This window comes from Saccharothrix espanaensis DSM 44229, assembly GCF_000328705.1.
GTDB classification, from domain to species: domain Bacteria; phylum Actinomycetota; class Actinomycetes; order Mycobacteriales; family Pseudonocardiaceae; genus Actinosynnema; species Actinosynnema espanaense.
The window spans coordinates 6,599,626-6,655,896 of sequence record NC_019673.1; the positions used below are offsets into that span (position 1 = coordinate 6,599,626).

Genomic DNA, 56,271 nt, shown 5'->3' on the forward strand with positions numbered 1-56,271 from the left:
ACGCGCTGGCGCGGGCGGGCCGGACCGGGCAGGCGCGGCTGGTGTTCGAGAAGATGCTGACCTACGCCAACCACGTCGGCCTGTTCGCGGAGGAGATCGGGCCGACCGGCGGGCAGCTGGGCAACTTCCCCCAGGCGTTCACCCACCTCGGGCTGATCGACGCGGCCGTCACCCTGGACGACGCCCTGGACCGCACCGGGTCGTGACCGGGGTCAGGACGGCAGGGCGCGGGCGGTGTCCGCCGGCGTCCGGGGGCGCGGGGCCACCGGCCCGGCCACGGCCGCCGCGGCGGACAGCACGTCCTGGACGGCGCGGAGTTCGGCGAGGACCCGGTCGCGGTAGGTGCGCAGGGCGGACACCTGCTCGGCGGCCTCCCGCACCGCGCGGGCGGCCTGCGCCATCGCGGCGTCGCGCTGCCCGATCGCGCGCCGCACCACCTCGGCGGCTTTCGCCGCGGCCACCGCGTCCCGCTCCGCGGCCAGGACCGCGGTGGCCGACTCCTGGTCGGCCACCCGCCGCAGCGCCTCCGCGCGGCGCACCGACATGGCCGCGGTGAAGTCCGCCTCGATCCGATCACGCTGCTGCCGGGCGCACTCGTCCAGCTCGCGCCGCCGCCGTTCGGCGTGCAGCGTCACCGACGTCAGGTGCGCCACCGTGTTCTCCACCAGCTCCCGGTGCTCGCGCTCCATGGCCCGACGGCGCGCGTCCAGCTCACCGAGCAGCCACTGGTGCCGGCGCGCCAGCCGGCCACCGGCGGCCGCCGCCTGCGCCCAGCTCTGCTCGGCCGCCGCCCGTGCCTGGGTGGTGATCTGGTCGGCTTCCTCGTGCGCCAGTTCCACGACGCGGCGCGCGAGGTCGCCGGCGGCGTCGACCGACAGCGGGCGGCGGCACATCCGGTCCACCCGCGTGCGCAGCCGGCGGTTCTCGGCCCGTGCCGCCTCCAGGTGCCGGCGCAGCCGTTCCGCCTGGACCAACGCGGCGTCGCGGTCGGCGGCGGTGGTCCGCAGCTCGAACTCGGCGTCGTGCACGTAGTGCCGCACCTGGTCGCGACGGAAGCCCCACAGGGACGCGTCGAACCCGATCGCCAGCGGCACCAGCTCGTCCGGCTGTCCACTGTGGATCGTCATGGTGGCCTCCTCGTCGCCTCGGGGCTCCAGCATGGCCGGCCGGGCGGGGCCGGGTCGTCACCCGGTGCAGGTGATCCGACCCCGGGGATTCCACCCGGAGCGGGCGATGCCCCGCCGGGCCGCCGGCGGACAAGCTGGTGGCACCCAACGGGCGAGGAGGAGCGAATGGCGACGTTGACCGTGTGGAAGTTCGACACCGCGGAAGGTGCCCGCAAGGCGCTGGCGCTGCTGGAGTCGCTGGCCAAGCAGGAACTGATCACCATCCAGGACGCGGCCTACGTGTACTGGGAGGACGGCGCGAAGCGGCCGAAGACCAAGGAGGTCGGCCGGTTCACCGGGGCGGGCGCGCTGGGCGGCGCGTTCTGGGGCCTGCTGTTCGGGCTGCTGTTCCTGGTGCCGCTGCTCGGCGCGGCCGTCGGCGCCGGGATCGGGGCGGCGGCCGGGTCGCTGGCCAAGGTCGGCATCGACGACGACTTCGTCCGCCGGGTGCGGGAGAAGGTCTCGCCGGGCACGTCCGCGCTGTTCGTGCTGTCCACCGGCGCGGTGGTCGACCGGGTGCTCGCCGAGTTCCGCGGCACCGGGGCGGAGCTGATCAGCACGAACCTCTCCGGCGACCAGGAAGAGCTGCTGCGGGAGGCGTTCGTCGACACGTCGGGTCGGTAGCCGGCGGACGACGTCTCCACCGGGCGGTGGTCGTGTTACGCACCCGCGGCCACCACTCTGGTCCCCCGCCGCCCGTGTTCCCCTCGTGGGAGCACGGGCGGCGGTCTGCCCGCTCACCTCAGCCAGGCCAAGCTCACCGCAGGCGGGCCGCGCTCACCGCCGCCGGGGCACCAGGGCCGCGACCACCAGCCCCAGCACGGCGAAGCCGGCCAGCACGACCAGCGCCGCCGCGAACGGCCCGCCGCCCGGTGCCGCGGCACCCGCCAGGACCGACCCGGCCAGCGCGGTGCCCAGCGACGAACCCAGGTTCGACACCGCCCGCGAGACACCGGAGATGTCGCCCTGCAACTCGTCCGGCCACGCCGACTGCACCAGGTTCACCGACGCGGTCAGCATCGTGCCGATCCCCGCTCCCAGCAGGAACAGCCCCGGCGCGAACACCAGCGCCGCCGAGTCGTCCCGGACCAGCGCGAGCAGCAGCCCCAACCCCGCCGCGCTCGCCGCGAAACCGGCGATCACCAGTCGGCGGGCCGGGTTGCGGCGCGCCATCCGTGCCGCCACACCGGACGCCGCCAGCACGCCGACCGTCGCGGGCAGCAGCACCAGCCCGGTGTGCACCGCGCTGAAGCCGCGTTCCTGTTGCAGGTAGACCGAAACCACGAAGAACGCGCCCTGCATCACCAGCCACTGCACGGTCTGCGTGCCCAGCCCCAGGTTCGACGTGCGGTCGCGGAACAGGCTCGGCGAGCACAACGGCTCGCGCGCGACCCGGATGTGCCGGAAGAACCCGTACAGCACCAAGGCCCCGATCCCGACGAACACCCACACCGGCGACAGCCCGCCGGCGGGCAGCAGCACCACCTCGCCGATCGTGAAGTCCTCGCGTGCCACGCCCCAGCCGTAGGTTCCCGTCCGCAGCACGCCGAACACCACGAAGAACAGCCCCGCGCCGGACAGCACCGCGCCCCACAGGTCGAACCCGGGGCGGGGCCGCGGCCGTGGCCGGTCCACGATGTGCCGGGCCGCCACGATCACCCACACCACGATCGCGACTTGGAGCAGGAACGACGCCCGCCACCCCAGCCAGCTGGTGACCAGGCCGCCGAGCAGCGGCCCGGCCGCCGCGCCGAGCGCGCCCGCCCCGCTGACCACCCCGAAGTTCCGGGCGCGCACGACGGGATCGGCGAACGACACCGTCACCAGGATGTAGATCGGCGGGATCATCAGGGCCGAGCCGACGCCCTCCAGCAGCGAGTAGCCGACCAGCAGCAGCCCCGGGCCGGGCGCGAACGCGGCGAGCAGCGCGCCCGTGCCGTACACCACCAGCCCGATCAGGAAGCACCGCTTGCGGCCCCAGATGTCGGTTAGCTTGCTGCCCGGCACCATCAGCGCCGCCATGGTCAGGGTGAACAGGGTGATCGTCGTCTGGACCCCGATGACCGTGGTGCCCAGGTCGTGGGCTATCGCGCTGATGGCGACGTTCATCGTGGTCGCCGCGTAGCTCGCGACGAACTGGGCCAACGCCAACGGCAACACCATCGCGCCGCGCGTCCTCATAGTTGCCCCCTCGGCAGCCGGAAACGTGGCGACCAGCGTGCGGCGGCCGGGCTCGCGCCCACCTCACCCGGCGTGGATGACCCCGGACCCGCCGCCCGGCGCGCGCGACCCCACCCGGTGCGGGCGAAGACCCGACCCGCGCTCGACGGCCACGATTCGTTGGCACGCAAAGAACTGGGAGGACCCGATGACGACTTCGACGCGGCAGCCCGACGCCTGGTACGGGGCACCGGCGCGGCTGCCGGTGGAGGCGCGCGCCGACCCGCAGCGGCGGTGACCGGCGGGCGACGCCTCCACCGGGCGGTGACCGTGGTCCGACCCCTCGTCACGGTCACCGCCCTGGTCTTCGGCTACCACCTGCTGCCCACCGACCCCCGGATCGGTGGACGGCCGGGGGTGTGGCTGGCCGTCGGGATGGTCGCGGTGGTGGCCGTGCTGGCGGCCGAGGTGCGCGCCATCGTCCGCTCGCCGCGCCCGCTGTGGCAGGGCGTGCAGGCCATGGCGCTGGTGTTCCCCTTGTTCCTGCTGGTTTTCGCCTACGCCTACGTGGTGCTCACGCACGCCGACCCGAGCGGGTTCGGCACCGCGTTGAGCCACACCGACGCCCTCTACTTCACCGTGACCGTGTTCGCGACGGTCGGGTTCGGCGACATCGTGCCGGTGTCCGAGGGCGCGCGTGCACTGGTCACCGTGCAGATGGTCGGCGACCTTTTGTTGCTCGGCGGTGCGCTGCGCCTCGTGCTGACCGCCGTGCAGCGGCGCAAGACCGAAGTGGACGGATGAAAACCCCTTGTCCCGCCTACCCGCCTACCCGCCTATCTGAGGATGTGCCGATGCCCTTGCGCGACCGCATCGCGGGCCTGATGCCACGGGCCCGCGACGACCTGTCCGAACTGGTGGCGTTCGGGCCCGATCACGCGCCAGGTTCGCGCAACACGGCCCGCTGGGTGCTCAACCGGTTCCTGGAACTGGGTTTCCGCGACAGCCGGGTGGAGGACCTGCCCGACGGGAGCCAGGCCGTGGTCGGCTCGCGGCCCGCCGGCCCGGACGCGCCGACCGTGCTGCTGCACGCCGACCACGCCGTGGCGGCCGTGCCGGACGACGCGGTGTGGCGCACGCCGCCGTTCCGGCTGACCGAGGTGCACGGGCGCTGGTACGGCCGCGGGGCCGCCGGCGGCAGGGGCAACATCCTCATGCACCTCACGGCGTTGCGGGCGTTGGGCGAAGACCTGCCGGTGCACCTCAAGGTCGTGGTGGGCGGTGCGGGCTTGGCGAAGTTCGTGCCGGAGCACCCGGACCTGTTCCGCGCCGACGCGGTCCTGGTCGGGGTCGACGGGAACGCCGGCGTCGGGCGGCCCGCCGTGACGGTGAGCCTGCGCGGTGTGGTGGAGCTGGTGGTGAGCGTGCGGGCGCTGGCCGAGGGACGGCGGGCCGGCGCGTTCAGCGGTGCCGCACCGGACGCGCTGGCCGCGCTGGTGTCGATGCTGGCGTCACTGCGCGACGCGCGCGGCGAGACGACCGTGCACGGCCTGCCGCACAACCAGGTCTGGCTCGGCGAGCCGTACCCGGCGGACCGGTTCCGGCTGGACGCGGCCGTGCCGGAGGGGGTGGACCTGCTCGGCGACGGCCTGGTCGCGGACGCGCTGTGGGCCCGGCCCGCGTTGACGGTGCTCGGCATCGACTGCCCCGCCGACGACACCGCGATCGCCCCGGCGGCCACCGCCCACCTGGCGCTCCACGTGCCACCCGGCCTTGACGCGGAACTGGCCCACACGGCGTTGGTCGACCACCTGCACGACGTGGCACCGTGGGGCGTCCGGGTCACAACCCGCACCCGCCGCGTCGACCGACCGTACAGGTCCACTGTGGACGGATCTGCCCACCGGACGGTGGCGGCGGCGATGCGCGAGGTCTACGGAACGCCGATGACCACTTCGGGCCAAGGCGACCCGCTACCGCTGTGCACCACCTTGACCGCGGTGCACCCCGACGCGGAACTGGTCCTGCTCGGTGTCGGCGAACCGTCCTCCCGGGTCCACGCCCCCAACGAAAGCCTCGACCCCGGCGAACTCGCCGCGATGTCCCAGGTAGAAGCCCGCTTCCTGCAACGCTTCGCCCGCGACGGCCCGCGCTGAGGCTTCCGGCGGTAAGGGTCCCGAAGGAACGACGTCCGCCGGGACCCCCTGACACCTAGCGCTTCACCAGTTCCGCCACGCGGTCCAGGGGCAGGCCCGGTGATCGGCGGCCGTCGCGGCCGGTCATGTCGCGGCCTGCCGTCAACGCGTTGAGCACGGCCTCCTCCGTCGCGTACACGACCGCCGTGAACAAGTCGTCCATCCGGCTCCACGGGATGTTGCGCACCTGGTCGTAGCCCAGGTCGCCCTCCGAGAACGCCGACGGCGTCATCGACGCGGCGTTCCCGGTCGAGAAGGCCAGGAAGATGTCGCCGGAGAAGTGCGACCCCGTCGTGCCGGTCCGGGCGAGGCCCAGCGGCACCCGTCGGGCCAGGGCCGAGCACTGGCCGGGCAGCAGCGGCGCGTCCGTGGCGACCACGACGATCACCGAACCCGCGCCGGGCGGGGTCTTCCAGTCGCCGTCCTCGATCGGGTTGTCGTCGGTCAGCGCCTCCCCCACCGGGACGCCGGCCACCGTCAGCTCGCGCCGGCCACCGAAGTTGGCCTGAAGGAACACGCCCACGGTGTAGGTGTCCTGCTCGTAGCGGACCACGCGCGAGGACGTGCCGTTGCCGCCCTTGAACGCGTAGCAGTTCATACCCGTGCCGCCGCCGAGCGACCCCTCGGCCACCGGCCCCGGCTTGGCGTCCTCGATCGCGGCGACCGCGTGCTCCGGCCGCACGTGCGGGCCGTTGATGTCGTTGAGGTAGCCGTCCCAGGTCTCGGCCACGACCGGGAGCAGCCACTGGGCGGCCACCTCCGGGTGCTCGCGGGCCGCCCAGTCGATCGCGCCCCGGTGGCACGGGCCGACCGCGTGGGTGTTCGTGATCAGCACCGGCATCCGCAGCTGCCCGGCCTCGCTGAGCATCGTGGTGCCGGTCATCTCGCCGTTGCCGTTGAGCGAGTACCAGCCCGCCGTGCACGGCACGTTGATCCCCGACCGGCCGCGCGGCAGGACGGCCGTCACGCCCGTGCGCACCGCGTCGCCTTCGATCAGCGTGGTGTAGCCGACCTCCACGCCGGGCACGTCGGTGATCGCGTTGAGCGGTCCGGTGTCGCCGAGCAGTCGGATTCCGAGGTCACGCGCGCGCATTCACGCCTCCAGCCGGCATCGGGTGGTGTCGGCCGCGTACGCGAGCAGGATCGCCTCGGCCTGGGGAACGGTGAACGTGGGCACGGCCTGCGTGATGTGCAGGCCCAGCCCGTCTTCCAGCGACACCAGGGCGCGGGCGATGGTCGTCGCGTCCCGGGTCAGGTCGAACACGCCGGTGGCCGCGCCGGCCTCCAGGACCGACGTGTAGAGCGCCACCTGCCGCTCGCACAGCCGGATGTGCTGCGCGGCGTAGGCCGCGTCCCGCCGGGCGTACGCGCCGAGCTCGTAGATCAGCCGGCACAGCTCGTCGTCCGGTCCGGTGGGCAGGCCGGCGCGGATGGTCACGACCAGCCGGCGGCGCGGGTCGAGTTCGCGGCGGGCGGCCTCCTCGCGGTCCACGCAGAACCGCTCGATCGCCTCCCGCTGCACCTCGTAGAGCAGGTCGCCCAGGGTCGGGAAGTAGTAGAGCACCGACCCGGTGGACATGGCGGCCTGGTCGGCGACGTCGCGCAACCGCAGGTCGAGCAGCCCCCGGTCGAGGAGGGCCTGCCGCGCGGCGGCGACCAGCTCGCCGCGCTTCTCGTGGGCCCGGCTGGGTCTCGGCATGCCGCCGATTCTTCGGGTGATCATCGAAGAACGCAAGCCCGGCTCGCAGCGACCCAGCTCTTGCCGGGTTTGCTATTGACTCCGGGCCTCGACAGTTCTTTGATGACCAGTCAAAGAACTGGGACCGAGGAGACCGCCATGCCGGATCCGTCGTCGTCACCCGCACCGTCACCGTCCGACCAACGCTCGACACCGGCCCTGCGCCGGGGCTTGAAGGTGCTCGGCACCCTGCTGATCACGCTGTCCGCGATCTCGCCGGCGTCCTCGGTCTTCATCATCGCGCCGGGCGTGGTGGCGCAGGCGGGCAGCGGCGCGTTCTGGAGCTTCGCGCTCGCCGCCGTGGTGGGCGTGTTCATGGCGTTCGTCTACGCCGAGCTGGCCTCCGCCTACCCGCTCAGCGGCGGCGAGTACGCGATCGTCGGCCGCACCCTGGGCAAGCTGCCCGGTTTCGTCACCCTCGGCCTGCTCATGGTCACCCAGCTGCTGATCATCGCGGTCATCGCGCTGGGCGTCGGCACCTACCTGGAGGTGCTGATCCCGGGCCTGCCCGGACCGCTGGTCGCGGCCGTGACCACGGCAGGCGCGACCGTGCTCGCCATCTTCGACGTGAAGCTCAACGCGTGGATCACCGGCGTGTTCCTGGTGATCGAGCTGATCGCGCTGGCCGTGGTGAGCGCACTGGGCCTGTTCGACCCGGCCCGCCCGCTGGGCGAGCTGCTGACCAACCCGGTGGCCGCGACCGACGGCGTGGTCGGGCCGGCGGCGATCGGCCTGATCTCCGCCGCGGCGGCGGTGGCGATCTTCTCCTACAACGGCTACGGCTCGGCGGTGTACTTCGGCGAGGAGACCTCGAACGCCCACCGCGGCATCGCCCGCGCCATCCTGTGGGCGCTGGCGATCACCGTGGCCTCCGAGCTGATCCCGGTCACCGCGGTGCTGATGGGCGCACCGTCGCTGGAGGACCTGTTCGCCGCCGAGAACATGATGAGCTACTTCGTCACCGCCCAGGCCGGGTCCACGGTGAACACGATCATCAGCCTCGCGGTCGCGCTGGCGATCCTGAACGCCGTGCTGGCGATCATCCTGATCACCTCCCGGATGGTGTTCAGCACCGGCCGGGACGCGGCGTGGCCGGGCAACATCAGCCGCAACCTGGCCGCGATCCACCCGCGCACCGGCACCCCGTGGATCGCGACCCTGGTGACCGGCGCGTTCGCGACCCTGCTGTGCTTCGTGGACAAGGACTTCCTGCTCGTCGTCACGGCCACGTCGATCGTCGCGGTGTACGCGGCGCTGTGCCTGGCCGTCCTCAACGGACGGCGCAACCGGTCCACCGCGCACGCCGCGTACCGGATGCCGCTGTTCCCGGTCGCGCCCGTGCTCGCGCTGGTGGCGCTGGCGTACGTGGTGTGGCAGAACGCGATGGACCCGGTGATCGGCAGGCCGAGCCTGATCATCACCGCGGGCATCGCCGTCGTGTCCGCGCTGTACTACCTGCTGGTGCTGCGCCGGCGTGGCGCGTGGGAGCTGCGCGGCCCGGAGGACGAGAGCTGACCCGACTCCGCGGTCGACGGCAAGCCGGCGGAACGGCCCGGGTGCGCGTCCTCGGACTTTACGGGTCGTTGCAACACGGCCGCTGATTGTTGGCGGTGACGAGGCCGCGAAGTCCATCGCATCCCCTGAACCGGGGTGTTGCGACGACTTCTAGAACCCGAGGTCGTGCACCCGGGCCGTTCGCGGGGGTGCCGCGCCCAGCAGCGTGGTGGCGTGCTCGCGGAACGCCGACGTGGCGGGGTGGGTCGGCCTGCGCGGCCACGCCACGTACACGGCCACCGGGTCCGCGTCGGCCAGCGGCAGGTACCGGATGCCGGGGTGCGGGTGGCTGTGGCCGGTCGCCTCGGTCGTGACGCCCACGGCGTCGCCGGTCGCGATCGTGGTCACCCACTCGTCCGCGCCGGGCACCTCGAACGTGTCCGGGCGCAGGCCCACCGGCCACAGGTCCGCGCTGGTCGTGGCGGCCGTGGAGCACAGCGCCACGGACCGGTCGACCAGGTCCGCCAGCAGCACGGCGTCGCGCAGCGCCAACGGGTCGTGCTCGGGCACGGCGGCGATCCGCGGCTCGCTGTAGAGCGCGCGTGCGACCAGGCCGGGGTCGGTCGGCGTGGTGCGCATGAACGCCACGTCCACCTCTCCGCGCCGCAGCGACACCTCCGGGTCGTCGCAGCGGCGCACCTGCACGGCGGTGTCCGGCCCGTGGTCGCGCCAACCGCGCAGCAGCGGCACGGTGTGCCGGCCCAACGCCGCCCACCCGAACCCGACGCGCAGCGGACGCGGACCGGTCGACGCCTCGCTCAGCGCGTCATCGACCTGGGTGAGAATGCGGTGCGCGTGCTCCCACAGCCGCTGACCGGCCTCGGTCAGCGCGAGCCGCCGGGTCGTGCGCTCCACGAGACGCGTGCCCAGGCGGTGCTCCAACTGCTCCAGCGTCCGCGACAGAGCGGGCTGGCTGACCCGCAGCGCGATGGCGGCGTCGGTGATGGTGCCCTCGTCGCCGATCGCGGCCAGCGCGCGCAGGTGCCGCAGCTCGACATTCACAACCGCGGAGCATAAGTCGTGCGTGGGAAGCATTTCCCACGCCCCGGAACCGCACCTAACGTCGACCGCATGAAGATTCTGCTCATCGGGGCCTCGGGCACGCTCGGCACGGCCGTCCACCGGACGCTCGCCGGACGCGGCCACGAGGTCCTCACCGCCGGCCGCGGCTCGGGCGACCTGCGCGTCGACCTGACCGACCCGGACCGGATCGCCGAGCTGTACGACCGGGCCGGGCTGGTCGACGCGGTGGTCAGCGCGGCCGGCTCCGTGCCGTTCAAGCCGTTCGCCGAGCTCACCGCCGACGACTACCGCGCCGGGTTCGAGGGCAAGGTGCTCAGCCAGGTGGAACTCGTCCGCCAGGGCGTCTCGAAGATCGCCGAGCGCGGCTCGTTCACCCTGATCACGGGCGTGCTCGGGCGCGAGCAGATCGTCACCGGCAGCGCGGCGTCGCTGGCCAACGGGGCGCTGGAGGCGTTCGTCCGGGCCGCCGCGATCGAGATCGCGCCGCAGCGGGTCAACGCGGTCAGCCCCACCGTGGTCACCGAGAGCCTGCCCGCCTACGGGCCGTTGTTCGCCGGCATGCCGGCGGTCGACCTCGCCGACGTGGCGCAGGCCTACGTGCGGTCGGTCGAGGGCGGGCTGACCGGGCAGGTCCTCATCCCCTAGGCACGTCCAGGATGGACACCACCCGGGCCCCGGCACGGGTGGTGTCCGCCGGCAGCGGCGCGCGGGCGGTCACCGTGCGGAACAGGTCCGCCGGCACCCGGCACTGCTCGACCAGCGCCTCCTGCCCGATTCCCTCCGACGCCAGCAGCTGCACCGCGCGGGCCAGCAGCGACGGCTGCTCCATCACCGTGACCAGGCCCGGTTCGCTGCGCCGCCAGCCCCGCGCGGAGATGGTCGCCATGGCGTTGCGGTAGGACACGTCACCGAGCCGGCCCAGCCAGCGCGCCCGGTACAGCAGTGCCTGGAGGCTCACGCCCCACTGCTCCTTGAGCCGCGCCAGCGTCGGCCACACCGCGCCGCCCATGCTCGCCGGCAGCAGGTCGCGGACCTGCTCGGCCGGCATCAGCAGCTCGGCGGCGAACCGGTGCGCCTGGTCCTCCACGCCCCGGCCGCCGGGTTCGGCGTCGCCGTGCATGACCAGGTGGCCCAGCTCGTGCGCCACGTCGAACCGCTGCCGGTAGTAGTCGCGCTTGACCGGGTTGAGCACCACGACCGGCCGCCGCCGGCTGTCGAACGAGTACGCGTCCACCGACGCCGCCTGCGGCGGGCTGAACACCACCAGCACGCCCCGGTTCTCCAGCAGCCGCACCAGGTGCCCGGCCGGGCCCGGCCCGATGCCCCACCGCTCGCGGACCAGCCGGGCGGCCCGCTCGGGGCCGTCGCCCGGGTCGTCCGCCGTGACCGGCAGGCACGGCACGTCCGGCTCCGGGAACTCGACGTGCCGCTCCAGGCCGGCCGCCACGTCCACCGCCACCTGGCCGAAGGCGAACGCCTGGTCCCGGGCGAGCTGGCTGGTCGAGCGCAGCGAGCGGAAGTGCGGGGTGGAACTCGCGGCGGCCACGTCGTCGGCGCGCACCGCGAAGAACCCCGGCTCGACGGCCAGGCTCAGCGCCAGCTGCGCCACCGTCGCCGCGGTGGGCCGCTTCGCCCCCGACTCCCAGGCCGCCACCGCCGTCGGGCTCTTGTCCACCCGGCCCGCGAGGTCGCTCTTGCGCAGCCCGGCGAGCTTGCGGGCGAGCGTGAGCCGCGCTCCGTCGAACAACGGGGCGACGTCCGCCGCCCGTGCGGGGGTGCGAGCGCTCACCGCTCACCGCCGGCGAGACCGTCCCGGCCGCGCAGGCGCACCGGGGCGTCCGGGGCGGTGCCGGAACCGGGGCCGGTCGCCGGGTCGGGCACGGCCGGCGGGGGCGCGGTGCTCGTGCGGCCCGCGGGCGGCGCGCCCAGCACGTCCACCCGCCACGCCCACGCCGGACCGCCGCCCGCGTTGAGCCGGGCCCGGCCCAGGACCAGCTCGGAGCGCCGGTTGACCGGGTCGAGGCTGTGCGCGACGACGTACGTGTCGAGGTCGAGCACCTGCGAGGTGAGCGCGAACAGGCCGCCGGACTCCTCCTCGGTCGAGTGCTCGAACAGCGACGGCTGCGCCGGGTTCGCCTCGCGTTGCAGCGCGACCCGCTGCTTGGTGCTGCTGCGCCGGGCCCACGCCAGTTCGCCCAGCTTGCCGAACTCGCCCGCGGCCAGCAGGAACCGCCGGTGGCCGACCGCCCAGCCGGGGCTGTTGTTCAGGTTCGACCGGTGCACCACGCCGGGCGCGACCCGCGGCATCGAGTCGATGTCCTTGCCGGACAGCCGGGCGTAGAGCTCGTCCAGCCCGGAGTCGGCGTCCGGCGCGGCGTAGCGCTCGCAGTGGAAGACGCGGTCGAGCCGGTTGCGGAACAGGGTGAAGCGGGTGTTGCCCAGCCACGCCGCGTCGTGGCCGTCCGCCTCGGAGAAGTCCTCCAGCGCGCGGTTGGTCGCCGAGGTGTAGGCCCAGCGCAGGCCGTCCAGCACGCCCGCCGAGCCGAACTCCGCGAGGACTTCCTGCTGTTCCGTCATGGTGCCCAAACTACCCCGACACCAGCAGATCGTGCGTGGAACTGAACCGGCGTGTCGGATCAGAGCCGGGCGTACACGGCGTCGACCACGCGCGCGACGTCCGGGTCCGACCCCGGCGGGCCGAACGGCACGCGCGGCGTGACGTGGCCGAACGCCACCCCGCGCGACGGGTCGGCGAACGCCGTCGTGCCCAGACCGGGGTGCCCGAAGGTGCCGGGCGGCCCGGCCGGCATGAACCCGCGCCCGAACCGCTGCTCGATCGGCATCGCCGCGCTGGTCAGCACCCGGTCCGGCCCGGACGTCTCGACGCGCCGGACGTCGGCGACGGTCTCCGGGGTGAACGCGTCGAGCAGCCACGCGTACAGCCGCGCCAGGCCGCGCGCCGAGGCCACCCCGCCGGACCCGCCGAGTTCCGCCGCCCGGTACCGCCGGTCCCCGGCCGCCGCGACCAGGTCGTCCGGGAACGCCCCGTTCATCGTCATCGCGGACACCAGGTGCGGCCCGACGTAGGCCGCCAGGTCGTCCGGTGCCGGCCCACCGCCGCCGGGGATCGGCGCGTGGGCCGGCGGAACCACCCGGTGGTCGAGCGGCTCCGGCAGCCCGATCCAGAACTCGGCCCCGGCGGGCCCGGCGACCTCCTCGGCGAAGAACCGCCCCAGCCCGCGCCCGTCGACCCGGCGCACCACCTCGCCGACCAGCCAGCCGAACGACTGCGCGTGGTAGCCGTAGTCCGTGCCCGGCGCCCACACCGGCGCGGCGGCGGCCAACGCCCCGACGACCCGGTCCCAGTCGGCGACGTCGTCGAAGGTGAGCCCCGGTTCCGGGGCCAGGAGGCCCGCGCGGTGCGACAGCAGCCAGCGGACCAGGGTCGACTCCTTGCCGCGCTGCCCGTACTCCGGCCAGTAGTCCGTCACCGGCGCGTCGAGGTCCAGCAACCCGCGCTGCACCAGCAGGTTCGCGCACGCCGCCGTCGCGCCCTTGGTCGCGGAGAAGACCGCCAGCAGCGCGTCCTCCGGCAGACTGCGCCACAGGTCGACCACCGGCTCACCGCCGACGTACACGCAGCACTGCGCGGGACCGTCGCCCGCGAACACCTCGGCGACGCGCTCGAACCCCGGCGCGACGGTTCCTTCGACAGGTGACGACACAGGTCCTCCGAGTTTCCGGTGGGACCCGATCCTGCCGGCCCTGCTGGATCCGATCACGTAAGCCCATGCCCGAGGTGACCTACCGGCCGGGGGTCGCGCGTCGGCGGGCCGCGTACATCGCCGCCGCGCCCGCCGTGACGAGTGCGAGACCGGCGATCAGCAGACCTGGCCAGTGGTCGCCGGTCCCGGTGAGGGCCAGTGCCGGGTGTTCCCGGGTACCGGCGGACGGCCCTTGGCCGCTCTCCCGAGCCGGTCCCTTCGCGGGCACGGCCGCCGGGCCGGCTGCCAGGGCGGATCGCGATTCGGAGTCGGGCACGACCTGTTCGTACGGCCCGGCCCCGGGCGGGGTGGTGGAGGACGTGGTCGACGGCGGTGACGTGGTGGTGTTGGTGTTCGTCGCCGTCGCGACGACCCCGACCGGGGCGTTGACGATGGTGGCCGGGGCGTCGTCGGGCCGGGTGGGCGCCTGGACCGCGCTGGTGGCACCGGGGGCGTTGAGGTTCTGGGTGGTCGTCGACACGGGCGGGTCGCCCTTGTCCGGCGATCCGGCGGCAGGCAGCACTTCCAGGGAGACATCTGCGGGCACTTCTGCGGATCCGACAGGTGCGAAGGGGTGGGCTGTCGGCGACCAATCCTGTCTGTCCGCAACCCACGCGGGTTCTGGTGTCGGCAAAGCGGTCGGCGGGGTGGGAAGTGCTGCGGCGGTACCGCTCCACAGCAGGGCGGCCAGTGCCGCCGCCGACGACACAGCGGCAAGGCGATATACGCGCCAGGTCCGGGCGGCGGGATCGCCGTGATCATAAGGCATCTCCACTGCGTAACCGTCGAGGACGCAGCTCGCAGGCCGGAACCACCTGATTGCCCGGAAAGAGCGAATTTCGATTTCGGGGCGCGTGGCGGGATCACGCGTCGCACCGACTGGGTCAGCCGACGATCCCGCCGTCCAGACCGAGGAACTCCTCGCCGACACGGAGCCACCACACGCCGCCGTTGCGGTCGAGGACGGTGGCCTTGGTCAGGCCCCTCGGCAGGGTCGGCTCGACCAGCACGCCGTCCGGCAGGGCCAGCAGGCGCTGCCGGCCCTTCCACTCGCCGGTCCGGAAGACCGGTGTCAGCACCAGGTGGGTGCCGTCCGAGGTGAACCGGCCGCGCAGGCCGTGCTTGCCGGGACGGCGCTTCCACCCGCTCTGCTCGTGCGGGCGCGCGCCGAGCCGGCCGTCCCGGACCTCGGCGCAGGTGAAGAAGTCCGCGCCGTAGCCGTTGACCGAGCCCAGGTCCGAGCCCTCCGACACCAGGTAGGTCGTGCCGCCCCGGCGCAGCGTCGCGGTCACCGAAACGGCCCGGGGCTCGTCGTCCTCCTCGAACCCGTCCGCCGCACCGTCCTCGAAGGTCGGATCGGAGGGGTCGGCCGGGTCGCCGAAGCCGAAGCGGTCGGCGGGGAAGTCGGCCGGGTCCGGGGTCCACGGCGCGTGCCACGAGGCCGTGCCCGTGGCGGAGTCGATCGCGAACCTCGCCGTGTACCGGAGTTCCTGGACGAGGACGCCGTGCGCCAGCACCACGTCCCACTCCGCCGTGTCGCTCACCGCCGACCCGCCGTGCAGGCGCGGCGCGGGCGTCACGGAGGCCAGCGCCTCGACACCGGTCACCGGCAGCTCGTGCCACTGCCCCGGCCCGGTGTGCCGGAACGCCCGCCCCGGCTCGGGCAGCACCACGTGCCCGCCGGCGGGGTGCGCCAGCAGGGTCGGGCGGTGCTCGGGCCAGCCGTCCATCGGCGCGTAGTCGAGCCGGTCGACGTGCGTGCCGTCCGGGCCGCACCAGGCCAGCACCAGGTCGAACGCGTCGCCGTCGGGCCGTTCGCCCAGCACGGCCAAGGTCCCGTCGGTGCCCGCCGAGCAACCGAGCACGAACAGTCCTTCGACACGGTGGCGGCGCATCCCCGGAGCATAGGTCGGCGGTACGACACCCCGGTTGCCATTAGTCGTATACGTCTATATGCTGGCCGGGTGCCCTTGGACGCCACTCGCAACAGCCTCGTCCTGCCGCTGCTCGGCCTGCTGGTCGAGCAACCCGCGCACGCCTACGACCTCACTACCCGCCTGCGCGAGCGCTACCACCACCTCACCGCCACCCGCAGCACTGTCACCACCCTGCTGAAAACCCTGGAGCGCAAAGGACTCGTCGCCGCCCGCACGCCGGAACAGGTCGGCAACCGGCCGCCGCGCACCACCTACCGACTGACCGGCGCCGGCCTCGCCGACTTCCGCGCCAGGGTCGAGACCGGCCTGACCGAACCGCCGGCCGCGTCGGTCGACTTCACCCTGGCCGTCGCCTACGCGGCGATCCTGCCCGCCGACCACGCCGCCACCCTCCTGGAACAGCGCGCCGCCCGGCTCGGCGGTGAACTCGACGCCCTGCGGCAGCCGACCGGCGTGCGGGAAGCGCACATGCTCGAAACCGCCTACTGGCAGTCGATCGTCACCGCCGAGGTCGACTGGACCCGGGCCACCGCGCGGCGGATCCGCGACGGCGACCTCGACTGGCCCGACCACCGTCCGGAAAGGACAGACGCGTGAAGTTCGGCATCTACCCCGGCGGCCGCGCGGGCACGACGTCTTCCCGCCCGGAGGACCCCGCCGCGATCCGCGACCTGGTCGACCGGCTCGCGGGCGACCGGCCGTTCGTGATCCGCGAGTACGTGCACTTCCTCGGCGAGCCGGCCCGGCCGGAGTTCGCCGCCAGTCTCGGCGCGGACCGCGGGCTCGACCACCTGACCCTGCCCGACGAGTGGTACGCCGACGCCGGCCGGGAGCTGGACCTGGTGGTCAGCCACCTGCCCGCGACCGCCGACCTGCCGGGGTGGCTCGCGTTCCTCGACGCCGTGCTGGACCGCTACGGCCACCTCGCCCGGTGCCTCCAGGTCACCCTGGAACCGAACTTCCCGATCCCGCTGATCGACGGCAGCACGCCCGGCGTGCTCGACGCGCTGGTCCACGGCATCCCGCACGCCAAAGCCGCGGCGGCCACCCGGGGCCTGCGCACCCGGATCGGCTTCTCGGTGGCCGAGCCCGCCGAGTGGCTGGGCGGCGACGACGCGTTCTGGGCGCACCTCGGCTCGGTGCCCCACAACGACTTCGCGGCCCAGGTGGACTACGTCGGCCTGGGCCTGTACCCGGACGCCTTCTCCCCCGTCGCGCCGCGCGGCACACCGGGCGACGTCGCCTCGCTCACCGCCCACGCGCTGCGCCACCTGCGCGAGCACTCACTGCCCCGGGCCCACATCGGGCCGGACACCCCGATCCACGTGGCGGAGAACGGAACACCGAGCGGCACACCCCGCGACGGGCAGGCGCAGCGCGAGTCGCTGACCGACATGATCGGCACGGTCCTCGACCTCCGCGACAAGCTGAACATCACCCAGTACGAGCTGTTCGGCCTGCGCGACGCCGACAGCGGCTCCCCGGAACCCCCGGGCTCGCTCGGCCTGGTCACCGACACCTACGAGCCCAAGCCCGCCTTCGCCGCCTACCGCGACATCGTCCGGGCGTCCGACGCGTAGCCCTACTCCCCGGCCTTGCACGACTTCCCGCTGATCGACTCCTGGTAGATCTCCGCGTAGGTGCGCGAGTCCTCGACCAGACCGTCGCAGAACGCCGCGACGTCGTCGCCGATGAGTTCCAGGACGCCCTTGCCGGCCGCGACGCCCTCCTGGAAGAAGTCGACGATCCCGGAGAGCAGGTCGCCTTCGAGGTCGACCGGCCCGACCTTGAACAGGTACTTCTGCATCTCCTGGTAGACGATCCGGTAGTCCGGCGGGAGCGCCTTGACCCGCGCCTGGTGCGCCCGCCACTGCTTCTTGCCCTCGATGATGTCCTGGATTCCCACGTCAGCCTCCCAGCCGGCCCAGTTTCCGCGCGACGTTGCGGTTCAACTGCGCGCGCCACTTGTCCCGGTAGGTCCGGGCCCCCTCCCCGCCGGCCAACGCCGCGCAGAAGCCCTCGACGTCGTCACCGAGCGCCTCGTGCACGCTCTGCCCGTCGGCGGCCGTCTGTTCGAGCAGCCCCAGGGCGTTGTCCAGGATGGGCATCAAGTTGCGGCCGGTGAAGTCCGAGTAGGACGCGGTGTGGGCCTTGACCTCCTCCCACGCCGCCCGGTAGTCGGCCGGCAACGCCTGGGCGCGGGCGTCGAACGCCTTCCACTCCCTGGTGAGGTCGCTGCCCGTGACGGTCTCCCAGAAGCTCATCTCCCGCCCTCCTTGAGCTTGTCGATCCGCGATGAGACGTACTCCCACTTGGCCCAGAACGTGGCGAGTTCCGCGCGTCCCGCGGCGTTGAGCGCGTAGAACTTCCGCGGCGGTCCAACACCGGACGGTCGTTTCGCCACCTGCACGAGCCCGTTCTTCTCCAGTCGCAGCAGGATGGTGTACACCGTGCCCTCGACGACGTCGGTGAAGCCGAGTTCGTTCAGCCGACGCGTGATGGCGTACCCGTAGGTCTCCTCGCCACCGATGATCTCCAGCACGCAGCCTTCGAGCGTGCCCTTCAGCATCTCCGTCAGGTCGTCCATGGTGAGCCTCTTCGATCTTCCCGGTACTCGGTGCGACCGAGTACTACTACAACGTATCACCGAGTAGCGGGATCTGCCAAGCGGCACCACGGCCGGTCGGGGTTTCCGGGCACACCTCATGAGCGCGGAACGTCCCGCGCCGACAGCAGACCCGACTACTTGGCCGTCCCGGACTTGGCGGCGGTCTTCGAGGCTGCGCGCTTCGACACCGCGGACTTGGGGGCGGCGCGCTTCGACACCGCGGGCTTCGCGACCGCGCGCGCCAGCGCCACGGGGTCGGGCGCGATGGCGATCAGCTCCTCGGGCGCGGACAACCGCCACGCCTCGAACACGAGCTCGGCCAGCTCGTCGGCGTCGACGCCGGCCAGGTGCACGACCACCCAGCCGAAGCCGCCGGCCGTGAACTGCTCCTCGAACACGTCCGGCCGCTCGGCCACCAGGGCCTGCTGCTCGGACAACGTCTGCTTCAGCCCCACGGTCTGCGTGCGCGGCCAGTAGTAGCCGAACCGCTTCCCGCGCACGCCGAACGAGCTGTACTCCCCGCCCTCCGCGCGCTGCACGTCGGCGAGCGCGCCGACCAGGCCGAAGAACACCTCACTGCTGGCTGCCACTGGATTCCCCCGGAAAGTTCCGCAGCCGCGAGTATATGTACGCATGTGCGCCGGCGCGCACGTCCCATAGGCTGCGGCCATGATCAGGGCACGCAGGTGGATCCCCCTCGTGGCGGGGCTCGTGGTGGTGTTGAGCGGGTGCAGCGTGCGACTGGTCGGGACGCCCGTGGCGGCGGCGGACCTCACCCCGCCCACCACGAAGACCCAGTCGCGGCCCACCGCGGTGTCCCTGCTCGGCGACCTGCCCACGTTCGACCCGTGCAGCCTGCTCGACATCGCCGACCTCAAGGCCTTCGGCACCGCCGCGCCGGAGACGACGGTCTCGCTGGACTACTGCCTGGCCTCGCTGACCACGCCCGGCGGGACGAAGCTGGACGTCGAGGTCGGCAGCCTGGAGCAACTGGTCTCGGAGAGCGAGTTCGAGGCCGACTACCGCAACTACCGGGGCGGGCTGCGGATCGCCTACCGGCGCGACGACACCACCCAGTGCGCCCGCCGGCTGGTGTTCGACGACCTGGTCACCCTCACCATCGCGGTGAGCAACTACAGCGACGGCAAGGCGACGTCGACCGAGATGTGCAACCCGGCGGACGCGCTGGCCACCGCCGCCGCCGACCGCGTGCTGGACAAGGAGGCCGGGCACCGCACCTTCAAGGCGCGGTCGATCGGCAAGATCGACGCCTGCTCGGTGGTGGGCAAGGAGACGGTGACCCGGGTGCCCGGGATCGGCACCGCGAAGGTCCGCGCCTACCCGGCCGGCCACCAGTGCCGGTGGAGTCCCGACGGCACCGCCACGCCGCCCAGGGCGCGCGTCACGTTCAGCATGGGCGAGCCGACCAAGCCCGACGGCCAGAACAGGACCGCCGAGGACGTCGCCGGGCGGACCACCACGATCAGCCGGACGAGCGTGTCCTCGCTCGCGCTCTGCTCGGCCGAGACCGCCCACATCCCGGTGGAGAACGGGCTGAGCGAACTCGCGTACGTGTCGGTCAGCCTGGCCCAGGGCAGCCAGATCGACGCGGCCTGCGCCGCGGTGAAGGCGCTCGCCGCCGAGGTGTGGTCCAAGCTGCCCCAGTAACTCTCCGCACAAATAGGAGACCGGGTGTCCCCCGAAAGGACACCTCGGTCACAGAATGAAGTCCCGCGCCGCCCTTTCATGACCGGACCGAGGGATATGACGAGCCATTCGGGCAGTCGCCCTTGCCCGGCGGAGCGGAGCGGCGCAATCGTGACCCATGGAATTCGCCGCGCTGGACGTCTTGCGTGAAGGTCTGCCGGGCAATTCGCGGCCACCGCGGAAAGTGGTCGTGGTCGGGGCCGGGATCGCCGGGCTGACCACCGCGCTGCTGCTCAAGGAAGCCGGGCACGAGGTGGTCGTCCTGGAGGGGCAGAACCGGGTGGGCGGCCGGATCCTGACCCACCGCGGGTTCGCCGGCGACCTGTACGGCGAGTTCGGCGCGATGCGCTTCCCCGAGCAGCACCCGCTGGTGCAGCACCTCATCAAGGACCGGTTCGCGCTGGCCACCAAGCCGTTCCCGATGTACGACGAGGACACGTTCATCTACCTCCAGGGCAAGGGCGTGCGGCGCAAGGACTTCCGCGCCGACTCGTTCACCTTCGACCTGACCCCGGCCGAGGCGGACAAACCGCCGCACGAACTGCTCCGGCACACCGTGCAGCCGCTGGTGGACATCATGGAGAACGAGGAGCCGGACAAGGCGTGGCACCGGCTGCTCGACGACTACGACAAGTACACGCTGCTCGGCTACCTGAAAGAACGCGGGCTCGGCGACGGCGCGCTGTCGATGCTCGGCCCGCTGTTCAACCTCGAAGGCCGCTACCACTTCTCACTGGTCGAGTGGTTCTCGCACTACTACGAGGACGTTTTCGGGAACCTGGTCTACATCGAGAAGGGCGCGGACACGCTGCCGCGCGCGTTCGAGCCGTACCTGATGGACGACATCCGGATGGGCGCCCAGGTGCACGCGATCGACCAGGACGACACGGGCGTGCGGGTGCACTACCGCGCGGGCCGCCGCACGCAGGTGGTGACCGCCGACGAGTGCGTGGTGACGGTGCCGTTCGCGAGCCTGCGGCACATGGAGATCAGCGGCCTGGACCCGGACAAGTGGTACGCGATCCGCAACACCTACTACGGGCGCGCCCACAAGCTGTTCATGCAGTTCTCCGAACGGTGGTGGGAGACCTCGTACGGGATCACGCACGGCCTGACCGTCACCGACCTGGCCATCCGCAACATCGTCTACCCGCCCGCCGGGCAGGACACCCGGTACAAGCGGGGCGTGATGATCGCGTCGTACTGCTGGGAGCAGGACTCCATGCCGTACACGCCGCTGGCCGGCGAGGAGAGCGTCGCGCAGGCGTTGGAGGACCTGGTCAAGATCCACCCGGAGGCGCGGGACACCTTCGAGTTCGGCGTCTACAAGGACTGGGCGCTGGACTGGTTCGCCTGCGGCATCGGCCCGCTGTTCCGGGCGTTCGAGATGAGCGAGACGTTCTACGACGACGTGATCCGGCCGGTGGGCCGGGTGTGGTTCGCCAACGACGCCTGCGACCGCCGGCACCGGCGCTGGGCCGAGGGCGCGCTCAAGGCCGCCGTGAAGAACGCCTACGCGATCCACGAGGGCATCCGCGACGAGCTGCCCTGGAAGGACTGACCGGCGCGGCACCCGTTTCAGCCGGCTCCCGGCCGGCTACCCTGCGCAGAACCGGAGGGAGACAGCGTGGGTCCCGGCAGAACGGTCACCGCGGTCGAGCGACAGGGCAGGCAGTGGTGGGCCCTGGCCGGGTTCGTCGCGGTCGTGGTGGTGATCGCGCTCGTCGGGTCGCTGGCCGTGACCGGATCGGACGACCGTTACGCCACCCTGGTGAAGCCGTCGTGGGCACCGCCGAGTTGGCTGTTCGGCCCGGTGTGGTCGGTGCTGTACCTGATGATCGCGGTCAGCGGGTGGCTGGTGTGGCGGCGCGTCGGGTTCTCCCTGCCGCTCGGGGTGTACGCGGCGCAGTTGGTGCTCAACGCGCTGTGGACACCGCTGTTCTTCGGGGCGGGGAGCTTCGCGCTGGCGTGCGCCGACATCGTCGCGCTGCTGGTGCTGATCACGGTCAACATCGGGCTGTTCCGGCGGATCTCGGGCGCGGCGGCGCTGCTGCTCGTGCCGTACTGGGCGTGGGTCGCGTTCGCCACCGCGCTGACGTTCTCGCTGTGGCAGGCCAACACCTGACCTCACGCCGTCCGGGCTTCAGCGCCTTCCTTGTCTTCGGCACCTGTCAGGGCGCCGGGGCCTTCAGCGTCGTCGGGATGTTCAGCGTCGTCAGGGTTCGGTCCGGGGATGGCGCAGAGGCCCAGGGTGGTCCGGATCTCGATGTGGCGGGACAGGAACGCGCGTTCGTCGAGGCGTTTGCGGCGCAGCCAGCCGGTGACCTCGGCGTTGCACTTGCCGGCGTTGCACGAGCGGCAGGCGGGCACGACGTTGTCGACCGTGTAGCGGCCGCCGCGCGAGATGGCCTGCACGCAGTCGCGCTGCAACGGCTGGTCGGTCGCGCCGCAGTACGCACACCCGCCCCAGGCCGCCTGGAGGGTGGTCCACTGCTCGTCGGTCAGGTCGTGGTCGACGCTGTCCATCCGGCGCTTGCGCTTGCGGGCGGCACGGGCCCTTCGACTGCGGTTGACCGCCATTGGACCAGGGTACGCAACACCGGGCGTGACCGGTCGGCGACGCACCGACAACCCCACCCGCGCGTGCTCAGATTGCAGAGACCGACAAACACACAGACGCGGCGTACCGGCTGTGCCGTCCGCGCCTGGTGGACCTGTCGCCCCGCCGATGGCACCGAATTGCGGCTCATCGGCAAATCCCCGCGAACAGCGTTCGGCAGCCGAATCTGCCAACTGCGCGAACTGAACTCGAATCGGATCTGATTGTGACCGGGCGCATTCTCGCACCCTCATGGGCGCGGTGCGGTGACCGCCTCGGGCGGGCGCGTGTCCCGCTTCCGGGTGAACGGCGGCGGGTGTACCGGGGGCCGGACGGGGCATCCGGTGGGTATGGACGAGGACGGACTGCCCCCTCGGGCACCGCCGCGCAGCGCCCTGACGCTGCGGCTGTGGCTCGCGGGCCTCGGCATCCTGCTCAACGTCGGGGCGGCGGTGCTGCTGGCGCGCGCCGACTACCCGTTCCTCGCGGTGGTGCTCGCGCTGCTCGCCGCCGGGCTGGTGGTGGACCTGTGGTGGGTCGCCCACCGCAAGCGGCGGGGTGACCCGGGCTGAGGGCGCGGACCACCACGTGCGGGAGCAGTCGGATGTGGAGTGTCCGTTGGGCCGGCCGCGCGCCGCACGGTCCCCGTCGGGTCACCGCTCTTGGTGAAACCGTTGTCGGACAACGTGATCAGGACCGTCGCCGAGGTCCCGGTCGGCGACGGTCAGTCGGTGGCGGTCGGCGAAGACGTACCCGCACCGAGGTTCCGGTTGTCCACCACCGAATCGACCACCGTGTGGCCCGTCCAGGCGATGCCCGCGCCCAGGCGCACGACAAGAATCGTCCTGGAAGGACCACGACTTGCGGCCGAACTGCGTGCTCGGGAGACCCCGCACGTCGTGGCCGAGCGCGCGTAGACACCGTCGCTCACGCCGGCCGCCCACCGCGAGGTGGGCCGGGTCTGGTTCCACGCGCCGAGCTCCGGCTGACCGGTGGTCTAGCGGATCACGAAACCGCCGTTGACGCCGATGGTCTGGCCGGTCACGTAGGTGCCGTCCGGCCCGACCAGGAAGGCGACCGCCGAGGCGATCTCGGCGGGCAGCCCGAACCGGCCCAGCGGGGTCTGGCGCTCCAGGTCCTTGCGCACCACGGGGGCCATCACGTCGCCCAGCGGCGTGTCGATGTATCCGGGGGCAATGCAGTTGACCCGGATCCCGCGCGGGGCCACGTCGCGGGCCACCGCCTTGGTGAGGCCCTCGATGCCGGCCTTCGCGGCCGAGTAGTGCGGGATGTGGGCGCAACCGGTCATCCCGCAGATGGAGGACACGTTCACGATCACGCCGCCGCGCCCCATGTGCCGCAGCGCGGCGCGCGTGCCGAAGAACGTGCCGTCCAAGTGGACGCCGAGCATCCGGTGCCACGCCTCGTCGTCGATGTTCACCGTGGCGTCCAACATCGTCGTGGGCTCGCCCGCCTCGGCCTCCACCAGCCGGGACGCGAGCCGGCCGAACGCCTCGTCGGCCTCCTGGCCACCCCGGATACCGGCGTTGTTGACCAGGACGTCGAGCCGCCCGTAGGTATCCACGACGGTCCGCACCGCCTCGTCCACCTGCGCCGACACCGCCACGTCGGCCACCACCGCCATGCCCTGCCGGAGCAGTCCCGCGGTGAGTTCCGCACCGGTCGAGTGGACGTCCAGCGCCGCCACCCGCGCGCCCTCGGCGTCGAGCCTGCGGGCGATCGCTTCGCCGATCCCCGAACCGGCGCCGGTCACCAGCGCCACCTTGCCCTCCATGCTGCCCATGGCCGCAGACGCTAGTCAGCGCGTGCCGACTCGCTGTGGCCCCGGACACAGCCGGTGCGCTGGTGGTCAACGGGTGTTCGCCATCGGGCAAGCGTTCACCAGGCCACCGCCGCACGCTGGGGGCCGTACAGGGCGGACGGAGGCGGCATGACCGAGGTAGACCGACGTGTGACGACGACCCGGGAGGGGAACTCGATCGTCGGGTTCGGCAGGCGGGTGCTGCGGGCGGAATCCAGCAGTGTGCTGATCGCGACGATCGTGCTGGTGCTGGTGATCGGAGCCCTGCGCCCGAACTTCCTCACCATCGGGCAGTTGCGAGACGTGCTCAACAACTCCGTGTACGTGGCGCTGCTCGCCGCGGGCATGGCGTTCCTGTTGGCGATGCGGGAGATCGACCTCTCCGTGGGTGCGATGTTCGGCCTCTCGCTGATCACCTCCGCGCTGCTGATGCGCGACGGGTTCGACCCGTGGCTGGCGTGCGCGGCGGGGATCGTGCTCGGCGCGATCCTGGGCCTGGCGAACGCGTTGGTGGTGCAGCACATCGCCATCCCGGCGTTCGTCGCCACGCTGGCGACGATGCAGCTCTACCGAGGACTCGCGGTCGCGCTGGGCGACGGGCAGCAGGTCACCGGGCTGCCGCTGGAGCACTCGTTCTTCACCGTGCTCGGCGGCGACTGGCTGGGGCTCCCGGTCAGCGTGTGGATCCTGATCGCGGTCACGGCGGGGCTGACCGTGGTGCTGCGCTTCACGCCGTTCGGCTACCGGGTGCGCTCCATCGGGTCCAACCCGGACGCCGCCGCGTTCTCCGGCATCTCGATCCCGCGCACCCGGCTGTACGTGCTGGTCCTGGTGGGCGCGATCGGCGGCCTGGCCGGCGTGCTCGGCCTGGCCTTCTTCACCTCCGGTGACCCGAACATCGGCACCGGTTTCGAGCTCCAGGCGATCGCGGCGGCGGTGATCGGTGGCACGCCGCTGCGCGGTGGTGTCGCGACCGTGGTGGGAGCGGTGTTCGGCGCGATCCTGCTGGGAGTAGTGTCCAGCGGATTGGTCTACTTCAGCATCCCGGCGAACTGGAGTTCGTTCGCCACCGGTTTGGTCGTCCTGCTGGCAGTCGGGGTGGACAGCGCGCTGCGCAGCCGGCAGCGAGCGCGCGAATCAATGCTCGGCCTGTGAAACCCCGCGTAGGAAAGAGGTCCTGATGCGTCCCCATCGGTACGTGGCGGCGTTCGCCGTCGCCGCTCTGCTGGCCGGCTGCGGCACGGCGGAGCCGTCCGCGAACGCGCCGCTCAAGATGGCGTTCGTCTACGCCACGTCGACGCAGAACCCGTTCCAGGAGATGGCCTTCGGCGCGAAGGCCGCCGCGTCCAACGCCGGGAACGTCGACCTGGCGCTGTCCGCCCCCTCCCAGGTGGACGGCCCGCAGGAGGTGCAGCTCTTCCAGTCGGCGATCCGCAACTCCAAGGACGGCGTGGCCCTGGAGACGCTGACGCCCGACCTGTTCGTGCGCCCGCTGAACCAGGCCACCGACCTGGGCGTGCCGGTCGTCGCGGTGGACACCGCTCCCCCGGCGGGCACCAAGGTCGACCTGTACATCGGCAACAGCAACACCGAGCTGGGCCGGATGCTCGGCGAGGAGTTCGTCAAGCAGGTGCCCGAGGGCACCACCGGCGAGGTCGTGCTGGGCAACGCCATCCCCGGCCTGACCCTGCTCCAGCAGCGGCTGGACGGCATGAAGTCGGTGATCGAGGCCAAGCGCCCCGGCCTCAGGATCAGCGGCCCGTTCGACTCCGGCTCCGAGCCGACGTCGAACTTCAACAAGTGGAACGACATCGTCAAGGCGCACCCGGACGCCATCGGCTACCTGGGCGTCGGCGCGCAGGACGCGGTGTCGCTGGCGCTGATCCAGAAGAACACCGGCCGCAAGTTCCTGGCCGGCTCGTGCGACCCGGACATCGCCGCGCTCCAGGCGGTCAAGGACGGTTACGTGTTCGCGCTGGCCTCGCCCGAGCACTGGCTGAAGGGCTACGTCGCGCTGAGCCTGCTCATCGAGCACAAGCGCAACGGCAAGGAGCTGCCCAAGGGCTGGTGGAACACCGGGTCGCTGGTCGTGAACGCGGCCAACATCGACCAGATCATCGCGCGGCAGAAGGACGAGGACACCCGCAAGGCCGCGTTCAAGGCGGAGACGGACAAGCAGCTGGCGGACCCGTCGAAGTACCTGAAGTCCATCGGAGATGCCAACTGATGCACGCCTTCACCGCACATGGGATCACCAAGACCTACGGCGGGGTCACCGCGCTGGCCGGAGCGGACCTCACGCTGCGCCCCGGCTCGGTGCACGCCCTGCTGGGCGAGAACGGCGCGGGCAAGTCCACGCTGATCAAGGTGATCACCGGGGCGGTGGCGCCGGACGCCGGCACGCTGCGGCTGGCGGACGCGGACGTCGCGTTCGCCAGCACGGCCGAGGCGGCGGCCAACGGGGTCGCCGTCGTGTCGCAGGAACTCAACCTGTTCCCCGACCTGGACGTGCTGGCCAACCTCTACCCGATGCGCGAGCCGACCCGCGGCCCGCTGCTCGACCGGGCGGAGATGCTGGCCAAGGCGCTGCCGGTGCTCGACCAGCTCGGCCTGGACATCGACCCCAAGGCCAAGCTCGGCTCGCTGTCGCTCGCGCAGCGGCAGCTGGTGGAGATCGCCAAGGCGCTGATCGTGCAACCCCGGGTGCTGATCCTCGACGAGCCGACCTCCGCGCTGGACAAGGACAGCTCGTCGCGCCTGCTGGACATCCTGCGGGTGCTGCGGGACCGCCAGGTGGCGGTGGTGTTCGTGTCGCACATCCTCGAAGAGGTGATGAACCTGTGCGACGAGATCACCGTGCTGCGCGAGGGCCGCACCGTGATCGACGCCCGGCCGCGCGCCGAGCTGACCATCGGCGACATCGTGCACGCCATGCTGGGCAAGGACCTGCCGGTGCCGGTGCGCACGACCGGCACGCCGGGCGCGGCGAAGCTGGAACTGCGCGGCGTCACGGTGAAGGACCGGCTCGCGGACGTCGACCTGGCGTGCTCGGGCGGCGAGATCGTCGGCCTGGCCGGGCTCGCCGGGTCCGGCCACACCACGGCGCTGGAGGTCATCGCGGGCATCCGGCGGCCGGTGCGCGGCTCGGTCACGCTGCCCGGCGGGCGGAGGCCGCGCGACTTCCGCTCGGCGATCGCGGCCGGTGTCGCGCTGGTGTCCGGCGACCGGCGGCGGGTCGGGCTGATGCTCGACAAGCCGGTGTGGGAGAACATCGCCCAGGTCCGGCCGGTGGCGCTGGCCGCCGCCGGCGGGCTGCTGCGCACCGGCGCGCTGCGCGAGTCGGCGCGGGCGCTGGCCGAGCGGGTGCGCGTGCAGCCGCCGAACGTCGACGTGCGCGCCGGGCTGCTCTCCGGCGGCAACCAGCAGAAGGTCGTGCTGGCCAAGTGGCTGGCGGCGGACCCGTCCGTGCTGCTGCTGGACGACCCGACGCGGGGTGTGGACCTGGGCGCGCGCGCCGAGATCCACACGTTGCTGCGCAGCGTCGCCGACGCGGGCAAGGTGGTCGTGCTGTGCTCGACCGACCTGGACGAGCTGGTCGCGGCGTGTGACCGGGTCGTGGTGTTCCACAAGGGCAAGGTGTGCGCGGAGCTGACCGGTGACCGGATCGACCAGCACACCATCCTGAGCACGATGAACACCGGCGTGGCCTAGGCGACAACGGTCGCGCTGCGGGACTTCCACCCCCGCGGCGCGACCGTTGTCGCCGAGTCAGCCGACGCGCTGCCCCAGCACCGGGTCGGCGACGGCCACCAGCACGCTCCACGCGTTGCGCCAGGCCGTTTTCACCTCGGGCTCCACCCGGCCGTCGGCCAGCAGCGCCTCGACGTGCGGTTGCAGGTCGCCCAGGGCGTAGAGCATGAACACCTCGGCGCAGAACTCGCTGAACTTGCCCGCCTGGTAGCCGCGGCGGTGGTCGGGCGAGAGCCGGTTGCGCGCCGGGTCCCGCCACAGGTCCAGGCCGAGCAGCCGGTCGCGGTGCGCGCGCAGCGTCAGCCACGCGTGGTAGAGCTTCCTGGCGTCGGGGGACATCGCGTCCCAGTAGGACTGGAGGTCCCGGACCTCCTGGTCCTCGGTCGACAGGACCAGCCGCTCGGCCTGGCCGGGCCCCAGGTCGGCGAACCGCGCCGGCAGGGCGGCCACGCTGTGGGTGTCCAGCGCGACCGGCATCGACCGCCGGCCCAGCAAGGCCGTCTCGAACGTGGCGTGGCCCGTCTCGTGGACCACCAGGCGCAGGAACGCCCCCGGCGGCGTGGCGAGCAGCCTGGAGACGAAGATCCGGTTGTCGGCCGCCTCGTACAGGCCACCGCCCCGCTGGTCGGCGCGCGAGGAGTTGAACGTGATCGTGCACGACCCGGTCAGCCGGCCCCAGAAGTCCGGGTAGGTGTCGAGGAACCGCAGGACCGCCGCGGCCTGGGGCAGCGGGAGGTCCAGGTCGGGGTCGCCGACCTTGGCCCGCAGCTCCGCGAGCTTCGGCTTGGCCTCGACCAGCTCGAGGACGATCGCGGTCTGCGGGCGCTCGTCGGGGACGACCACCGCGCCGTGGTCGGTCAGCAGGAGGCGTTCCTTGATGGCCTCGACGGGCTCGGCCAGCGTCGCCGCGCCCAGGCCGAGCCCGCCGTGCGTGATGACGAGTTGGACGATGCCGCCGGTCGTGCTGTCCTTCACGACGTGACCCAGCACGTCGGGGTCGAACGCGGCGAACAGCGCGCCGGTCCCGGCGTCGTGCTCGACCACCGCCGCCGGGGCACGTCCCCCGGGCGCACTCCCCCGGTCGGCCGTGGCCCCGGTCGTGATCGAGGCGAGCAGCCGCCGCACCCGACCCAGGACGTCGGCGCGCGTCGGGCCGGTCCCGGTGCCGGACATCTCGGCGAGCAGCGCGTCCAGTTCCAGGTCCAGCGGGCTGCGGTCCGGTGGCGTGGGCTGCATCGGATTCCCCCTCGTGCGGATCAGCGGTCCGAGGACCCTAGCCGCCGGCCAAGCCCCGGACCACGCACGGAACGGGGTTGGCCCGGGGCATTCGGCCCAACTTCCGGCGGGGTCGCCGGACCTACGGCTCGGTCAGCACCGAAACGCCCTGGGTCTTCGCGATCAGGCTCCACTTCTCGGCGAAGAGGAGGGTGCCGGACCGCCCGACGTGGATCCCGTGGGCGACCACCGCGTTGCGCGCGGCGTTGTAGCTGAAGAACGGCGCCCCGGAATCGCCGTCCTGGGTCGCCGTGCCTTTGTCGTAGGTGACCAGGTCGCGCGTGCAGATCCCGGCGATGCACAATTGACCGGTGGTGTTGACGACCCGGTGGCCGCATTTCTCGAAAGTGGCGGCACCGCTGCGGCAGTAGTCGCTCCGACCGGCCACGGGGTCCGCCGCGCCGGCCACCCGGATCGTTTTCCCGGTGGCGTCGCCGACGTAGATCTGAGGCCCGTAGAAACCGGTCTGCAGGGTGCCGATGAGCGCCAGGTCGCGGCTCGGGTAGCTCCAGTTGTAGAACTCGCCGATGTAGGCACCGCTGCCGGTGTTGCGCGCCGGGCGGCCGATCGGCACCCCCGGCACGTACCCGCAGTGGCCCGCGGTGAGCAGGTAGCGGTTGCCCTCCGGGTCCTTCACGGCGAACCCGCTGGTGCACTTGCCGGACCCGACGGTGATCGCCGCGCCGCCCCGGAACGGGCGCGGGTCGTTCTGCCGCGATTCGCGCCCTCCGGTGCCGTACCGGTGTTCCACGGCGATCGACAGCCCGGCGGTGAGCGACCGGAGGGTTTCCGGCGGGGCGTCGGAGGTGATCACCATGACGTCGCGGGCGAGGTCGAACACCGAGCCGAACACGTGCGTGCCGTCCCGCCGCGCCTCCGCGCGGATCCGGCTGTCGACGGCGTCGATCTCCGCCCGGGTCGTGCGGCTGCGCTCCACGGTGGCGGTGACGCCGGCGACGGTGAAATCGGCGGCACTGCCTGGCCCGGTGGCCGGCAGAACCACCACGAAACCGCCCTTGTGCTCGTTCCGGTAAAAACCCAGGGCACCTTTCTCCGCGACCGCTTCCTGAATACGGTCGGCGGACCGGTCGATTTCCGGTGGGGTGCCGCCCGCGTGGGCCACCAGGCCACCGGGGAGCAGTACCGCGGCTGCGAGAACGCTCGTCAACGCAGCGCTACGACGGGTGAACACGTTGTTCCTCCATACGGTCGACCTGATTCCGCATTCGGGCGGGCGTCGGGTGCGAGGAAGTGCGATTCGGGCAGCGCGAAACGGGTCGCCCGCCGAACGAACGCCATGTTATCGGCCGGCGCGCTATACGTCGGCGATCGACTGGAAGTTGCTCCGAACGTCCCGTTTCGTGGGCCGGGCGTCGGAGCCGCCCCGCGCGAGTGCGGAACCACTCGTTCGTGCGGGCGGTGTCCCCGGCTGGCGGATGGCCGGCCGGGCGTTCGGACTGCCAGGCTCGTCCACTGTGACGGACACCGCCCCCGCCGCCCAGGCGACCGCGACCGCCGACTGGACCACGCCGACCGGGTTGGGCACGTCCGCCGCCCGCGTCGCGAACCAGTTCACCCGCTTCCGGCCGGAACCGCCGTCCGCTCCACCCGCCCCGGCACCCGCCCCGGCACCGAGGCAGGCACCGACGCCGGGCGCGTTCGTCCCCGCGACGATCCCGGGCATCACCGCGCCGCTGCCGACGACCGCGGCCCTGGCCGGCACCGCACCCACCGCGACCACCACCACGCCGGCCACCACCGCGCCGACCACCACCGCGTCCCCGGCGGCACCGCCCGGCAAGGGCGGGTTCGTGCCGGCGCGGATCCCGGGGATCACCGCGCCGCTGCCCGGCCTGCCCACGGCGCACGACGTGGCGACGCTGTCGGTCCCGCTGCCGGGCGTCGTGCACGACCCCGCCTACGCCGAACGCGAGTGGGGCGACGGCACGCACCCGCCGCTGTACGTCCCGGTCGTCGAGCGGCAGGACGAGGTGCTCACCACCGCGGTGGAGGACGGGCTCGTCGCGTGGGCCGCCGACTGCGGTTTCGTCGGCGAGGAGCTCGACATGCTGCGGGCCGCGGGCTTCGGCCGGTTGGCCGTGCTCACCCACACCGATTCGGACGACCCCCAGCACCTGCTGATCGCGGCCAAGCTGAACGCCGCCTGGTGGGCCGCCGACGACCTGTACGCCGACAGCAGCGAGCTGGGCGCGACGCCGACCGAGCTGCCGCCCCGGCTGGCGCTGGCCATGGCCGCCATGGACCCGCTGCCCGACGCCGGCGAGTTCACCGGGCCGCTGGACGAGGCGCTGGCCGCCGAGCCGGTGCTGGTGGCGCTGCGCACCGGGATCGACCACCTGGCCCGGTACGGCACGCCGGCGCAGGTGCAGCGGGTGAACTTCTCGACGTTCGCGATGTTCGTCAGCTGGAACGCCTACGCCGCGTGGCGGCACACCGGCGAGTACCCGCCGGCGTGGAAGTACCTGGCCACCCGCCAGCACGACACGTTCTCCACGTCGATGACGGTGATCGACCCGGTCGGCGGCTACGAGGTACCGGCGAACCTGTACTACGACCCGAGGGTCCGGCGGGCGGCGTTCCAGGCCGGCACGGCGTCGGTGCTGGTGAACGACCTGCTCTCGGTCGCCAAGGACGCGGCCGACGAGAACCCGGTGGTGAACATGGTGCTCCAGATCGCCGCGGACCGGCAGTGCCCGATCGCCGAGGCCACCGAGACGGTGGTGCACCTGCACAACCGGTTCGTCCGCGACTTCGAGGCCGGCCACCGCGAACTGCTCGCCGTCCCCTCCCCCGAGCTCCAGCGCTTCCTGCGCGGGCTGCGGTCGTGGATGGGCGGCGGCTTCGAGTGGCACAACACCAACCCGCGCTACCGGGTCTGAAACCCCGGCGGTCTACCGCGTGGCCATGCACGGCAACGCACTCTGACCGACTGACTGGACCCGACGTGTCAATACTCCCGTGGGGAGCAGGGTCCTCTCGTCGGTGCGCGGCGGTCACCTGGGGCTGATGGCGGAGGCCGACACTACGTGCAGGTGCAGCCGCGTCTGCACGCGACCTACGAACTGGAACACCGCGCCAGGTCCGCCGCCGAGCAGCGCCAGACCTCGACCGTGTCGCCGGACGAGCTCCACGCCGTTTCCGGCGGGTGGCTGCGCGACGAACACGGCCGGGGGCGCACCTGGCGGTCGATCAGTGCGGTGTTCGCCGAGTCCTATCAGGGCGAGGTGCCCAGGGCATCGGCTCACCTGCCGTCCACGGGGTACGGCTTGCCGGCCGCCTTCAGCGCGATGGCCTGCGCCAGCCGGCTCAGGTCGTCGGCCAGTTCCAGCTCGATCTCGGCCAGCTCCACGCCGTACCGGGTCCGCCCGGCCGGCGGGGAGTGGACGCTCTCCTCCATCAGTCTCACGACGTAGCGGCCCAGCCTGGTGTTGACGCTGGTGAGCCAGGTGTTGAACAGCAACTCGTCCTTGGTCACCGCACCGAGCACCGTCCCATCCGTTCCACGACCCGAGGGCGCGAAACCGGGCCCTCATGGCCAACGTAGGGACGACACCGCGTCGTCGGGTGCACATATCCGGTAACGATCGGCGAGTTGCACCCGGCGGCCGGGCCGTTTTTCGCGGTGTGGACGAATTTCCCGGTGTGGTGGGATTTTCGACGCGCGGTCGGCCGTTTCGCACAGTCACCGCCCGGCGCGACGTGCTTACCCGCAACGGGTGAGCGCCGAACCGGCGGTGGCCGTGAGTGGTCTGCACCACCGCCGGGAGGGCAGCGGTGACGGACGGCGGGGGACGTGGCCGTCCGTCACCGGGAGATCAGTTCGGCCGCCTTCTCCGCGATCATCGCGGTCGGGCTGTTGGTGTTGCCGGACACGATCGAGGGCATCACCGACGCGTCGGCGACCCGCAGGCCCTCGATGCCGCGCACCCGCAGCTCCGCGTCCACCACGCTGCCCATGGCGCACGTGCCGGACTGGTGGTGGTAGGTGGTCACGGACCGGCGCACGTAGTCGCGCAGCTCGCGGCGGCCGGGGTAGATCTCGTCCGCGCCCCACTCCTTGAGCGCCTGCTCGTGCCCGATCTCCTGGCACAGCAGGACGGCCTCGACCAGGGCGTCCACATCGGACTGCGCGGAGAGCACCCGCGGGTCGATCACCGGCGGGCCGTCGGCGGCGGACAGCGCGACCCGGCCGGCGCTCGCCGGCCGGACCAGGCCGGCCATCAGCGAGAACCCGTTGTCCGGGCCGGACATCCACTTCTCGTACAGCGGGGCGCTGAAGTGCAGCGGCTGGAGGTCCGGCGTGGCCAGACCGGGGCGGCTGCGCCAGAACAGGTGGGTCTGCGCGGGCGGGATGCCCGGCGTGTGCGTGATCGGCTTGGCGGCGCTGAAGATCGTCGGCACCAGCCAGTGGTCCTGGAGGTTCTCGCCGACGCCCGGCAGGTCCTCGACCACGTCGACGCCCAGCGCCCGCAGGTCGTCGGCGGGCCCGATGCCCGAGCGCAGCAGCACCAGCGGCGAGCCGAGCGCGCCCGCGCTGAGCACCACCTCGCCGGCGTGCGCGCGACGCACCCGGTCGTACTCGGTCCACTCCACGCCCACGCACCGGTCGCCCGACATCAGCAGCTTGCGCACGTGCGCGTTCGTGACGAGGGTGAACCTCGGGTCGTCGAGCACGGGCCGCAGGTAGGCGCGGGCGGTGGTGTGCCGCTCGCCGGCGGCGATGGTGAACTGCATCCGGCTGACACCGGTCTGCTCGCCGCTGTTGTAGTCCTCGTTGTAGGGCACGCCGGCCTGCTGCGCGGCAGCCAGGATCGACTCCTGGACGGGGTCGGCGGCGTAGTCTCGCAGGATGGTGAGCGGACCTTCCTCGATCCGGCGGAACACCGGTTCGACGTCGGCCCACGACCAGCCGGCGTTGCCGCGCGCGGCCCAGTCGTCGTAGTCGGCGGGGTTGCCCCGGACGTGGATCATCGCGTTGAGCGCGTGCGAACCGCCCAACACCCGACCCCTCGGCAGGTGCAGGGGGCGGTCCGCCGCGTCGCGCTGCGCGACCGTGCGCAGTCCCCAGTCCTGCGCGCTGTCCCACAGCTCGTGCATCCGCAACGGGTCGTGGATGGCGGGGTTGGTGTCCCGGTCGCCGGCCTCCAGGAGCAGCACCGTGCCCTCGGTCCGGTCCAGCAGCCTCCGCGCCAGCACACAGCCGGCCGTGCCCCCACCCACCACCACGAAGTCCGCGTCGACCATGGCCCCAGTCCAGCAAACCCGGCGCCGTTACTCCTTGAACCGGAGCGCACGGCCGTTGACCGGCTGCGCATCGACGGACGGACCGCCCGCACGGCTCCGGGCCACGGCGGCGCACAGCCCCGCGTCCGCCACCGCACCGGTGCCCGCGCCCGGGGCTGTGCCAGGCGTGATCCGGGATTGTCGGTGGTGGTCGATACCGTTGCCGCAGATCACGTCAAGAGGGGACGACGCATGACTGCCACGACCTACCTGGAGCTGTCCGAGACCGACGGTGGTGCGCACAAGTTCTACGAGGTGCGCGTCGACGACACCGAGGTCACCATCACGTTCGGGCGCATCGGGGAGCTGGGGCAGGTCCGGTCCGCGAGCTTCGCCGACCACGCCAAGGCGCTCAAGGCCGCCGAGAAGAAGATCGGCGAGAAGGTACGCAAGGGCTACGCGCCGGCCGTCAAGGGCGTGCGCGCGCGGCGGTCGGTGAGCCGGCGGCAGATCGTCAGCACCCGCTCCACCGCCCACCAGGCCCCGGTGCTGTGGCGGTTCGCGTCGGGGGCGCCGGCGTTCGGGATCTTCGTCGGCGAGGACCACGCCTGGGTCGGCAACGAGAACGGCGACGTCTACACCCTCACCCACGACGGCCGGGTCACCGGCCGGTTCGGGCTGCCGGACTCGGTCAAGTGCATCGTGGCCGACGACTTCTGGATCTACGCGGGCTGCGACGACGGCCAGGTGTACGACCTGGGCGCGAAGGTGCCGCGGGTGGCGTACGAGATCGCCGAGGACGTCGACATCTACTGGCTCGACATCCACGACGGCGTGCTGGGCGTGTCCGACCGCCAGGGCAAGGTGACGGTGGTCGACCACGAGGACGAGTTCCAGTGGTCGGTCCCCGCGTCGGGCGACAGCGCCTGGATGGTCCGCTGCTCGCCGGAGGGCGTCTTCCACGGCCACTCGCGCGGCGTCACCCACTACACCGGCCGCGGGCACCGCGCGTGGCACGCCGACACCGTCGGGGAGGTCCTGTTCGGCTGGCAGGAGCGCACCGACGTGTTCGCGGGCACCAGCAGGGGCCGGGTGCACCGGTTCGCCAAGGCGGACGGGCGGGAGACGGCCGTCTACCGGTGCGACGCGCCGGTGTTCTCGTGCGCGACCTCGCCCGGCGGCGAGTTCGTGTTCGCGGGCGACAACCAGTCCTCGGTGTACTGCTTCGCCGCCGACGGCACCCGGCTGTGGAAGCTCGCGACCGGCTGCGGCTCGGCGTTCTCCATGCAGTACCGCGACGAACGGCTCTACCTGGTGACCACGGACGGCTCACTGGCCTGCCTGGACGCCGGTCGCGAGGCCGTGCACGCCGCCGAACAGGGCCAACTCCCGCCCCGCCAGGACATCAAGGCCGGTGCCATCCAACGCGTGGAGGCCACCGCGGAGGTCGAGGTGGTCTCGCACGTGGAGCCCGGCGAGGGCGTCGTCGTGGAGTGCGTCCAGCAGGGCGGCCGGATCAGGGTGCACGTCGTCTCGGACGGCTACGACCGCACGTGGGGCGTGCAGTTCCCCAAGAACATCCGCGTACCGGGCGCCCGCTACCTGGTCTCCGAGGTCGTCACCTCGGCCGGCGGCTCGTTCTACCGCACGAGGGGGGAGATCAAGCGCCTCCGCTGACGACACCCACCGCGCCGCCCGGCGTCGGCCCGGCCCGGCGTCCGCGCGAGCGCGGCACCCGCCCGGCGTCGGCTCGGCCCAGCGCCCGCGAAGCCCGGGGTCGGCCCGGCCCAGCGCCCACGCAACCCGACGTCGGCTCTGCGTCGGCTCTGCCCGGCGCCCGCACAGCCCGGCGTCGGCCCGGCCCGGCTCGGCGTCGGCCCTGCGTCGGTGGTGCGGCCACCGGGCCGGGTTCGGCCGTGTGCTTGCCGGACCGCCGAGCGCGCACCGCGAGTCGAGGCGGTGCGCGTCGGGAGTCCGGAGCGGGTGCGTGGTGGAGCGGGCGTGGTGGAGCGGGTGCGGTGAGGCGTGGGCGGGGCGTCAGTCGGTCTCGTCCTCGAACTCGCCGATCAGCTCTTCGAGCAGGTCCTCCAGCGCCGCGATGCCCACGACGTCCGCGCCGTCCGCGACCAGCGCCAGTTGCGACCGGTTCGCGCGCATCTCGCTGACCGCGTCCGTCACCGACAGCGACGCCGGCAGGGTCAGCGGTTCGGTCATCAGGTCGCGCACCGGGCGGGGCTCGCCGATCGCGGTCGCCCGGACCACCTCGCGGATGTGCACCAGGCCGACGAACCGGCCGTCCTGGGCGCGGACCGGGAACCGGGAGCGGCCGGTCGCCCGGCTGTGCCGCTCCACGGCGTACGCGTCGGTGTCCTCGCGGACGGTGTCCACGTCGGACACCGGGATCATCACCTGCGCGAGCGACGTGCCGCGCAGCTGGAGCATCCGGATCAGCAGGCGCTGCTGGCCCTCCGGGATGAGGCCGTGCTCGGCGGACTGGCGCACCAGCATCCGGATGTCGTCCGGCTTGTCCGCCCGGGACAGCTCGTCCTGCGGCTGCACCTTCAGCAGCCGCAGCAGGGCGTTCGTGGTGTGGTTGAGCGAGGTCAGCACCCACCGCACCGACCGCGCGAACGCCCGGAACGGGATCGCCAGCAGCAGCGCCGACCGCTCGGGGTGCGCGATGGCCCACGACTTGGGCGCCATCTCGCCGACCACCATGTGCAGGAACACCACCAGCACCAGGCTGATCGTGAACGCCACCGCGTAGGACAGCTGGGTCGGCAGCCCCACCGCCAGGAACACCGGGTCGAGCAGGTCGGCGACGGCGGGCTTGGCCAGCGCGCCCAGGCCGAGCGTGCACAGCGTGATGCCGAGCTGCGCGCCGGCCAGCATGACCGACAGCTCGCGCACCCCGGCCACGGCCGCGCGCGCCGCCCGGCTGCCGTCCTCGGCCGCCTGCTCCAGGCGGTGCCGCTTGGCGGCGATCAGGGCGAACTCGCCGGCCACGAAGAAAGCGTTGGCCACCAACAGGACCAGTGACGCGAACAGCGCGAACCCGGTGCTCATCGGCCGTCCTCCGCGTGCAGCAGCACGGCGCTGGGCACGTGCCGCGACACCTCGGCCACCCGCAGCAGCACGCCGTCGAGCGCGAGTTCGTCACCGGCTCGCGCGGTGCGGCCCAGGCGGTGCAGCACGAGGCCGGAGACGGTGTCGTAGCTGTCGTCGGCGGGCAGTGCGATGCCGGTGGCGTCGGCGATCTCGTCGATCCGCGACCGACCGGGCACCGACCACCAGCCGTCGGGCCGGCGGAGCACGCCCGCCACGACGATGTCGTCCTCGTCGTGGATCTCGCCCACCAGCTCCTCGGCCAGGTCCTCCAGCGAGACGACGCCGGCGAAGCCGCCGAACTCGTCCACCACGCAGGCGAGCTGCCGGCGTTCGGAGCGCAGCCGCTCCAGCACGGCGGGCAGCCCCAGGGACGCGGGCACCACCAGGGCGGGCACGGCGATCCGCCGCACGGGCGTGCCGCGCCGCTGCTCCGGCGGCACGGTCAGCACCTCGGCCAGGCCGACCACGCCGACCAGGTCGTCGAGGTCGCGGCCCACCACGGGGAACCGGGAGTGGCCGGTGTCGAGCAGCTCGACCACGCGGGAGGTGGGCTCGTCCGCGCCGACCGTGCGGACCGCGACGCGCGGCGTCATCGCCTGGTCGGCGGTGAGGCCGCGGAAGTCCAGGCCGCGGTCGAGCAGGCGGGTCAGCTCGGGGTCCAGGTGGCCTTCCGCGCCGGCCGCGCCGATGATCTGCACCAGGTCCTCCGAGGTCGCGCCCTGCGGCAGCTCCTCGACCGGTTCGATGCCCACGGCGCGCAGCAGCCGGTTGGCGGAGGCGTCGAACAGGCGGATCACCGGGCCCGCCACCTTCAGGTAGACCGCGGTGGAGGGGGCCAGGAACTTCGCCAGCGCTTCGGGCTTGGCGATGGCCAGGTTCTTGGGCAGCAGCTCACCGAGCACCATCTGCACGACCGTGGCGAACACCAGGGCCAGGACCAGCGACAGCGACATCCGCGCCGGGTCCGGCAGGCCGGTGAAGCCGAGCAGGTCGGCCAGGCCGGTGCCGAGCAGCGGTTCGGCGATGTAGCCGACCAGCAGGGCGGTGACCGTGATGCCGAACTGGGCTCCGGAGAGCATGAAGGAGAGTTGTTTCGTCACGGCGTAGGCGCGGTCGGCGGCTTGGTCGCCGTTCTCGGCCATGTGCCGCAGCCGGCCGCGGTCGACGGCCATGAAGGCGAACTCCTGCGCCACGAAGTAACCGGTCGCGGCGGTGAGCGCGACGATGGCCAGCAGGCCGCCGAGGATCAGCACGGCACACCGCCGCGGGGTGGCCGGGGCTCGCCCGGCTCGCTACTGCAACCGTCGGAATCCGAGGGATCGGGCATGACATCGACACTAGCACGTGGCACTGTATGGTTTGTGAGCGAGTCCCTGATCAGAATCGGCGAGTTGGCGGCCCGAGCCGGCGTCAGCATCCGCACGGTGGACTATTACACCCAGTTGAGCCTGATCGCGCCCGCTCAGCGCACGGCGGGCAACTACCGCCTGTACCGGCTGGCCGATGTCGAGCGCATCCACCTGGTCCAACGCCTTGAGGTGCACGGCCTGCCGCTGGACGAGATCGCCGCCGCGCTGACCGGCGGGCAGACCGACGTGAGCGCCATCCTGACCCGCATCGACGAGGACCTCCAGGTGCTGCACACGGCGGCCGAGACCGCCTCGCCCGAACTCCAGGGCATCCTCGGCGCGATCGCCACCAGGGTGCACGCGCTGATCAACGTGGCGCTGCAGATCCCGCCGGACCTCCCGCTGCCCTGACCCACCCGGGCACTGACCGGAATGAGCCTCACCCGACCGCTGGACACCGCCGGGCCGCCGGTGCGGCCGTGCTCGCCCCTTCCGGTGACAGCGCGCTAAGGCGACCCGTTTTCCATCACTCGTCCGAGTAATTCGAATATCGCCCGATCGGGCAAGGAATGGCCGGGTCGTACGCTGCGGCCGTCGAAAAATTCCTTTTCCACGGGAGTTGTTGCGTGCCCGGATATCTCGCTCTCGCGGCCGCCACGGCGATGTACGCGCTGGGGATCGTCGCGCAGACCGTCGCCGCCCGCCGCGCCGCGCCGGGCCACGGCTTCGGACTGCTCGCCCGGCTGGTCTCCGACCGGCTGTACCTGCTCGGCTTCGCGGGCCAGGTGGGCGGCTTCGCGCTGGCCTTCTTCGCGCGCGCCGAGCTGCCGCTCTACCTGGTGCAGGCGGGCTCGTCGTGCGCGGTCGGCGTGGCGACCGTGTTCGGCGTGCTCGTGCTGGGCTGGCGGGTGCGCCCGGTCGAGGTCGTGGTGCTGGTGACGATGGCCGTGGGCCTGCTGCTGCTCGCCGCCGCGTCCGCCCCGTCGGTGGCCGAGGAGATCCCCACCGACACCGGCTTCCTGCTGCTCGGGGTGCCGCTGGTGGTGGTGTTCCTGGTGTCGCGCAAGGTGTCCGGCGTGGTGCCGATCGCGGTGGCGGCGGGCCTGGCCTACGCCGTGGTCGCGATCGCCAGCCGGTCGCTGGCCGACGAGCCGCTGGTCGACCTGCCGTTCTACCCGCTGCTGTGGCTGATGGTCGCGGCGGCGCTGGTCGGGCAGGCGTGCATGGCGGTCGCCCTCCAGCGCGGCGGGGCCACCTCGACCGTGGCCACCATGGACTCGGTCACCGTCGTGGTCACCTCCGCGGTCGGCGTGCTGGCGCTGGGCGACCGGATCGCGCCCGGCCGCGAGTGGTGGGTGGCGGCGGGCGTCGGCCTGGTCGTGCTCGGCGTGCTGACCCTGGGCTACGCGTCGCGCCCGGTGGCCGCGCCGCCCGCCGCGGAGCGGGAGACGGTGTGAACGTCGCCAGCGTCTCGCTCGACCTGGACAACCTCTGGGCATACCTGAAGACCCACGGCGACCCGGAGTGGGAGCGGATGCCGAGCTTCCTGCCGACCGCCACCCCGCGCCTGCTGGAGGTCTTCGCCGAGCACGGCCTGACCACCACGGTGTTCGTGGTCGGCGCGGACGCGGTGCGCGAGGACGGCGCCGCCGCCGTGGCCGCGATCAGCGCCGCCGGGCACGAGGTCGGCAACCACTCGTTCGGCCACGAGCCGTGGCTGCACCGGTACTCCCGCGCCGAGCTGGAAGCCGAGGTGGTGCGCACCGAGGACGCCCTGGTGGCGGCCGGCGCGCCCCGGCCGGTCGGGTTCCGGGGGCCGGGCTACAGCGTCACCCCCGACCTGCTCGACGTGCTCGCCGAGCGCGGCTACCGCTACGACGCGAGCACGCTGCCCACGTGGATCGGCCCGCTGGCCCGCTTCTACCACAACCGGTCCGCACCCTCCACAGAGGACAGCGCCGAGCTGTTCGGCGGCTTCGCCAAGGTGTTCGCGCCCAACCGCGCCTACCGCTGGGACACCGGGCTGGTGGAGCTGCCGGTGACCACCATGCCGCTGCTGCGGGTCCCCGTCCACGGGTCGTACCTGCTCCAGCTGCACCAGGTCTCCCCCGCCCTGGCGCGCGGCCACTTCCGCGCCGCGCTGCGGCTGTGCCGGCTGCTCGGCGTGTCGCCGTCGCTGCTGCTGCACCCCACCGACGTGCTGGGCGCGGCCGAAGCGCCCGGGATGGAGTTCTTCCCCGGCATGGCGGTGCCCGCCGCGCAGAAGGTCGGGCTGCTGGGCTGGGCGCTGGGCGCGCTGCGCCGGCACTTCGAGGTCGTGGGCACCGGGGAGCACGTGGCCCGGCTGGGCGCGGACCTGCCGGTCCGGGCCGCGCGGCGGCTGGAACGGTCCGGATGACCTGGCTGTTGCGCGTGCTCGCGTGCGCGACCGCGGCACTGGCCCCGCTGGAGGGCTACCTGCTCGAACTGCACGGCCAGTTGGCGAAGGCCGCGCCCCTGCTGCTCACCGCGGTGTGGCTGGCGCAGCGGGTGCGAGAGCGGCGGATGCCGCAGTCCCACCCGGTGCACGGGGTGCTGGCGCTGTTCGCGGTCGTGCTGCTGGCCTCCACCGCGTTGCACGCCGGCGGGCCGTACGCGGTGGACTACCTGCTGCGGTGGCTGCCGTTCCTGGTGATCACCGTCGTGCTGGTGGACGTCGCGGCCCGCGAGGTGCCGGTCCGGGCGCTGCTGGCCTCGATCGTCGGCGGCGCGGCGGTGGCCGCCGTGGGCGCGCTGCACAGCCTCGTCGCGGAGGGCGAGACCCGGGCGACCGGGCCGCTGGAGGACCCCAACGACCTGGCGTACTTCCTGGTCGCCGCGCTGCCGCTGCTCGTCGCGCTGATCGGCGGGCGGCGGTCGGCGGTGCGCTCGGCCGGGCTGGCGGCCACCGCGCTGGTGCTGGTCGCCGGTGCGGCGGCGACGTTCTCGCGGGGCGGCGGGCTGGCGCTGACCGCCGCGCTGGGCTGGCTGGTGGCCCGCCGGGCGCTGCCGCTGCGCGCGGTCGCGGGCGGGGCCGCCGCGCTGGCCGGGGTCGGCCTGGGCGTGCTGCTGCTGGCCGGGCCGACGCTGGACCGGGCGTTGCAGGAGAAGAGCTACATCGCGGGGACCAACGTGGACACCCGGGAGCTGCGCTGGCAGGCGGCGGCCCGGATGCTGACCGAGCACCCGGTGCTCGGGGTCGGGCCGGGCGGGTTCCGCGGCGGGTACGCGGCCGCGTCGCACAACGCCGAGGTCGACGAGCAGACCCCGGTGGCGCACAACATGTACCTGGAGGTGGCCGCCGAGCTCGGGCTGCCCGGCTTCGGGCTGTTCGCCGGGCTGCTGGCGGTCGCGGCGGTGTCCTCGGAACGGGTCCTGCGCGCCGGTGCCCGCCGGCCGATGGCCGCCGCCCAGGCGTCGCTGATCGCCGTGGTCGTCGCCTCGACCTTCCTGTCCCAGCAGTACTACCTGCCGTTGTGGTCGCTGGTGGCGGTGGTCGCCGCGGCCGATCTGCGTCGAAGGGAAACCGATGCGCGTGCTCCACGTGATCAGTGAGATGGGCACCGGCGGGGCGGAGGCCCTGGTCGCCGGGATGGCCCGGACCGGCCGCGAGTTCGGCTGGCAGACCGCGGTGGCCAGCGGCGGCGGGCACCGCGCGGAGGCGTTGCGCGGGCACGGCGTGCCGACGTTCACCGTGCCGGTCGCGCGCCGCAAGGCCGCCGGCGTGCTGCGCGCGACCACCGCGACCAGGGCCGCGATCAAGGACTTCAAGCCCGAGGTCGTGCTGGCCCACAACGTGTCCGCGAGCATGGTGGCCCGGCTGGCCCTGCTGCCCCGCAAGGTCCCGCTGCTGACCGTGTTCCACGGCGTCGCCGACACCGACTACGGCGGCGCGGCGCGGATCCTGCGGCGGACGTCGGGCGTGGTGGTGACGGTGGCCGAGGCGACCGCGACCCGGCTGCGCGACGCCGGCCTGCGCCCGGACCCGCTGGTGATCCCGAACGCGGTGTTCCCGCAGGAGCCCCGGGTCGACCGGGCGACCGTGCGGGCCGCGATGGGCGTGCGGCAGGACGTGCCGGTGGCGCTGTGCCTGGCCCGGATGGAGCCGCAGAAGCGGCACGACGTGCTGCTGGCCGCGTGGGCGCGGCTCGGCGGCGAGGCGGAGCTGTGGCTGGCCGGCGACGGCTCGCTGCGGCCCGCGCTGGAGCGCACCGCCGCCGGGATGACCGGGGTGCGGTTCCTGGGCAACCGGCCGGACGTGCCGGACCTGCTCGCGGCGGCCGACGTGACCGTGCTGACCAGCGACTGGGAGGGCATGCCGATCGCGGTGCTGGAGTCGCTGGCCGCCGGCTGCCCGGTGGTGGCCACCGACGTCGACGGCGTGGGCCAGGCGCTCGCGGGCGGCGGCGGGCTGGTCGTGCCGCCACGCGACCCCGGGGCGACCGCCGAGGCGTTGCGCGGCCTGCTGTTCGACGACGCGCGGCGCGCCGCGGTGGGTGCGGCCGGCCGAGCCGCCGTCACCGCCGCGCACGACCCGCGCGCCCTCATGAAGTCCTACGACGAGTTGTTGCGGAATTGGGGAAATCGATGACGAAGACCAGGCTCTTCGGCGAAGGCGTCCTGGTGGCGCTGGCGGTGGGCGCGCTCGTGCTGCTCGCCACCATGTTCAAGAGCGAGGAGTACCAGGCCCGGGTGGGCTTGCTGGCGGGGCCGGCGAGCGCCGAGGCACCGCAGTACGGCGAGGTCACCGCGCTGGTGATGCCCGCGCTGGTGGAACTCGCGCGCAGCCCGTCCGTGGTGGGCGCGGTCGGCACGAACGCCGAGCGGGTCTCGGTCGAGCTGGTGCCCGCCTCCGGGCTCGCGCGGCTGTCGGTGCGCGCCTCGACGGCCGAGCGGGCCAAGCGCGAGGCCACCGCCCTGGCCGACCTGGTGATCAAGGCCAACCTGCTGGCCCCGGCCGGGAAGCTGCGGGTGCTCGACGTGCCCGAGGTGGTGCGGGTCTCGCCGGACTGGCCGCTGTCGATCGGGTTGGCGCTGGCGGCGGGCGTCGCGGCCGGGATCGCCACGATGGTCGTGCGGCACCTGCGCCGGACCCGGGCCACCGACGGCGTGCGCGCCGCGCTGGCGTCGGCCGGGGTGCGCAACTCGGTGCCGGTGCTGCCGGACGACGACCCGGAGCTGCTGGAGAAGCTGACCGCGCTGCTGATGGCCACCGCCCGGCCGGCCCGAGTCATCGCGACCGACCCGCAGCTCGTCGAGCGCTCCGAGGACATCTCCGACGACCTGCCGGACAAGGTCTTCGAACCGGCCGAGGGCACCGCGCTGATCGCCGTCGCGCCGCGCGGCCGGCAGCAGGACGCGCTGGCCGGCGTGGTCGGGGCGCTGCCCGCGGGCACGTCGGTGGTCGCGGTGGTGTTGGTGTGAAACGCGAGCTGGAACGGGGCCTGGACCGGCGGGTGCCGGTCGCGGTTTTGGTCACGGCGCTCGGGCTGCTCGCCGCCTGGCGGGGGTTGCGGCCGGCGTGGGAGGTGTCCGCACCGACCTGGGCCAACCGCGCCGAGGAGCGGATGCAGGACTTCCGGGACGCGCTGTACTACCCGATCCGCGAGTTCCTGGCGGGCGGCAACCCGTACGACCCGGCGGCGATGTTCGCGCACTGGCCGGTCCGGCAGAACTTCAACCTCTACCAGCCCTACCACCTCGTGCTGCACCTGCCGTTCGCGCTGCCCGAGTACCGGGTGGGCGCGGTGGCGTTCGCGGCGTTCCTGTTGCTGCTGCTGGTCTTCCTCGCGGTGCTGACGGCCGGGCACGTGCGCGCGCCGCTGGTGCTCGGCACCGCCGTGGTCGCCACGCTGCTGGTGTTCAGCCAGGTCGGCCGGGCCCAGCTGTACGTGGGGCAGGTGAACCCGCTGATCGCGGTCGGCGCGGCGGGCGCGCTGCTGGCCCGCGACCGGTATCCCCGGCTGGCGATGCTGGCGCTGGCGCTGGCGTGGTTGAAGCCCCAGTTCGGGTTGCCTCTGGCGGTGCTGCTGTTCGCCCGCGGGTCGCGGAAGGTCGCGTGGGGCGGCACCGGGCTCGCGGCGCTCGCCAGCCTGGTCGTGGTGGTGCCGCTGGTGGTCGGCGGCGGCGGGGTCGGCGCGTTCCTCGACGTGATCGGGCGCAACCTGGAGCACGCGAGCGCCACGGCCTACGGCGCGGTGGACTCCCTCACCGCCCAACGGGTCGACGTGGCGGCGGTGTTCTACCGGGTCACCGGGTGGCTGCCGCCGGGCGCGGAACTCCTCGCGCTGGTCGGGGTGATGGCGGCGAGCACCGTCCTGGCGCGCCGGCTCGACCGGACCGGCGACGCGACGAACGTCGCCGTCGCCGACCTGGTGACGTGCCTGGCCGTGGTGGTCGCGGTGGTGCACCAGCCCGGTGACGTGCTGATCGCCGTGCCGGCGCTGGCGCTCGTCGCGGTGCTGTGGTGGCGCGATCGCGCGCCGCTGCTCGGGGTCGCGGTGGTCGCGCTGCTGGTTCCCTTCGCGCACTTGCACTTCGTGGACACGGCGGTGCGCTCGCTGATGGGCGAGCGGGCGGCCGTGACGCTGGACGGGGTCGCGATCGTGGTCGCCTGGGTGGCGTTGATCGCGTTCGCGCGGCGGCGGGCCCCCTTGGGGCGGACGCGGCCCGCCGTGCAGACGTGACGGGCGCGGTTCGCGGTTCGCTGTGGCTGTTCCTGGTCAACCTGGTCGGCAAGGGCGGCCAGATGGCCGTCACGCTGGTGCTGGCGGCGTTGCTCACCGAGGAGGGGCTGGGGCTGGTCGCGCTGACCGTGTCGCTGGTGAACATCGGCCAGGTCGTCCAGTCGATGGGCGTCTACGACGTGATCAGCCGGACCGGCCGGGACCCGCGCCGGATGGCGGGCACGCTGCTCGTGCTCAGCGTCGGCACGGGCGCGGCGCTGGCGCTGGCGCTGGTCGCGGCGGCGGACCCGATCGCGGCGGCGCTGGACGCCCCGGCGGTCGCGCCGCTGATCCGGCTGGCCGCGCTGAGCCTGCCGTTCAGCGCGGCGGCGGGCGTGCAGCTGGGCCTGATGCACCGGGACCTGGACTTCCGCCGGCGGCTGCTGCCCGACGCGGGCGGTGCCGTGCTGGGCGCGGCGACGACGATCGTCCTGGCCGTGCAGGGGTTCGGGCCGTACGCGCTGGTGTACGGGCTGCTGTGCACGGCCGTCGCGCAGCCCGTTCTCGGCGCGGTCGCGGGCGTGTGGGTGCGCCCCGCGTGGGACGTGGACGCCGCCGTCGAGGCCGTGCGGTGGATCGCCGTCGTGGGGCCGGGCGCGCTGGTGGCCGTGCTGCTGGTCAACGTCGACTACCTGGCGATCGGCCGGGAGCTGGGCACCGAGGCGGTCGGCGTCTACTCGCTGGCCTACCGGCTCGCCTGGGTGCCCTACATCATGGTCGCGGTCGTGCTCGGCGGCGTGGTCTTCCCGTTGTGCGCCAAGCTGATCCGCACTGGGCGGCGGGACGAGCTGCCGCAGGCCGCCGGTCGCTTCACGCACGCCGTGCTGGTGGTGACCGGCGGCCTGTACGCGGTGACGGCGGCGCTGGCCGACCGGGTCGTGCTGTTCGGCGACCGCTGGGCACCGGCCGCGCTGCCGCTGGTCCTGCTGTGCGGCTACGGGCTCGGGTTCGGCCTGCTGCACCTGTGGTACCAGGTGATCCGGGCCGCCGGGCACGCCCGCCGGTACCTGGCGCTGGAGCTGGCCCACCTGGTGGCGCTGGTGGTCGGGCTCGCGCTGTGCACCCGGTACGGGGTGGTCGCGGTCGCCGCGACCCAGCTCGTGGTGGTCTGGGCGATGGTCCCGCTGGCGTGGATCGTGCTGGCGCGCAACGGGATCGCGCCGCCGGGCCTGACCCGGATGGTGGCCGCGGTCGGCGCGGGCGTGGGGTGCTGCCTGGCCGCGGGGTGGGTGTTCGGTGATCTGTTCGGGCCGTCGCTGCCGGGTGCGCTCGGCGAGGCGGCGGTGCTGGTGCTCGGCTACACGGCGGCGGCGTTGCCCGCCAACCGCCGCACGGTTCGTGAACTGCGTGAGGTGCGCCGATGAAGATCGTCCACGTGACCCAGCCGGTCGAGGCGGGGGTCGCGGCGGTGGTGTTGGAACTCGCCGTCGCACAGCGGGAGACGGGCTGGGAGGTGGACGTGGTGTGCCCGCCCGGGTGGTTGGCCGACCGGCTTCGGGACGTGCGGATCCCCGTGCACGACTGGCCCGCCGGCCGCTCCCCCGGCCCCGGCACGGTGTCCGAGACCGCGCGGCTGCGCCGGATCCTGGCCGTGCTCGACCCGGACGCGGTGCACCTGCACAGCTCCAAGGCGGGGCTGGCCGGCCGGCTCGCGGTGCGTGGCACCCGGCCGACGATCTTCCAGCCGCACCTGTGGTCGTTCCAGACCGCGCGCGGCCTGCTGCGGCGCGCCTGCGCGGCGTGGGAGCGGTACGCGGCCCGGTGGACCGACCAGCTGGTGTGCGTGAGCGACGACGAGCTGACCGCCGGGCGCGACCTGGGCGTCGACACGGCGGCCGAGGTGGTGTGCAACGGCGTGGACACCACCGTGCTGCGGCCGCGCAGCCGGGTCGCCGCCCGGATGCGGCTTGGCCTGCCGGACCTGCCGACCGCCGTGTGCGTCGGGCGGATCGCCCCGCTCAAGGGCCAGGACCAGTTGCTCAAGGCGTGGCCGGCGGTGCTGGAGCGGGTGCCCGACGCGCGGCTCGTGCTGGTCGGCGACGGGCCGATGCGCGACCGGTGGCAGGCGTCGGGCGACCACCCGTCGGTGCGGTGGTGGGGGCACGACACGGCGGTCGCCGACTTCTACACCGCCGCCGACGTGGTCGTGCTGCCGTCCCGGGCCGAGGGCATGGCGCTGGTGCCGCTGGAGGCCATGGCCAGCGGGCGGACCGTGGTGGCCTTCGACGTCGGCGGCGTGCGGCAGAGCGTGGGCGAGGCGGGCGCGGTCGTGCCGGCCGGTGACGTGCCCGCGCTGGCCGAGGCCGTCGCGGCGCGGCTGGCCGACCCGGTGCTGGCCGCCGACGAGGGCCTGACCGGGCGGCGGCGGGCCGAGGTGCTGTTCGACTCGGCGCGGGTGAGCGACCAGATCGCCACCCTGGTGGAGAAGCTCGTGGGGGGGAACCGGTGAAGGTCGCCTACCTGCTGACGCAGGACCGGGGTGGTCCGGTGGACGTGACGGTGCGGCTGGCGGCGACGCTGGCCGCGTCCGGCGAGGCCGAGGTCCGGGTGTTCGGGCCGCTGCCCGCCCGGGGCGCGGAGCTGGTCGCGGACCTCCACGAGCTGGTCTCGGTGTCCAGCAAGGGGGACCTGAGGGCCGGGCGGCAGGCGCGCGAGGCGCTGCGCGACTGGCAGCCGGACGTCGTGCACGCCCAGGACCGGCGCGCCGGTCTCGTCAGCGCCGGGTTGCGGTTGCGGCACAAGGTCGTGCAGACCTACCACGGGCTGCCCGACGACGTGAGCGAGGCGTGGTCGCGCGGCACGCCCGGCGCGGCCGGTCCGTCGAAGTACACCCGGACCGTGCTGGCCGCCGACGCCGGGGTGGCGCGGTTCGTCCACCGGACGGTCGTGCCGGCCACGTCGATGGGCGAGTTCCTGCACCGGCGGCTCCGCGTGCCCGCGCGCCGGGTGGTGCACATCGACAACTGCGTGGAGATCCCCGAGGCCGCCCCGCCGAGCGGGCCGGTGCGACGGCTGGTGTTCGTCGGGCTCCTGGTGGAGCGCAAGGGTTTCCCGGTGCTGCTCGACGCGCTGGCCGGGGTGATGCCGGACGACGCGACGCTGACCGTGATCGGCGACGGGCCGCTGCGGGTCGCCGCCGAACAGCGGGCGCGGCAGCTGCTGCCCGGTCGGGTGACCTTCCTCGGGTTCCGGCCGGACGTGGCGCACCAGCTGCGGCTGCACGACGCGCTGGTGCTGCCGTCGTTGCTGGAGCAGCAGCCGCTCGTGGTGGCCGAGGCGATGGCGGCGGGCAAGCCCGTGGTGGCCACCGACACCGGCGGGGTCGCGGAGATGCTGGTGGACGAGGCGGTCCTGGCCGCGCCCGGAGACGTCGAGGGGCTGGCGGTGTGCCTGAAGGCCCTGTTCGCCGAACCCGACCCCGGCCGGCTCGGGCGGGCGGCGGCGCGACGGGCCCGGGAGCGGTTCGCGCCCGAGGTGTGCGCCCGCCGCCACCTGGCCCTCTACCGGGACCTGCTGGCCGGCGGCTGAGCCGGCCGCCGCCGGCCACCGGTCCGGGCTGCGGAGCGGTGGCCGGGGAGCGCCGGCGTCAGAGCGCGGGGGCGGGCTTCGGCGTCGGGGGCGTCGGCGTGCCGGACGTGGCCGTTGGCGTGGGCTGGGTCGTCGTCACGGGCTGGGTGGCGGTGGTCGGTGTCGGCGTGGTCGCCGGTGTGGTGGGCTTGGTGGTCGTCGTGGGCTTCGGGGCCGTCGTGGTCGGCTTCGGCGTGGTGGCCGGTGACGTGGTGGCCGGGGTCTCCGGCTTCACCAGCACCAGCGCGTCGGTCGCGGCCAGTTCGGCCGGCGTGGAGACCGGCGCGCCGTCGACGGTGACCAGGCCGGGCGGCGGGTTCACCTGGACCGGCTTGCCGGTCGGGTTGACCGCCACCCAGCCGTTGGTGAACCCGCGCGTCCACGCGCCGGCGGGCAGCCGGTTCGCGCTCTCGACCGCCTCGCCCAGCTCCGCGTCCTGGTACGGCGACCAGTCCGGGTCCTGGTAGTCGGCCGTCGACGCGCCGTGCCAGCAGGTGTACGGCCCGGCCAGCAGCGCCGCGGTCGCGTAGCCCACCCGCTCCTCGCGGTGGCCCTGGGTCTTGGTGACCAGCAGCAGCCACGACTCGCCGAGCGCGGCCTGGGCGCGCAGCTCCTTGAACTCGTTGCCCTCGAAGGTGACCAGCTCGCCGTCGGCGCCACTGCCGCGCAGGCCGAAGTTCTCCTCCATCGCGCCGTCGAAGCGCGAGTGCGCCGACCAGCGGCCCGGCGTGAGCTGGGACTCCGACACGTTGGGGATCAGCATCTTGCCCGCCTTGTGCAGCGCGCCGCCCGCGACCTCCAGGAACCTGTCCATGCCGTCCCGGATCCGCCGGTCGGTGGCGGCGTTGTCCGAGGTGCCCTTCAGCACGGCCTTCGAGTAGTACTTCAGCGAGCTGAAGTCGTTGTCCGCCAGCACCCCGTCCCAGCCCTCGCGGACCACCTCGGCGGTCACCGCGTCGGCCCACGCCCGCTGGTACTTCTCGTCCCACACCGCCATCTGCCAGTGCTGCGGGTACCCGCCCCACTCGATCCGCTTGTCGGCGGTGTCCACGGCGAACCACTCGGGGTTGCGCTGCTGCGCCTCGACGTACCCGACCCCGCTGGGCAGCAGCGGGGCGTCCTGGTTGCCGATCACCGCGCCGGGGTAGTTGCGGGTGCTGGAGAAGTCCTTGTACACCAGCACCTTGATCTTCGGGTTGAGCTTGTGCAGCCGGTGCATCGCAGCGGTCTCGGTCGCGTTGAGCACCACCAGGTCGTAGTGCTGGGCGGCGAACTTGAGGTCCGGGTAGGTCGGCGGCTCGCCGATGCCGTACCACCACGCGCACGGCGCGCTGGGCCTGGGCGGCGGGCCCAGCGGGTCGGCGCCGGGCACCCCGGTGCCCCGCTCCGGGTGCCGCGCCGCCGGGTCCGCCGCGAGCGGGGTGGCTGTTGTCGTCCCGTGCTCCCCGGCCGAGCTCGGCAGCACGGCCAGGGCCCCCAGGAGCGCCGTGACGACGCTCGCGCCGGCCAGCACCCGCCGGGTGCGGTCCCGGCTCAGCGGTTCCTTCGACACAACAGCTCACCCACTGTCAGCAACAGGATTCTCGCGTCCAGCCACAACGACCAATTGGCGATGTAGTAGTTGTCGTAGCGGGACCGGTCGACTATCGAGGTGTCCCCTCTCAAACCGTGCACCTGGGCGAGTCCGGTCAATCCGGTCGGCACCCGGTGGCGCGCCCAGTATAGGTCGTGCACCGCCGAGAACTCGCGCACGAAACCGGGCCTTTCCGGTCGCGGACCGACAATCGACATGTCACCCTTGAGGATGTTCCACAACTGCGGGAGCTCGTCCAACGAGGACCGCCGGAGGAATCGCCCGACCGGGCCCACCCGCCGGTCCCCGACCACCGACCACCGGCTCTGCGAATCGTCCTGGTCGGTGATCCGGACGCTGCGCAGCTTGTAGAGCACGAAGGTGCGGTCGTCCATCCCGACCCGGACCTGGCGGAAGATCACCGGCCGGCCGCTCTCCAGCAGGACGGCCAGCGCGCACACCGCGATCACCGGCGCGAGCGCGACCAGCGCGACCCCGGCCAGCACCACGTCCACCGCGCGCTTGACCCACCAGCTCGGCCGGGAGGTCGGCGCGGTGCTCAGCCGCGTCAGCGGGTAGCTGCGCAGCCGCTCCACGTCCGGGCCGTCCTGGTAGAGCTCGTACATCCGGGGCACGACGAAGATCGCGCAGCCCAGCCGGTGGGCCGTGATGGCGGCGTTGACCAGCGGCGAGTCGGCCGCGCGGGAGAACGCCAGCACGACGCTGCCGGCGCCGACCCGGGTGATGGCCTCGGCCAGGTTCGCCTCCAGCATCGGCACCGGCAGCACCTTCGGGTCCAGCGCCGGCGCGGGGTCGACGAAGCCGACCGGGCGCAGCCCGTACTCGGGGTGCTGGAGCATCGAGGTGGCCAGCGTCGCCCCGACCTTGCCCGCGCCGACCACGATGGTCCGGTCGCACCGGTTGAACCGGCGGCGGGCCCAGCGGCCGAAAGCGAACACGAACAGGCGACCAGGTTCACTCCATGCAGTGAACTTCAAAATCGCCCACTGCACGTCGGAGGTCGTTTCCGGCGCCGTGCCGAAGACCAGGGTCACGCCGGTGACCAGTGCGAACGCCGTGGCGGTCGCGATCACCGAGCGGGGCAGGTCGTGCAGCCAGGACAGCCACAGCCGCCGCCGGTAGAGCCGGCGGGTCGCGCGCACCCCCAGCAGCACCGCGGCGACCGCACCCGCCCAGACCGGTGACAGCGCCGCGGCGACCACCCCGATCGCCACCACGTCGACCACGACCAGCAGCACCGCGACCGCGTTGACCCGGCCGAACAGGTCCCGCCGGGGCTCGACCGGGGTCCCCGGCGGCAGCGGCGCGGTAGCCGTCGCACTCGCCCGGTTCACGACGAGCCGCCCTTCCGGACGACGACCGGAGCACGTCTCCCCCGGCACCGCAGCGCCAACTCCAGGCCACACCACATTCCGACGACGTCCTTTCCGCCGGCCGGTCCCGCCGGGGCGGTGTCCGGCACCCCTGCCGGACCGCCACAAACGTAAACCGCCCGAGTTCACTCGAACGAGCACTTTGACTACTCACTGCATAAAAGATCGAGAGAGACGGCTTCGCGTCACTCTTTCGAGAGACAAAGTCCTCCAATCCGGCGACAAAGGTAGCGGCTACTGCGTGTTCCCGTTACCAACGCGGGTGCGCGAAACACGGGGTGGGCGGAACCCGGGTGGAGTTCCCAGGCGAATAATTCTGGCCCGCTAACCCGCAACGATGGAAATGGGGTCGACTAGTGGCCGTCGACGAACGTGGGGCGCGCACCGCGCCGGGCTCGATCCTCACCCGCGGCCGGGCGCACGTCGTGCTGCCCGCGTACAACGAGGCAGCCTCGCTGCCGCCGCTGCTGCGCCGCCTCGCCGAGGTGGCGCGGACCGAGGAGGTCACGGCCTGGGTGGTGGACGACGGCTCCTCCGACGGCACCGCCGAGGCGGCCGGGCAGGTCGCCGGGCTGGACGTCCGGGTCGTGCGGCACCCGGTGAACCTCGGGCTCGGCCAGGCCGTGCAGACCGGCCTGCGCTCGGTGCTGGAGGTCGCCGACCGCGACGACCTGGTGGTGGTGATGGACGCCGACGACACGCACGACCCGGCGCTGATCACCGCGCTGCGCGGCGAGATCGCGGCGGGCTCGGACGTGGTGATCTGCTCCCGGTTCGTGGCCGGCGGCGACGACGCCACCGCGCCCGCGTTCCGCCGGCTGCTCTCGCGCGGCGCGGCGGTGCTGTTCCGCCGGATGCTCCGGGTGGACGGCGTGCGCGACTTCACCAGCGGCTTCCGCGCCTACCGGGTCAGCGTGCTGGACCGGGCCACGAGCCACTGGGGCGAACGGCTGGTGGAGGAGCGCGGGTTCGCGTGCATGGTGGAGCTGCTGCTCAAGCTGCGCCACTGCCGCCCGGTGATCACCGAGGTGCCGCTGCACCTGCACTACGACCGCAAGCAGGGCCCGAGCAAGCTGCGCCTCTGGAAGACCATGGCGCAGTACGTGAAGCTGCTGGCCCGCGACCGCCTCGCCCCCGCCCCGTACCGGCCGCTCTGACCCTCGGGGACGCGACGACGCCCGCCGGAGCCGCCTGGCCCCGGCGGGCCCACCCACCGCGAGAACCGCCCCCGCCGCCTTGAGCGCGTCGCGGGCCGACGACAAGGGCCGATCACGAGCCGGGCGCTACGGCCCGACAGCGGGCCGTGCGGCCGGACGGTGGGCGGCGTGGTGGGGCGGCGGGCGGTGGCGGCGGGGTGGCCGGGCGGTGGGCATGGCAGCGGTGGAGCGGAGGCGGGACCTGGTGGGCGAGGAGAGGGTGCTGGACGTGGAGACGGGGTTGCGCGGGATGCGGGTGGTCGTGCTGGGCGGTGGGATCTGCGGGTTGGCGCTGGCCCACCGGCTGGGTCGGGCGGGCGCGGTGGTGGAGCTGGTCGAGGGCGGTGACCAGCTCGGCGGGCTGGGCACGTTCTTCCCGTGGCGGGAGCGGTGGGTCGAGCGGTTCTACCACTGCGTGATGCCCACCGACGACGACCTGCTGGAGCTGCTCGACGAGGTCGGGGTGCGCGAGCGGGTCCAGTGGCGGCCGACCCGGATGGGCATGGTGGTGGACGGCCGGCACTTCCCGTTCAACACCCCGTGGGACCTGCTGCGGTTCACGCCGCTGCGGCCGCACGAGCGGGTCCGGTTCGGGCTGGTGTCGCTGCTGCTGCGCCGGCTGGGCAAGGGCAAGGACCTCGACCGGCTGCGGACCGAGGACTGGCTGCGCGGCGTCTACGGCGACCGGATCTGGGAGCTGCTGCTCGCGCCGATGTTCGGGTCGAAATTCGGCGCGTCGTTCGGGGACGTGCCCGCGCTGTACCTGTGGCAGCGCCTGGGCCGCGAGAGCAACGTCTCCGTGCGCGGCTACCCGGAAGGCGGCTACCACGGCCTGATCGACGCCCTGCGGGTGTCGATCGAGCGCTCCGGCGGCGTGGTGCGCACCTCCTCCCCCGTCACGCGGGTCACCGCCGGCGGCGCGGTCACGCTGGCCTCCGGCGAGGTGCGCACCGCCGACCGGGTGATCTCCACGCTGCCGCTGCCCACCCTGCGGTCGATCGCCGACGACGAGCTGGCGCGGGCGCTGCCCGACGTGCGCCTGCCGTACCAGGGCGTGGTGAACGCGCTGTTCTTCCTCAAGCGCCCGTTGACGGGCCACTACTGGGCGCCCGTGGTGCGGTCGGGCACCGAGTTCGACGGCGTGATCGAGATGTCCGCGCTCGCCGGCGAGGTCGACGGCCGGCACCTGGTGTACGTGATGCGCTACACCGACCGGGACTCCGCGCTCTACCGCGAGGACGACGGTCGGATCGCGGCGCGGTGGACCGACCAGCTCGTCGGCCTGTACCCGGACCTCACCCCCGCCGACGTCGACGACGTGCGGGTGTTCAAGGCCCCGTTCGTGGAACCGGTGTACCCCTTGGGCTACCTGGCGCAGCAGCCGCCGGTCGTGGTCGAGGGCACGCCGCTGCTGCTGGCCACCACGGCGCACGTCTACCCGTCGGTGACGAGCTGGAACTCCAGCGTGGGCCTGGCGAACCGCGTCGTCGGCCTGCTGGACGACGCGGTCCGACCCGGCTCACCCGACGGGGAGGAGCACGCCGGGGCGCTGGTCGACCAGCTCCTCCAGGGCGGCGGCGATCCGCACCGCGGGTGAGCCCGTGCCGTACGGCGACGGGACGGCGGCGAGGCGGGCCCGGTGGCCCGCCACGTCGTCCAGCCACCGGGCGACCTCGGTCCCGATCCGCGGGCCGGGCGGCACGAGCGTGCCGAACGTGCCCTCGATCTCCGGGCGCTCGGTGCTGCGCCGGACCACCACGACCGGTCGCTTGAGGACGCTGACCTCCTCCTGGATGCCGCCCGAGTCCGACACCACGACGGCCGCGCCGGCGACCAGCGCGAGGAACTCGGGGTAGCCCTGCGGCGGCAGCACGCGCAGGCCGTGCAGCAGCGCGCCGAGGCCGAAGTCCTGCACCCGCTTGGCGGTGCGCGGGTGCAGCGGCAGCACGACGGTCAACGGCAGCGCGGCCAGTTCGCGCAGCACGGTCTCCAGGTTCGCCGGGTCGTCCACGTTCTCCGGGCGGTGGATGGTGGCCACGGCGTAGTGGTCGCGGCGCAGCCCGTGCGCGGACTGCACGGCGGTTTCCGCCCCGACGTCGGGCAGCGCGGCCTCCAGCGCCTCCACGACCGTGTTGCCGGTGACCTCGACCCGGTCCGCCGGGATGTTCTCGGCCAGCAGGTTGGCGCGGTTGAGCGGGGTCGGCGCGCAGCACAGGTCGGCCAGGTGGTCGATGGCGACCCGGTTGTGCTCCTCGGGCATGGCCCGGTCGAAGCTGCGCAGGCCCGCTTCGACGTGCACCAGCGGCACGTCGTTGGCGTTGGCCGCCAACGCGCCGGCGAGCGCGGAGGTCGTGTCGCCCTGCACCACGACGGCCGCGGTGCGGTGCGCGGCGAGCACGTCGTCGACCGCCTTGACGGCGAGGCCGAGCTGCGTGCCCCGGCGCGTGCCGCCGAGCGCGAACTCGTGGAAGCCGCCCGGTTCCGCGATGTCGCGGCGGATCAGCTCGTACATCGTGCGGTCGTAGTGCTGTCCGGTGTAGACGACCACCGCGCGCGGGCCGAACAGCCTGATGAGCGGGGCGAGCTTGATCAGCTCGGGACGCGTGCCGCACACCAGCGTGACGGATTCCACCGTGAGACTTCTCCTTGTTCGACCGGGATGACCGGTGCCGGATCGCGCGACACGTTAGGACCGGGCGGCTGGAATTCCGTTGCACCTCAACCGATCGAGTGAACGGATGTGTCGGATCGGCTGGGCCGCCAGTAGGTTGCGCTGGTGATCAGGAAATTCAAGGCCGC

General features: G+C 73.1%; 55 protein-coding genes and 1 pseudogene (2 of these 56 cut by a window edge). 31 read left to right on the forward strand and 25 right to left on the reverse strand.

Going from position 1 to position 56,271, the window contains the following annotated elements:
- Positions 1-206: the final stretch of a glycoside hydrolase family 15 protein gene (locus BN6_RS28390; RefSeq protein WP_015103270.1), read on the forward strand. It extends 1,633 nt beyond the left edge of the window; only the last 206 of its 1,839 coding nucleotides appear in the window; its start codon lies beyond the left edge, outside the window; it ends in the stop codon at positions 204-206.
- A gap of 6 nt (positions 207-212) precedes the next feature.
- Here BN6_RS28390 and BN6_RS42565 read toward each other — a convergent pair whose 3' ends face one another.
- A complete protein-coding gene (locus BN6_RS42565) occupies positions 213-1,127 on the reverse strand; it encodes a hypothetical protein (RefSeq protein ID WP_148303058.1) in 915 nt (304 codons plus the stop codon).
- Between the two features lie 165 nt (positions 1,128-1,292).
- On the opposite strand from BN6_RS42565, the gene BN6_RS28400 reads away from it, so the two are divergent.
- Positions 1,293-1,790: a DUF1269 domain-containing protein gene (locus BN6_RS28400; RefSeq protein ID WP_015103272.1), complete on the forward strand. Its 498-nt coding sequence runs from the start codon at positions 1,293-1,295 to the stop codon at positions 1,788-1,790.
- Between the two features lie 153 nt (positions 1,791-1,943).
- Here the strand turns inward: BN6_RS28400 and BN6_RS28405 are convergent, their stop codons facing one another.
- Entirely contained in the window at positions 1,944-3,347 is a 1,404-nt protein-coding gene (locus tag BN6_RS28405; RefSeq protein WP_015103273.1) for an MFS transporter, read from the reverse strand.
- Positions 3,348-3,656: 309 nt separating this feature from the next.
- Between BN6_RS28405 and BN6_RS28410 the strand changes: the two genes are divergently transcribed.
- The gene (locus BN6_RS28410; protein ID WP_231904771.1) at positions 3,657-4,130 is read left to right on the forward strand and encodes a potassium channel family protein; all 474 of its coding nucleotides are present in this window, start codon (positions 3,657-3,659) and stop codon (positions 4,128-4,130) included.
- A 50-nt stretch (positions 4,131-4,180) separates the two neighbouring features.
- Positions 4,181-5,482: a M20/M25/M40 family metallo-hydrolase gene (locus tag BN6_RS28415; RefSeq protein ID WP_015103275.1), complete on the forward strand. Its 1,302-nt coding sequence runs from the start codon at positions 4,181-4,183 to the stop codon at positions 5,480-5,482.
- 55 nt (positions 5,483-5,537) lie between these two features.
- Here BN6_RS28415 and BN6_RS28420 read toward each other — a convergent pair whose 3' ends face one another.
- Positions 5,538-6,614, reverse strand: a complete 1,077-nt coding sequence (locus BN6_RS28420) for a DmpA family aminopeptidase (RefSeq protein ID WP_015103276.1) — start codon at positions 6,612-6,614, stop codon at positions 5,538-5,540.
- Positions 6,615-7,220 (reverse strand): TetR family transcriptional regulator C-terminal domain-containing protein, encoded by a 606-nt coding sequence (locus tag BN6_RS28425; RefSeq protein ID WP_041314362.1) that lies wholly within the window; start codon positions 7,218-7,220, stop codon positions 6,615-6,617.
- Positions 7,221-7,358: 138 nt separating this feature from the next.
- On the opposite strand from BN6_RS28425, the gene BN6_RS28430 reads away from it, so the two are divergent.
- Positions 7,359-8,774, forward strand: a complete 1,416-nt coding sequence (locus BN6_RS28430) for an APC family permease (protein WP_015103278.1) — start codon at positions 7,359-7,361, stop codon at positions 8,772-8,774.
- Between the two features lie 150 nt (positions 8,775-8,924).
- Here BN6_RS28430 and BN6_RS28435 read toward each other — a convergent pair whose 3' ends face one another.
- Positions 8,925-9,815: a LysR family transcriptional regulator gene (locus BN6_RS28435; RefSeq protein ID WP_041314365.1), complete on the reverse strand. Its 891-nt coding sequence runs from the start codon at positions 9,813-9,815 to the stop codon at positions 8,925-8,927.
- 69 nt (positions 9,816-9,884) lie between these two features.
- Here BN6_RS28435 and BN6_RS28440 point away from each other — a divergent pair, with 69 nt between their 5' ends.
- Entirely contained in the window at positions 9,885-10,481 is a 597-nt protein-coding gene (locus BN6_RS28440; protein WP_041314368.1) for a short chain dehydrogenase, read from the forward strand.
- Here BN6_RS28440 and BN6_RS28445 read toward each other — a convergent pair.
- The 5 genes from BN6_RS28445 to BN6_RS28465 form a co-directional block, all read right to left on the reverse strand.
- The gene (locus BN6_RS28445; protein WP_015103281.1) at positions 10,471-11,625 is read right to left on the reverse strand and encodes a helix-turn-helix domain-containing protein; all 1,155 of its coding nucleotides are present in this window, start codon (positions 11,623-11,625) and stop codon (positions 10,471-10,473) included. The two genes, BN6_RS28440 and BN6_RS28445, sit on opposite strands and share 11 nt — an antisense overlap.
- Positions 11,622-12,413 carry a hypothetical protein gene (locus BN6_RS28450; protein ID WP_015103282.1) on the reverse strand — a complete coding sequence of 264 codons (792 nt, stop codon included), beginning with the start codon at positions 12,411-12,413 and terminating at the stop codon, positions 11,622-11,624. Before BN6_RS28450 ends, BN6_RS28445 begins: the two co-directional genes overlap by 4 nt.
- Before the next feature lie 59 nt (positions 12,414-12,472).
- Complete coding sequence (locus tag BN6_RS28455; protein ID WP_015103283.1) at positions 12,473-13,561, reverse strand: EstA family serine hydrolase; 1,089 nt, start codon at positions 13,559-13,561, stop codon at positions 12,473-12,475.
- A gap of 79 nt (positions 13,562-13,640) precedes the next feature.
- Entirely contained in the window at positions 13,641-14,147 is a 507-nt protein-coding gene (locus BN6_RS28460; RefSeq protein WP_148303059.1) for a hypothetical protein, read from the reverse strand.
- Between the two features lie 337 nt (positions 14,148-14,484).
- Positions 14,485-15,495 (reverse strand): hypothetical protein, encoded by a 1,011-nt coding sequence (locus tag BN6_RS28465; RefSeq protein ID WP_015103285.1) that lies wholly within the window; start codon positions 15,493-15,495, stop codon positions 14,485-14,487.
- A 69-nt stretch (positions 15,496-15,564) separates the two neighbouring features.
- On the opposite strand from BN6_RS28465, the gene BN6_RS28470 reads away from it, so the two are divergent.
- Both BN6_RS28470 and BN6_RS28475 read left to right on the forward strand, forming a co-directional pair.
- Positions 15,565-16,134: a PadR family transcriptional regulator gene (locus tag BN6_RS28470; protein ID WP_015103286.1), complete on the forward strand. Its 570-nt coding sequence runs from the start codon at positions 15,565-15,567 to the stop codon at positions 16,132-16,134.
- Positions 16,131-17,117: a hypothetical protein gene (locus BN6_RS28475; protein WP_015103287.1), complete on the forward strand. Its 987-nt coding sequence runs from the start codon at positions 16,131-16,133 to the stop codon at positions 17,115-17,117. The genes BN6_RS28470 and BN6_RS28475 overlap by 4 nt, the downstream gene beginning before the upstream one ends.
- A 2-nt stretch (positions 17,118-17,119) precedes the next feature.
- Here the strand turns inward: BN6_RS28475 and BN6_RS28480 are convergent, their stop codons facing one another.
- The 4 genes and pseudogenes from BN6_RS28480 to BN6_RS49180 form a co-directional block, all read right to left on the reverse strand.
- Positions 17,120-17,443: a DUF1048 domain-containing protein gene (locus tag BN6_RS28480; RefSeq protein ID WP_015103288.1), complete on the reverse strand. Its 324-nt coding sequence runs from the start codon at positions 17,441-17,443 to the stop codon at positions 17,120-17,122.
- A 1-nt stretch (position 17,444) separates the two neighbouring features.
- Positions 17,445-17,801 (reverse strand): DUF1048 domain-containing protein, encoded by a 357-nt coding sequence (locus tag BN6_RS28485; protein WP_015103289.1) that lies wholly within the window; start codon positions 17,799-17,801, stop codon positions 17,445-17,447.
- Positions 17,798-18,124 carry a PadR family transcriptional regulator gene (locus BN6_RS28490; RefSeq protein WP_041314376.1) on the reverse strand — a complete coding sequence of 109 codons (327 nt, stop codon included), beginning with the start codon at positions 18,122-18,124 and terminating at the stop codon, positions 17,798-17,800. Before BN6_RS28490 ends, BN6_RS28485 begins: the two co-directional genes overlap by 4 nt.
- A 272-nt stretch (positions 18,125-18,396) precedes the next feature.
- A pseudogene (locus BN6_RS49180) lies at positions 18,397-18,735 on the reverse strand (MmcQ/YjbR family DNA-binding protein); the annotation flags it as partial.
- A 79-nt stretch (positions 18,736-18,814) separates the two neighbouring features.
- Between BN6_RS49180 and BN6_RS28500 the strand changes: the two are divergent.
- The 3 genes from BN6_RS28500 to BN6_RS28510 all read left to right on the forward strand — a co-directional run bounded on the left by BN6_RS28500 (position 18,815) and on the right by BN6_RS28510 (position 21,977).
- A complete protein-coding gene (locus BN6_RS28500; RefSeq protein ID WP_148303060.1) occupies positions 18,815-19,813 on the forward strand; it encodes a DUF3558 domain-containing protein in 999 nt (332 codons plus the stop codon).
- 157 nt (positions 19,814-19,970) lie between these two features.
- Positions 19,971-21,413, forward strand: coding sequence for a flavin monoamine oxidase family protein (locus tag BN6_RS28505; protein WP_015103293.1), 1,443 nt, complete (start codon positions 19,971-19,973; stop codon positions 21,411-21,413).
- Between the two features lie 66 nt (positions 21,414-21,479).
- Positions 21,480-21,977, forward strand: coding sequence for a TspO/MBR family protein (locus tag BN6_RS28510; protein WP_015103294.1), 498 nt, complete (start codon positions 21,480-21,482; stop codon positions 21,975-21,977).
- 2 nt (positions 21,978-21,979) lie between these two features.
- Here the strand turns inward: BN6_RS28510 and BN6_RS44350 are convergent, their stop codons facing one another.
- Positions 21,980-22,432, reverse strand: a complete 453-nt coding sequence (locus BN6_RS44350; protein WP_084672801.1) for an HNH endonuclease — start codon at positions 22,430-22,432, stop codon at positions 21,980-21,982.
- Positions 22,433-22,801: 369 nt separating this feature from the next.
- On the opposite strand from BN6_RS44350, the gene BN6_RS28520 reads away from it, so the two are divergent.
- Positions 22,802-23,023, forward strand: coding sequence for a DUF6343 family protein (locus tag BN6_RS28520; RefSeq protein WP_015103296.1), 222 nt, complete (start codon positions 22,802-22,804; stop codon positions 23,021-23,023).
- A 102-nt stretch (positions 23,024-23,125) separates the two neighbouring features.
- On the forward strand, positions 23,126-23,368 hold the full coding sequence (locus BN6_RS46075) for a hypothetical protein (protein ID WP_148303061.1): 243 nt from the start codon (positions 23,126-23,128) through the stop codon (positions 23,366-23,368).
- A gap of 80 nt (positions 23,369-23,448) precedes the next feature.
- On the opposite strand, the gene BN6_RS28525 is transcribed toward BN6_RS46075, so the two are convergent.
- Positions 23,449-24,255: an SDR family NAD(P)-dependent oxidoreductase gene (locus tag BN6_RS28525; RefSeq protein WP_015103297.1), complete on the reverse strand. Its 807-nt coding sequence runs from the start codon at positions 24,253-24,255 to the stop codon at positions 23,449-23,451.
- Between the two features lie 147 nt (positions 24,256-24,402).
- Here BN6_RS28525 and BN6_RS28530 point away from each other — a divergent pair, with 147 nt between their 5' ends.
- From BN6_RS28530 to BN6_RS28540, 3 genes are read left to right on the forward strand one after another with little or no spacing between them, the layout of a single operon-like run.
- On the forward strand, positions 24,403-25,428 hold the full coding sequence (locus BN6_RS28530) for an ABC transporter permease (protein ID WP_015103298.1): 1,026 nt from the start codon (positions 24,403-24,405) through the stop codon (positions 25,426-25,428).
- Positions 25,429-25,453: 25 nt separating this feature from the next.
- Entirely contained in the window at positions 25,454-26,500 is a 1,047-nt protein-coding gene (locus BN6_RS28535) for a sugar ABC transporter substrate-binding protein (protein ID WP_015103299.1), read from the forward strand.
- Positions 26,500-27,984 carry a sugar ABC transporter ATP-binding protein gene (locus BN6_RS28540; protein ID WP_015103300.1) on the forward strand — a complete coding sequence of 495 codons (1,485 nt, stop codon included), beginning with the start codon at positions 26,500-26,502 and terminating at the stop codon, positions 27,982-27,984. The genes BN6_RS28535 and BN6_RS28540 overlap by 1 nt, the downstream gene beginning before the upstream one ends.
- A 57-nt stretch (positions 27,985-28,041) precedes the next feature.
- Here BN6_RS28540 and BN6_RS28545 read toward each other — a convergent pair whose 3' ends face one another.
- Positions 28,042-29,259 carry a hypothetical protein gene (locus BN6_RS28545; RefSeq protein WP_015103301.1) on the reverse strand — a complete coding sequence of 406 codons (1,218 nt, stop codon included), beginning with the start codon at positions 29,257-29,259 and terminating at the stop codon, positions 28,042-28,044.
- A 121-nt stretch (positions 29,260-29,380) separates the two neighbouring features.
- Positions 29,381-30,490 carry a S1 family peptidase gene (locus BN6_RS28550; protein ID WP_015103302.1) on the reverse strand — a complete coding sequence of 370 codons (1,110 nt, stop codon included), beginning with the start codon at positions 30,488-30,490 and terminating at the stop codon, positions 29,381-29,383.
- Between the two features lie 244 nt (positions 30,491-30,734).
- On the opposite strand from BN6_RS28550, the gene BN6_RS28555 reads away from it, so the two are divergent.
- Positions 30,735-32,198, forward strand: a complete 1,464-nt coding sequence (locus tag BN6_RS28555; protein WP_269454288.1) for a family 2 encapsulin nanocompartment cargo protein terpene cyclase — start codon at positions 30,735-30,737, stop codon at positions 32,196-32,198.
- Positions 32,199-32,560: 362 nt separating this feature from the next.
- Here the strand turns inward: BN6_RS28555 and BN6_RS28560 are convergent, their stop codons facing one another.
- The gene (locus BN6_RS28560; protein WP_041314383.1) at positions 32,561-32,806 is read right to left on the reverse strand and encodes a hypothetical protein; all 246 of its coding nucleotides are present in this window, start codon (positions 32,804-32,806) and stop codon (positions 32,561-32,563) included.
- Positions 32,807-33,123: 317 nt separating this feature from the next.
- Positions 33,124-34,563 (reverse strand): GMC family oxidoreductase, encoded by a 1,440-nt coding sequence (locus BN6_RS28565; protein ID WP_015103305.1) that lies wholly within the window; start codon positions 34,561-34,563, stop codon positions 33,124-33,126.
- 231 nt (positions 34,564-34,794) lie between these two features.
- Here BN6_RS28565 and BN6_RS28575 point away from each other — a divergent pair, with 231 nt between their 5' ends.
- Positions 34,795-36,219 carry a WGR domain-containing protein gene (locus BN6_RS28575; protein WP_015103306.1) on the forward strand — a complete coding sequence of 475 codons (1,425 nt, stop codon included), beginning with the start codon at positions 34,795-34,797 and terminating at the stop codon, positions 36,217-36,219.
- A gap of 360 nt (positions 36,220-36,579) precedes the next feature.
- On the opposite strand, the gene BN6_RS28580 is transcribed toward BN6_RS28575, so the two are convergent.
- Both BN6_RS28580 and BN6_RS28585 read right to left on the reverse strand, forming a co-directional pair.
- Positions 36,580-37,608, reverse strand: a complete 1,029-nt coding sequence (locus tag BN6_RS28580; RefSeq protein WP_015103307.1) for a hemolysin family protein — start codon at positions 37,606-37,608, stop codon at positions 36,580-36,582.
- Positions 37,605-38,903, reverse strand: a complete 1,299-nt coding sequence (locus tag BN6_RS28585) for a hemolysin family protein (RefSeq protein WP_015103308.1) — start codon at positions 38,901-38,903, stop codon at positions 37,605-37,607. The genes BN6_RS28580 and BN6_RS28585 overlap by 4 nt, the downstream gene beginning before the upstream one ends.
- 108 nt (positions 38,904-39,011) lie before the next feature.
- Here BN6_RS28585 and BN6_RS28590 point away from each other — a divergent pair, with 108 nt between their 5' ends.
- The 10 genes from BN6_RS28590 to BN6_RS28635 all read left to right on the forward strand — a co-directional run bounded on the left by BN6_RS28590 (position 39,012) and on the right by BN6_RS28635 (position 49,270).
- Positions 39,012-39,410 (forward strand): MerR family transcriptional regulator, encoded by a 399-nt coding sequence (locus BN6_RS28590; RefSeq protein ID WP_041314389.1) that lies wholly within the window; start codon positions 39,012-39,014, stop codon positions 39,408-39,410.
- Positions 39,411-39,625: 215 nt separating this feature from the next.
- Positions 39,626-40,456 carry a hypothetical protein gene (locus tag BN6_RS28595; RefSeq protein ID WP_015103310.1) on the forward strand — a complete coding sequence of 277 codons (831 nt, stop codon included), beginning with the start codon at positions 39,626-39,628 and terminating at the stop codon, positions 40,454-40,456.
- Positions 40,453-41,397 (forward strand): polysaccharide deacetylase family protein, encoded by a 945-nt coding sequence (locus BN6_RS28600; RefSeq protein WP_015103311.1) that lies wholly within the window; start codon positions 40,453-40,455, stop codon positions 41,395-41,397. Before BN6_RS28595 ends, BN6_RS28600 begins: the two co-directional genes overlap by 4 nt.
- A complete protein-coding gene (locus BN6_RS28605) occupies positions 41,394-42,572 on the forward strand; it encodes an O-antigen ligase family protein (protein WP_015103312.1) in 1,179 nt (392 codons plus the stop codon). Before BN6_RS28600 ends, BN6_RS28605 begins: the two co-directional genes overlap by 4 nt.
- The gene (locus tag BN6_RS28610) at positions 42,547-43,608 is read left to right on the forward strand and encodes a glycosyltransferase (RefSeq protein ID WP_063641964.1); all 1,062 of its coding nucleotides are present in this window, start codon (positions 42,547-42,549) and stop codon (positions 43,606-43,608) included. The genes BN6_RS28605 and BN6_RS28610 overlap by 26 nt, the downstream gene beginning before the upstream one ends.
- A complete protein-coding gene (locus BN6_RS28615; RefSeq protein ID WP_015103314.1) occupies positions 43,605-44,441 on the forward strand; it encodes a YveK family protein in 837 nt (278 codons plus the stop codon). The genes BN6_RS28610 and BN6_RS28615 overlap by 4 nt, the downstream gene beginning before the upstream one ends.
- Positions 44,438-45,703: a glycosyltransferase 87 family protein gene (locus BN6_RS28620; protein ID WP_015103315.1), complete on the forward strand. Its 1,266-nt coding sequence runs from the start codon at positions 44,438-44,440 to the stop codon at positions 45,701-45,703. Before BN6_RS28615 ends, BN6_RS28620 begins: the two co-directional genes overlap by 4 nt.
- Positions 45,700-47,106 carry an oligosaccharide flippase family protein gene (locus BN6_RS28625; RefSeq protein ID WP_015103316.1) on the forward strand — a complete coding sequence of 469 codons (1,407 nt, stop codon included), beginning with the start codon at positions 45,700-45,702 and terminating at the stop codon, positions 47,104-47,106. Before BN6_RS28620 ends, BN6_RS28625 begins: the two co-directional genes overlap by 4 nt.
- Positions 47,103-48,191, forward strand: coding sequence for a glycosyltransferase (locus BN6_RS28630; RefSeq protein ID WP_015103317.1), 1,089 nt, complete (start codon positions 47,103-47,105; stop codon positions 48,189-48,191). The genes BN6_RS28625 and BN6_RS28630 overlap by 4 nt, the downstream gene beginning before the upstream one ends.
- Positions 48,188-49,270 (forward strand): glycosyltransferase family 4 protein, encoded by a 1,083-nt coding sequence (locus BN6_RS28635; RefSeq protein ID WP_015103318.1) that lies wholly within the window; start codon positions 48,188-48,190, stop codon positions 49,268-49,270. The genes BN6_RS28630 and BN6_RS28635 overlap by 4 nt, the downstream gene beginning before the upstream one ends.
- A gap of 58 nt (positions 49,271-49,328) precedes the next feature.
- Here BN6_RS28635 and BN6_RS28640 read toward each other — a convergent pair whose 3' ends face one another.
- Both BN6_RS28640 and BN6_RS28645 read right to left on the reverse strand, forming a co-directional pair.
- A complete protein-coding gene (locus tag BN6_RS28640; protein WP_231904772.1) occupies positions 49,329-50,861 on the reverse strand; it encodes a putative glycoside hydrolase family 15 protein in 1,533 nt (510 codons plus the stop codon).
- The gene (locus BN6_RS28645; RefSeq protein WP_148303062.1) at positions 50,843-52,237 is read right to left on the reverse strand and encodes a sugar transferase; all 1,395 of its coding nucleotides are present in this window, start codon (positions 52,235-52,237) and stop codon (positions 50,843-50,845) included. Before BN6_RS28645 ends, BN6_RS28640 begins: the two co-directional genes overlap by 19 nt.
- A gap of 395 nt (positions 52,238-52,632) precedes the next feature.
- On the opposite strand from BN6_RS28645, the gene BN6_RS28650 reads away from it, so the two are divergent.
- Together BN6_RS28650 and BN6_RS28655 are read left to right on the forward strand one after the other, a co-directional pair.
- Complete coding sequence (locus tag BN6_RS28650) at positions 52,633-53,433, forward strand: glycosyltransferase (protein ID WP_015103321.1); 801 nt, start codon at positions 52,633-52,635, stop codon at positions 53,431-53,433.
- A 214-nt stretch (positions 53,434-53,647) separates the two neighbouring features.
- Complete coding sequence (locus BN6_RS28655) at positions 53,648-55,069, forward strand: FAD-dependent oxidoreductase (RefSeq protein WP_231904773.1); 1,422 nt, start codon at positions 53,648-53,650, stop codon at positions 55,067-55,069.
- Here BN6_RS28655 and wecB read toward each other — a convergent pair.
- The gene (gene wecB, locus BN6_RS28660) at positions 54,992-56,104 is read right to left on the reverse strand and encodes a non-hydrolyzing UDP-N-acetylglucosamine 2-epimerase (protein WP_015103323.1); all 1,113 of its coding nucleotides are present in this window, start codon (positions 56,102-56,104) and stop codon (positions 54,992-54,994) included. The two genes, BN6_RS28655 and wecB, sit on opposite strands and share 78 nt — an antisense overlap.
- Positions 56,105-56,248: 144 nt before the next feature.
- Between wecB and BN6_RS28665 the strand changes: the two genes are divergently transcribed.
- Positions 56,249-56,271, forward strand: partial view of a lysyl oxidase family protein gene (locus BN6_RS28665; protein ID WP_015103324.1) — the beginning only. Its footprint extends 913 nt past the window's final position; 23 of the gene's 936 nt are visible here — the first part of the coding sequence; its start codon is at positions 56,249-56,251; its stop codon lies off the right edge, out of view.

Bases quoted from the DNA above. Each gene is read 5' to 3' on its own strand.
- BN6_RS28400 (WP_015103272.1), top strand. From the start codon at position 1,293: ATGGCGACGTTGACCGTGTGGAAGTTCGACACCGCGGAAGGTGCCCGC.
- BN6_RS28565 (WP_015103305.1), bottom strand. From the start codon at position 34,563: ATGGTCGACGCGGACTTCGTGGTGGTGGGTGGGGGCACGGCCGGCTGT.
- BN6_RS28630 (WP_015103317.1), top strand. From the start codon at position 47,103: ATGAAGATCGTCCACGTGACCCAGCCGGTCGAGGCGGGGGTCGCGGCG.
- BN6_RS28540 (WP_015103300.1), top strand. From the start codon at position 26,500: ATGCACGCCTTCACCGCACATGGGATCACCAAGACCTACGGCGGGGTC.
- BN6_RS44350 (WP_084672801.1), bottom strand. From the start codon at position 22,432: ATGGCGGTCAACCGCAGTCGAAGGGCCCGTGCCGCCCGCAAGCGCAAG.
- BN6_RS28405 (WP_015103273.1), bottom strand. From the start codon at position 3,347: ATGAGGACGCGCGGCGCGATGGTGTTGCCGTTGGCGTTGGCCCAGTTC.
- BN6_RS28430 (WP_015103278.1), top strand. From the start codon at position 7,359: ATGCCGGATCCGTCGTCGTCACCCGCACCGTCACCGTCCGACCAACGC.
- BN6_RS28450 (WP_015103282.1), bottom strand. From the start codon at position 12,413: ATGACGGAACAGCAGGAAGTCCTCGCGGAGTTCGGCTCGGCGGGCGTG.
- BN6_RS28465 (WP_015103285.1), bottom strand. From the start codon at position 15,495: ATGCGCCGCCACCGTGTCGAAGGACTGTTCGTGCTCGGTTGCTCGGCG.
- BN6_RS28440 (WP_041314368.1), top strand. From the start codon at position 9,885: ATGAAGATTCTGCTCATCGGGGCCTCGGGCACGCTCGGCACGGCCGTC.
- BN6_RS28505 (WP_015103293.1), top strand. From the start codon at position 19,971: ATGGAATTCGCCGCGCTGGACGTCTTGCGTGAAGGTCTGCCGGGCAAT.
- BN6_RS28415 (WP_015103275.1), top strand. From the start codon at position 4,181: ATGCCCTTGCGCGACCGCATCGCGGGCCTGATGCCACGGGCCCGCGAC.
- BN6_RS28605 (WP_015103312.1), top strand. From the start codon at position 41,394: ATGACCTGGCTGTTGCGCGTGCTCGCGTGCGCGACCGCGGCACTGGCC.
- BN6_RS28525 (WP_015103297.1), bottom strand. From the start codon at position 24,255: ATGGGCAGCATGGAGGGCAAGGTGGCGCTGGTGACCGGCGCCGGTTCG.
- BN6_RS28520 (WP_015103296.1), top strand. From the start codon at position 22,802: ATGGACGAGGACGGACTGCCCCCTCGGGCACCGCCGCGCAGCGCCCTG.
- BN6_RS28545 (WP_015103301.1), bottom strand. From the start codon at position 29,259: ATGCAGCCCACGCCACCGGACCGCAGCCCGCTGGACCTGGAACTGGAC.
- BN6_RS28530 (WP_015103298.1), top strand. From the start codon at position 24,403: ATGACCGAGGTAGACCGACGTGTGACGACGACCCGGGAGGGGAACTCG.
- BN6_RS28535 (WP_015103299.1), top strand. From the start codon at position 25,454: ATGCGTCCCCATCGGTACGTGGCGGCGTTCGCCGTCGCCGCTCTGCTG.
- BN6_RS28655 (WP_231904773.1), top strand. From the start codon at position 53,648: ATGGCAGCGGTGGAGCGGAGGCGGGACCTGGTGGGCGAGGAGAGGGTG.
- BN6_RS28580 (WP_015103307.1), bottom strand. From the start codon at position 37,608: ATGAGCACCGGGTTCGCGCTGTTCGCGTCACTGGTCCTGTTGGTGGCC.
- BN6_RS28425 (WP_041314362.1), bottom strand. From the start codon at position 7,220: ATGCCGAGACCCAGCCGGGCCCACGAGAAGCGCGGCGAGCTGGTCGCC.
- BN6_RS28500 (WP_148303060.1), top strand. From the start codon at position 18,815: ATGATCAGGGCACGCAGGTGGATCCCCCTCGTGGCGGGGCTCGTGGTG.
- BN6_RS28420 (WP_015103276.1), bottom strand. From the start codon at position 6,614: ATGCGCGCGCGTGACCTCGGAATCCGACTGCTCGGCGACACCGGACCG.
- BN6_RS42565 (WP_148303058.1), bottom strand. From the start codon at position 1,127: ATGACGATCCACAGTGGACAGCCGGACGAGCTGGTGCCGCTGGCGATC.
- BN6_RS28575 (WP_015103306.1), top strand. From the start codon at position 34,795: ATGACTGCCACGACCTACCTGGAGCTGTCCGAGACCGACGGTGGTGCG.
- BN6_RS28615 (WP_015103314.1), top strand. From the start codon at position 43,605: ATGACGAAGACCAGGCTCTTCGGCGAAGGCGTCCTGGTGGCGCTGGCG.
- BN6_RS28485 (WP_015103289.1), bottom strand. From the start codon at position 17,801: ATGAGCTTCTGGGAGACCGTCACGGGCAGCGACCTCACCAGGGAGTGG.
- BN6_RS28555 (WP_269454288.1), top strand. From the start codon at position 30,735: ATGGCCGGCCGGGCGTTCGGACTGCCAGGCTCGTCCACTGTGACGGAC.
- BN6_RS28490 (WP_041314376.1), bottom strand. From the start codon at position 18,124: ATGGACGACCTGACGGAGATGCTGAAGGGCACGCTCGAAGGCTGCGTG.
- BN6_RS28610 (WP_063641964.1), top strand. From the start codon at position 42,547: ATGCGCGTGCTCCACGTGATCAGTGAGATGGGCACCGGCGGGGCGGAG.